This window comes from Leptolyngbya sp. CCY15150 (assembly GCF_016888135.1).
In the GTDB taxonomy this organism is placed as follows: domain Bacteria; phylum Cyanobacteriota; class Cyanobacteriia; order RECH01; family RECH01; genus RECH01.
This window is the reverse complement of sequence record NZ_JACSWB010000289.1, coordinates 57,672-115,342: the sequence shown is the minus strand read 5'-3', so window position 1 is coordinate 115,342 and position 57,671 is coordinate 57,672. Positions and strand designations below refer to the sequence as shown.

Sequence of the window (57,671 nt, the reverse complement as noted above, 5' to 3'; positions counted from 1 at the left end):
GTGAATGAAGCCGGGATCGATTTCTATCGCCGCCTTGTAGACTGTCTGCGGGATCATGGGATCACCCCCCATGCCACCCTGTTTCACTGGGATAGCCCTCAAGCGTTAGAGGATGCCTATGGTTCTTGGCGCGATCGCCAAATGGCCTACGATTTTGCCGACTATGTGACGGCCGTGGTGCAACGGTTGGGCGATCGCATCACCCACTGGATGACCCTGAATGAAATTGCCTGCTTTACCCATCTGGGCTATGGCGTCAACCAAGTGCCGCCCCACGCCCCAGGCACCGTGGTGTCCCAGCCCAAGGACGTTTGGCAAACCTCCCATCATGCGCTGCTGGCCCACGGTCTCGGCTGCCAGGCCATCCGTGCCGCTTCTCCCCAACCCTGTTCCATCGCCTTGGTCGATAACTTCTTCGTGCCCGTCCCGATCAGCGAAACCCCGGAGCATATCGCTGCCTGTCAAAAAGCGTTTTCCCGACTCCATAGCAACGGCGGCATTATCCAGCCAGCCCTGACCGGTCAGTATAGCCCGGCTCTGCTGGAGCAGCTTGGGGATCAGGCTCCCGATATCCAAGCTGGCGATTTAGCGATCATTCATCAACCCATTGATGCCCTGGGGATCAATATCTACTCCGGGATGTATGTGCGAGCAGCGGATACGGATCAAGGGTATGACGTGCTGGACTTTCCCTCTGGCTATCCCCGCATGCACATGCCTTGGCTGCAGGTGATCCCCGATGCGCTGTACTGGAGTATTCGCCACATTAGCGACACCCTCGATCGCCCCGATCTCCAGCTTTTCATCAGCGAAAACGGCTGTGCGGCTCAGGATCAGGTGACTGATCAAGGCGAGGTCATCGACAGCGATCGCATTCTCTACCTGCGAGAACATCTACGAGCCGCCCATCGCGCTGTGCAGGAGGGCTATCCCCTCACCGGCTATTTTGTTTGGAGTTTGCTGGATAATTTTGAATGGGCCTGGGGCTACGATCGCCGCTTTGGCATCATTTATGTAGACTATGCCAGCCAAACCCGCATTCCCAAGGCTAGCTATTACTGGTATGCCGACTGCATTAGCCAAAACCGGGTCGTTTAGCCGTTGATGGCCAACGTCGTCAAGCAGGTGGTTGGATGGTACGTATGTTTGAACCCACCGTTGAATCCAATCAACCGCCTGCGTTCATCTTTGTTGAATTAGCCAATCCCTTCAACGATCGGGTGGAAGAAAAAGGCTAGACTCAGCACTGCGTAGGTGGCCAGCAGTAAGCTACCTTCCAACCAGTTGGATCGCCCATCGGAGCTAATGGAATTGGCGATCAGCACGGCGACGGCCACGGCAACCAGTTCAAAGGGGTTGAAGTTGAGATCCATGGGCTGTCCCATCACCCAACCCGCCAACACCAGCACCGGCGCAACAAATAGGGCAATTTGCAAACTCGATCCCACCGCCACCGAGACCGATAAGTCCATTTTGTTTTTCATTGCCACGGTGACTGCTGTGGCATGTTCCGCCGCGTTGCCAATAATCGGCAGCAAAATGACGCCGGTAAAGAGCTGAGTCAACCCCAGTTGCTCGGTCGCTTCCTCTAAAGCACCCACCAGCAGTTCCGATTCGAGCGCCACCAGCAGCGTGGCTCCCAGCAACACCCCCGTCCATAGCCAGAGATTGGGACGATGCCCGGCGGCGTCTTCGCCCTCTTCATTCAGATCCAGATCCACTTCTCCGGCTTCACAAAGATAGCTGTGGGTTTTCATGGAGAACAGCAGGGTGAGCAGGTATACCCCAATCAAAACCACGGCCACAGCGGCGGATAGGCGCTGCATTTGAGATTCTTCAATGCCCGTGGAGGTGAAGTTGACGGCGGTGGGCAATAAAATGGCAATCACCGCTAAGTTCATCGATGAGGCATTCAGCCGTGCTAAGACCGGCTGAAATTCCTGCTCCTTGTAGCGCAAGCCTCCCAGAAACATCGATAGCCCCATGACCAGCAGCAGGTTGCCGAGAATCGACCCGGTAATACTGGCTTTGACCACTTCAATCAGACCAGCATTCAGAGCAATCAGGGCAATAATCAGCTCCGTTGCATTGCCAAAAGTGGCATTGAGCAGCCCACCTAAGGTTGGCCCCGATACCACCGCAATTTCCTCGGTTGCTGTGCCCATCCAAGCGGCTAAGGGCAAAATAGCTAGCGCAGCCGTGGCAAATACCACCAGTGCTCCCATATGCATCAGATGGGCAGCCACAGAAATCGGCACAAACACCAATAGCCCAATCAAGATAATCGTTTTGACTGACATTCCAGGTTCCTTTGGTTGTGCAACCAGGTGGAGGCCTTGGCGACGCGATCGCCCAACCACGCTGGCAAAACAAAGACCGTTGAGGCTAGCCCACGGTCTATCGGTGCCATCATCCCTGATCGCTAGCGATCGCCTCCTTATCCAAGACCCAACTTAAATCGGGAGGATTTCGGGAGAATGGAGCCTTGCTTCAGAATAATAGCCTAGCGGCCCCTTGAATTTGCTCAAGAGGGGCGATCGCCCTCGGCAGCATCGGTAGGCGAACCACGGTTTGATTGGGGAAGGTATCTGCCACAAGGGGCTGTTCGGGACGATAGCGATTATGCACGATAAAGCGATGGTAGAGCTCTAGAGATTCCATCGACGTCGTCAGCCGCTGGGTTTCCGCCACAATGGCCGACTGAGCCTGCACTACGCTGATAAATTCCGTATGGGCTGGATCCGTGAGCTTTTTCTGCGCCGTCATCACCCGTTTGCGCAGCGTCCGCAGGCGGCCCATAAATTCCGTCCGTCCCACCACGTTTTGATATTTAATCCACAGTTTGAAAATCCAGGAGAGCCAGTCGCCTAGGGCCGTTGGCATTTCCAAAAATCGCAGCAGGTGACCGGTGGGCGCCGTATCCAACACAATCAAATCCTGCTTGCCCTGCTCCAGCAGCTCCATTACCGTCATCAAGGACAGCATTTCATCAATTCCTGGCAGGGCCTGGGCTACAATTTGCCGCCAAGCTTGGGGCCCATAGGCAATTTGCAGGCTTTCATCCTCGCCTGTATCGCCGCTCATCATCTCCGCCAGTTCCCAGAGGTAGTCATCCCGGAATTCATCCAAAATCTGGCTGGCATCGACTTCCTGGGCGCTGAGGTTAGCCGCCACATCTGCCGGTGTGTGGGACAACTGCTGCCCAAAGGCATCGCCGAGGGAATGGGCCGGGTCAATGGAAATCACCCGCACATTGCGATCGGGATATTGGTTGGCCATCCCCCAAGCGATCGCTGCTGCCACGGTGGTTTTACCCACACCGCCCTTCCCGCCGAGCAAAATCAGCTTGCGCTGTTCACCGATGAAATCTGGAAAACTGGGGGGCACTGACTCGGGCCACTGCACCACCGGCGAGGTTCCCCTGGGAGCGATCGCCACCGTTTCCGCCGATACCACCTGCGCCATCACCCGATCCAGCGCTGCACCGCCCACGGGTTCCTTGTCTTGCTCCGGTACTGCAAACACCTGCCCTGGTTCGAGGAGTGCCAAAAACTTGTCTAGCATCTCCTGCTGTTCGGAGTAGCAGGGTTGCCAGTCGGTTCCTGAGGCTGGCTCAGCAGCACTGCGCTGGAGATGGTTCACAAAAATGCCGCCCACGGGAATCTGGAGCCGGCCGAGAGACTGGATGAGGCGATCGCTCTCTAGCCAGCTCATGGGTTCTGGAATGGCCACCACTAGACAAGCCGTCTGCCCTGGATCTTGGAGGAGCGATCGCCCATCTGCCAAATCCCGCTTCATGTCTTGAATAAACGTATCTGCGTCATCCTCGGTGTAGCGGCCGGTAAGGGTTTGGGTGACCACCTGATGCTTTTCCTGGAATAGCTCCAGCGCACCTAGGAAGCTATCCAAAAAGTCCATGAGTTCCAGCAAATTCAACGCATGACCGCTGGGAGCCATGTCCACCACAATGCGATCGAAGCCGTCCGACTGCAGCAATCGCTGAATTTCCAAAATCCCCATCAGCTCATCCAAGCCTGGCCAGCTTAGATCCCACACCGGCTGTAGATCGGTGCCCTCCACAAAGCTACCCCGTTCCACCAATAGCTCCAGCACCGTGCCATAGTCCGCCTTGAACGCCTGCAGCAGTTGGTCGGCATCCAGGGCCCGCACCTGCAGATTGGGCAGATCCGCCATGGGACGCGGTGTATCATCCACGGGGATTTGCAATACATCACCCAAGGAATGGGCTGGATCGGTGGAGATCAGCAGGATCGATTCCTGGGGGAACCGCTGGGCCCACTGTCGGGCAAAGCCGCAGGAGAGGGTGGTCTTACCAACCCCGCCCTTGCCGCTAAACATTGCCAGTTTTAGAAAATCGTAGTGATTCATAGCCCATCCAAGCGGTGTCAATCTAATAAGACGATAACAAGCTTCCCCAATCCGGATGCTCAAGTCAGGGAAGCGCTGTTAAAGACCTACATATATTGTTTAGGATGCCCGAAATCTCGACAAAATCTTGGATAATGGTTACTTTGTTCAGCCAAATTTGACTGTGGATTGACTATGGATCGGTTTACCGTTGCCCTAATTTCCCAAACCCCCAACCCCCAACAGGTGATCTACGGGGCAATGCACCAAGATTATGCAGAAGGCTTCGTGTGGGATGAACGCGATCGCTGGCCCGGCGAAGAAAAATGTGGCGACGTGATTGTCAAACAACTGCTCCAAGGCAATCGCGGCCATTATGGCCCCCTGGAACACCCCCAAATTGTCCTAAACTGCGGCTGGTTTCCCCACAGCACCATGCAGCAAGTTAGGACACATCGCGTGGGCGTCTCATTTGATGTTCAGTCCTTCCGATATACTGGACAGCGCATCCTCGATGTGATAGAGGGGAAGCGGGAGCTAGAAGATGTGTTCTACCTGCGTCCCTTGGGCAGCTATAGCGATCGCCAAGGCAAAAAGTACGACTACACCGAAGACCTGCGGCAGGAGGATCTAGATTGGTGTCTCCAAGCCTGCCATCGCTATGCCGAACGCATCCATCAAGGCTTTGCGGAAGAACATGCCCGTGGACTCATTCCCTTTGATATTCGCCAACATTGGGTGATGTCGGCTAATGTGCGATCGCTCATGCACTTGCTGGATCTGCGCTGGAAAGCCGATGCTCAGCTCGAAGCCCAGAAGCTCTGTGAACAAATCTGGCCCCATTTTCAAGCCTGGGTGCCTGCGATCGCCGCCTGGTATGAAGCCAATCGCCTGAAGAAAGCTCGGTTGTCGCCCTAGCTCTCCGCACCATAAATCATCCTCCGATGTATCGAAAACTGTATCGAAAACCGGAGGATGAACAGCAGCCTATAGTACTGAAGCCAGCGCAGACTCTGACCTAATCCCGAATTGGGAAGGTCACGAAAATGTCGCGCTGCACCTGCACCTCTGCCGGCATACTGGGGTCGTAGTAGGTTCCTGCCCCATAGCCATAGCCACCCCAGAGGGATGAACTTTGCCCTTGCTGCTCAGGATCGCAGGGTGGATAGAACAAGTTGAACGGGGATTCAGCTACCGAGGGAACCGCTTCAATCTCGACATCCAAGGCATCTGCCATCGTCGCAGCGCGGGATCGGGCATCTTGGATGGCGGAGATATAAACGTCCTCTAATAATGAGGCACAGTTATCAACACTGTAGTTAACAAACACACCTTGGTTGTAGATGTCTGTACCTGCAGTTGCCTCATTAACCGCTGCAACTAGGTCTCGGACTTGGGCTTGGCTTGGATTACGCAGGCTGATGGTCACAGAAGCCGTATTAGTTGTGCCGTAGGAGCCGGTTCCTCCGGATAGGTCAACCTCAATGGCTGTTGCTGGTACCCCTGTAGCAATGATCGCATTCGTGATAGGACGTAAGGCTGCTTCTGTTAAGGGTTCGGCAGTGGGAGGGGAAGCAGGTTCAGAACCGTCTTCTTCCCAGCCATAGTAGTCATAGTAAGGATCGGTGCGGTAAAAGCTCATGTTAATTTTGACCGAGTCCGCTGGTTGTCGAACCACACCCTGTCCCACGACCATCAAGCCTTGAGAGTTGCTAACAGGCGGATAAAGCAACTGAGCCACCTGCTCGGACTCTAGCAACGATTGAGGCATGGGCCCACTTGTCCCAGCCTCTTCCGTCGCTGGTAAGGCAGACTCAGCAGGAGTAGCAGCCTGCCCCACTTGTCCTAAACCTAACCCCAACACAGTAGCGATCGCTGCCGTCACACTCAAACTCAACCCATGGCTGTAAAAAGGTTTCATAGCGTTTCCAGTCTAGATTCCCAAGAAGTGATTAGCTGCTCGTTAGCATTCAGATTCGTAGCATAACCAGGACGTCATGAAGCGTCATGCAACAACGCTAAGGTGACGTCACCTGTAGACATGATCATGAAATGATTCTCCACCCAATTTCTCGGATTCGGTAGAGTTGATCACCTGCTGTAACACTTCATTCTCTAACCAGAGGATTCCAGGATTAACGCAGCCCACCGTCTCCCCCAGCCGCGAAGACCAAGTCGCTAACCTTGAACTAGAGGCCAGCCCGATCCTGGGGTTACATCCTTTCATCCTGGGGAACTTGCCCCATCTCCCACCAGTCTTACATCTTGTAAGCAGCATCCTAGTTTCAAATCTCAGGGGAGTCCCATTCCGGGCGTTGACGCCACTCCTGCCTTCCCTAGGCAGAACTACCATTTTTTTTCGTCAACTCTCAACATTTTTGAGCCACTAGTGCTATAACTACTTGTGTAGGTTCGAAATCTACTTGCAGGTGTGAGGAAAAACATATGTCTCCGAAAATTCTTTGGAAGTCCCTGCTGGTAACTCCAGCTATCTTGGGCACAGCTATCTTTGCATCGTCTTCTGCGATCGCATCAGAAGAAATCAATACCGACGTCACCAGCGTTTCTAGCCTTGAGCAAATTGCTGACTACGCCAACGAAGGTAGCGTTGACAGCATGGGTCAGGTGACCTCGATTACTCAGCTCTCTGATGTGCAACCCACCGACTGGGCATACCAAGCACTCAGCTCCTTGATCGACCGCTACGGTTGTATCGCCGGTTATCCCGACGGTACCTTCCGCGGCAACCAAGCCATGACTCGTTATGAGTTCGCGGCTGGTTTGAACGCTTGTTTGGAAGGATTTGCTCGCACCGTTACCGGTGGCGACCTAACCACCCTTGAGCAACTCTTGCAACAGTTTGAAGCTGAACTAGCTACTCTACGTGGCCGTGTTGATGCTCTAGAAGCTCGCACCGCTCAACTAGAAGCCAACCAGTTCTCCACCACCACCAAACTGAACGGCAACGCTATCTTCAGCACCGCCGCTGTTTTCGATAGTGACGAAGTCTTTGATGACCAAGTCACCTTCGGCTACCGGACGGAGATGAACTTCGACTCTAGCTTCACCGGTGATGACCGTCTGCGTGTTCGTCTGCGCGCTCGTGACGTCCAAGACTTTGATGCTGACCCCGTCGGTTTCTCCTATGGCGGCAGCAGCGATGGTGACGTCTTCCTAGACGACCTGTTCTACGACTTCCCTCTCACCAGCAGCATTGATGTTCGCATCGGTGCCAATAGCCTGGGTGTGGATGACTTCGTAGCCAGCACCATCAGCCCCTTGGATAGCTCCACCAGCGGTTCGCTGTCTAACTTTGGCTTCCCTTCTCAGTACAGCATCGCAACCGTGGGTAACGCTGGTGCTGGTCTCATCGTTCAGCTCACCGACAACATCAGCCTCGATCTAGGCTACACAGCAGATGATGCTGCTAGCCCTGAAGAAGGTTCTGGTCTGTTCAATGGTCCTTACAGCGCCATCGGTCAGTTGACCTTCCTGAGCGGCTCCTTTGACGCAGCTCTGACCTACATCCGCACCTACAACACCCTTGGTTTTGGCGTGCCTGCTTACAACGCTAACAACTTCGGTTTCCAAGGCAACTTCCGCCTGAACGACACCATTGAAATCGGTGGTGGCGTCGCCTACTCCGATGTAGATTCTATCGGTGTTGATGGTGATGCTGAAGTTTGGAGCTACCAAGGAACCTTGGCCTTCAACGACCTCGGTGGTAGCGGCAACATGCTGGGTGTTCTAGCTGGTGTTGTTCCTTACAGCCGCGACAACTTCACTGGAGTTATTGGTGCACCTGATCGGAGCATCAACACCTCCTTCTTGGCTGAAGTGTTCTACCGCCTGCAAGTGAACGACCGCATCTCGGTTACCCCATCTGTTATCTACATTGATGATCCAGATAACAACGGTGGCTTGGATTCTTCCTTGATTGGTGCTATCCGTACCACCTTCAGCTTCTAAGAGTTGACCTCGTTAACTCAGTTATAGGCTAATCTGATCCCCGATCCCTCCTTCTGCAGGGGTCGGGGATTCATGGTTCTTTGCCCTGTTCTTTACCGTCTTGTACCGTCTTGGCTATGGAACGTCAGCATGTTTCAACCGGCACTCCTTGGGAAGCCCTGGCAGGCTATTCCCGAGCAGTGCGCGTTGGTCCGTTTGTCTATGTGGCCGGCACAACGGCCACCAACGAAAAGGGTGAAATTTCTAGTACGGATCCCTATGAGCAAACCTGCCATATCTTGCAGCGGGTTGCTAGCGCCCTTGAAGCTGTCGGAGCTTCCCTCAGCCACGTAGTACGTACCCGTGTGTATATCACCAATATGGACGACTGGCAGTCCGTGGCTCGGGCCCATGGTGAGGTGTTTGCTGATATTCGCCCAGCCAATACGCTTGTTGAAGTGAGTCGGCTGGCAACACCAGATATGCAAGTTGAAATTGAGGTCGATGCGGTGATCCCCGATGCATCCCTCTAATCGCCCTTCTCGGTTCTGTTAGACGTACCCTCTTCATGACTACCTACGACTGGATCGTCATCGGCAACGGCATTACCGGTGCTGCGCTCAGCTATGAACTAGCTCACGTGGGCTTTTCTGTTCTGCTGCTTGACCCAAGCGATCGCCCTCACAGCGCTACCCGTTTTAGCTATGGCGGGGTTGCTTTTTGGGCTGGCACGACGGATATGACCCAGCAATTGTGTCAAGAAGGCATCGATCGCCATCGACACCTCAGCGACGAACTGGGGGCCTCAACCGAGTTTCATGAACGAGATCTGTTGATGCCTGTTTTCCCCGACGATGATCTGCCTGCCCTCACGCACCTCTACCAGCGCTTCCAGCCCCAGCCCACCTTGGTTGATCGGCAAACCGCTTGTGAGCTTGAACCCTTGCTCAATCCAGAGGCGATCGCTGCTGCCTTTGTCGTTAAGCATGGCCATGTCCATCCTGAAAAAGCGGTTCGGGCCTATAATCACGCCTTCCAGCGCTTGGGTGGGCAGGTGGCGATCGCTCCTGTGCAGCAGATGCAAACCCATCAGGGTAAGGTCACGGGTGTGCTTACCCCTACCGAGACCTATGCTGGACATCAAGTCGCGGTCTGTGCCGGGAGCATGAGCCGGTCTTTGCTGCAGCAGATGCAGATTTCCGTGCCCTGCTACTTTTCCCATGCCGAACTCATCGAAACGCCGCCCGTTGACCTCAACCTGCGCACAGTGATCATGCCCGCCAACACCCGCCGCTTTGCCCTAGAAGCCACCATGGAGCAACGCCAGCATGAAGATCTTTGGGATGAAGCTGGCCACGAAATCGCTCCTCCCATCTTAGATGCGGGCATCTTTCAGTTTGCTGACGGACATCTGCGGCTTGGCCAAATTAGCCGTCTCCTCACCGATCCCCAGGCACCTGTGGATGCTGCTGCGAGTGAACGCCAGATTCGAGAAGCGATCGCTCACCTGATTCCGGCCCTAGCTGATGTTCCTGGCCAATGGCACCGCTGCTTAGTTGCCTTCAGTGGCGATCGCATGCCCCTCGTGGGCGCTCTCCCGGACTACGCAGGTCTACATCTATTCTCCGGCTTCAGCAATCCTTTTGCTTTCGTGCCACCCATCGCCCAACGCTTTGCTAAAAGCCAGGTAGGCAACCCTGACCTCCTGATTGAGTCTCTAGCACCCTCACGATTTAAAGAACAAAATTAAAGCTTTGTAGTTTTTGCTACAGAATTTAGACTATATCTTTGGCTCTGGATTAAACTAAGAAATGGTTGGAGACCCCTGTCGTCACTCTGTTGTCTATCTGTGAGACCTATGACCCAGTCTAATTCCCGTATTCCTACCTCTAAAACTGCTCAGGAGCAAGATCGTGCTGTGCAGCGCTATCGCCGCACGAGCCCCAACAGCAAGGATCTCTATACCCAGTGGCAGGCTATTCGTGCGGCTGCACTCCAACAGCGCAGCCCTGACTCGCAATACGATGTGATCCCTGGAGAAGATAGCTATTAGTAGCCTATCCAGGCTCATTGGGTGGGCAATTTAGGTTGGGATTGCCCACCTACGAGCAATAGGTTCTAAACTAGCCCATCCTGCTCAATTTCTTCAATCACTTGGAGTCCACGAGGATCGCCCACTTTGAGCACAGCAAGACGGGCATCGTCGCGGACGCCCATGTCTTCATCTTCGGCAAAGGCTTCAATAATGGCGTCTATAGCCGTGGCATAAATCACGTTAGACGGCAGCTCTCGACACAGCAGGCCAATCGCCCAGGCACAGTTGCTGCGCACTGCTGCTACAGGATCACGCCGCAGAGCTTCAATGAGGGGAGGAATAGCGGCAATCACCGATTCGTAGTCTAGATTTGCCATCTGGGCTAGGGCACTGGCGGCCCATAGACGCACGGCGGAAATATCAGTGCGTAGGGCATGGGTGAGCGGCGTTAGGGAGCGGCGATCGCGGCAGTTGCCCAAGGCCCAGACAAGTCCTTTGCGCACATAGCCGTTCAGATCCTGCTCTAACTGCATAATGAGAGCATCAACGGCTAGGGGACTGGGGTTGCGTCCGAGGGCATAGGCGGCACTCACCCGGATGAGCGGACAGGTATCGGACAGAAGGTTAATTAATTGAGGAACGGCACGCGGTTCCTCTAGTTCACAAAATGCTCGGGTGGCCAACATGCGCTGCTGATTGTCGGACGCGTCTAGCAAAGGCAGCATTACGTCCGGATCTGGCTTGTCATCCTCAGATACGTCGATCGCCTCGAGATGATCCAGTGGGCTATCGGCGGCAATGGCAGGGTCTAACACGCTAGCATCGTCATCATACATATTGTCACTCTACAGCAAACCGTGCCCTGCGTAATGGGTCTCGACAGGAAAAATCTCCTAGCCCCATGGGGGCGATCGCCCCTAGCCCTAGCCTCTACCGCTGGATAGTTTATGGAATGCTCATCCTCGCCTAAGCTACCGATATCCTCTTTATGGTTGGCGAGACGGGTGTCCTTCTGAGACACTAGTAGTGGCACAATGGTGGAATACTCATTTTGAGGTGTTCTGGCTAGCTTACCCATGAACCGGTGTCACCGCCTCTTTGGGAATCTCAACCAGAAACTAGCCGTGATTCCCAGTTCAACGTAGCGGAACGTTGCCAGGGCGATCGCTAGATTCTACGGAGATCGATGCCCAGAGGTTGGCCAAACCTCCCTACTCCCGCCCTCAAATCACACACGCGGACGATCGATGACCATGACGACTTCCGTCTTGGAAGAGTTATTGCAATCCATGCCCCACCTGCGGTCACAGATGTACTTTAAAGCATCCTTGACAGCTCTTTCCCATGCCATGGAAGACCAGGTGCTGGCAGATACAGGGCAGCCTCTTGTCATTGCCAATTTTCAACGAGAACGATTTTACCGCCAAGAGGTCAACCGCTACCTACGCATTGCAGCATTAACCCCTCAGGTCTATGTCTTAGCCGCCGCCGAAACAGAATTTTCTAACCGCAGCGACCATTATGAAATGGTGGCCTTTGATGCCAATGATGAGCTGCGGCATGAATGGCATCTGGTGGTGATCGGGGCGCGGTATTCTGCCTGTTTAATCTGCCGTGAGCGCCAGGGCGTTTCTGACTTCGAGGGCGCTGAAGGGATGACGGTGGATCAAACCCGGCGGTTTGAAGGAGTTTGGACCTTTGATCGCCACGTGAGCTGTGAAGCCGCCAAGCTTTTATTAAACCGTGTCGCCTACTATCGCCCCGAGATTATCAAGAAGGTGGAGCAGGCCCGTGCTGACTTCCTCACGGATGGCCCCCTGCCGCCCCGAGATATTGACCCCGATCCCTTTGCTCAGCGCCTGGTTACCTATCTGCAAGCTGGGCAATACAAGCTTTTGAAAGCCTACCGCTCCATCGCGGCTCAGGAGCGCCGAGAACGATTGGCTAACCTGATTACCACCGCTATTCGGCGATCGCTCAATCCTCAAGAAATTTTCGCCGTGGCGGTCAAAGAACTGGGGCAGGCCATGGAGGTATGTCGCTGCTTGATCTATCGCTGCAAGGCTCGGGATCAAGCGGCCCAGATTCACCACGAGTATCGGTTTGAGGAAGGTCTGGCCTCGCTCCACGGAGAATCTTGGCCCTTGGCTGACAATCCTCTCTTTCAAGTGTTGACCGAAAGCCTAGAGCCGGTTGCCATTGTAGATACAGAGCAGACCCAAGCCTTTGACCTAGAAGCGGTGCGATCGCTGATTGATCGTTGGCAGATCCGGTCGTGGTTGATGGTGCCGATTGTCTACCAAGGTCGCCTGCTGGGGGTGATTGAGCTACAGTCTTGTATCGCTGACCCCCATGATTGGTCGGCGGATGAAATGAGTCTGGTAGAGGCGATTGCCACCCAATTGGGCACAACGCTGATTCAAGCCGAGTCCTACGCCCATCTTGAAGATCTCAATGAGCAGCTTGAAGCCCTAGAACGCACCCGCAGTAACCTGATTGCCATCACCGGCCACGAGCTGCGCACCCCGTTGTCTACTATTCAAATCTGCCTAGAGAGTCTATCCAGCGAACCTGATATGCCTCTAGAACTGCGGCAGGTGATGCTCAGTTCTGCCCTCTCCGATGCCGAACGCATGCGCACCCTGGTGCAGGATTTTCTCACCCTCTCGCAACTGGAAAGCGGTCGAGTGAAGTGGCATCTGGAGCCGCTGGATTTAGAGGAATGTGTGGACTTGGCCCTGAGCGGCATCCGTACCCGGCAGTCGGAGGGCAAGATGCCGACGATTACGGCCAATGTGTCCTTGCCGGAACTGCCGCTGGTGCGGGCTGATGGAGAATGGCTGGTGGAATTGCTCTCCAAGCTGTTGGACAATGCCTGTAAATTTACCGAGCCGGAAGGGCAGGTGGTGATTGAGGCCCGGCCCGCGAGCGATGCCAAAGCCATGCTGGAGGTGACCATTCGTGACACCGGGCGCGGCATTGAACCCAACCGCCTAGAGGCGGTTTTTGAACGGTTTTACCAAGAAGAAGGAGCCCTTCGGCGCACGGCCGGCGGGACGGGGCTGGGCTTGGCCATTTGCCGCCAGATTGTTGTGGGGTTGGGGGGCAAAATCTGGGCGGAGTCTGCTGGTCGTGACCAGGGCACCCAGTTCCACTTCACCATTCCCACCGCGGATACGGCCCGCTCGGCTCCACCCCCGGCGATCGCTCCCTCCCGTCCTCCCCGGCGATCGTCCAACCCCAAGCGCGCCAGCTTGCGGTAGCCCCGGATCCGGTTGGGTGATTCCCGAAGCGGACAGGGTCTATTACACTATGTAAAGAATCTAAAAAGAATCTCAGCAGGAGTTAATCCAGTCCTTTGGACTGCGTTCAGCTTCACGGGCAACAGGTTTGGCTAGGTTCACTACAGTCACTGGGTTGGAACAGGTTAAGGATGCGAGTTGCAATTATTGGGGCAGGGCTAGCCGGACTTTCGACCGCCGTGGAACTGGCGGATGCCGGGCATGAGGTAGAAATCTTTGAATCGCGTCCTTTTGTGGGCGGTAAGGTGGGTAGCTGGGTGGATGCTGAGGGCAATCACCTAGAAATGGGGCTGCATGTTTTCTTCGGCTGCTATTACAACCTCTTTGCCCTGATGGGAAAAGTGGGCGCGATTGATCACCTGCTGCTCAAGGAGCATGTCCATACCTTCGTGAACTCCGGCGGCACCCTAGGCGCGCTCGACTTCCGCTTCATCACCGGCGCACCGTTTAACGGTCTGAAAGCCTTTTTCACCACCTCTCAACTGTCGGTGCAAGACAAGCTACAAAATGCGATCGCCCTCGGCACCAGTCCAATTGTGCGGGGCTTGGTCGATTTTGAAGGAGCCATGCGCTCCATCCGTGACCTCGATGGCATCAGCTTTGCCGATTGGTTTCGTCAGCATGGCGGCTCCAACGGTAGCCTGAAGCGTATGTGGAATCCCATTGCCTATGCCTTGGGCTTTATTGACACCGAGCAGATTTCTGCCCGCTGTATGCTGACCATCTTCCAATTTTTTGCTGCCCGCACCGAGGCATCGGTGCTGCGGATGCTGGAAGGTTCGCCCTACGACTACCTGCACAAACCCATTTTGGATTACCTGGGAGCGCGCGGCTGTCAGGTGCATACCCGACGCGGCGTGCGCGAGATTTTGTTCAGTGAAGAGGGCGATCGCACTCAGATCACTGGCCTGGCGATCGCCAACGGTGACACCGTGGAAACCATTACCGCCGACGCCTACGTCTGCGCCTGCGATGTGCCTGGTGTCCAACGGCTGCTGCCCGAGACTTGGCGGAAATGGGATCAGTTCGAGAATGTGTATAAGCTAGAAACCGTTCCCGTCGCCACCGTGCAACTGCGTTTCGACGGCTGGGTCACCGAGTTGACCAATGCCGCCGAGCGCACCCAGGTTGACCATGCGGCGGGGCTGGATAACCTGCTCTATACGGCCGATGCTGATTTCTCCTGCTTTGCCGACCTAGCGCTGACCAGTCCCAGCAACTATTACCGCGAGGGTCAAGGTTCTCTGATCCAAGCCGTGCTCACCCCCGGCGATCCCTTCATTAAGCAACCCAACGACGCGATCGCCCAGCATGTGCTCGACCAAGTTCACAACCTGTTTCCCTCATCGCGATCGCTGACCATGACCTGGTCTAGTGTGGTAAAGCTAGCCCAGTCGCTGTACCGGGAAGCGCCGGGTATGGATCGATATCGCCCCGATCAAAAGACGCCGATCGCCAACTTCTTCCTGGCCGGTAGCTACACCCAGCAAGATTACATTGACAGCATGGAAGGGGCGACCATTTCTGGCAAACGGGCGGCCAAGGTCATCCTAGAATCCTTCGGCGATCGCACCGATATTCAAGAGCTGACCCTGGTTGCCTAGACCGTCTTGATCTCCCCCGCGATTCCTCCTACACTCGTCTTCCCACACCCTTCCCTGGTTGTTCATCACGGCACCTATCTATGTCTGATTGGCTCGAACATAGCGTTCAAGTTGAAGTCGAAACCCCCGTCGAGCACGTCTGGAGTCTATGGTCTGACCTAGAACAGATGCCGCGCTGGATGAAATGGATCGACTCGGTACAGATTTTGGAGGACGATCCCGAACTCTCTCGCTGGACCTTGGCCTCCGGAGGTCTAGAATTTCGCTGGCTCTCCCGCATTTTGAAGGTCACGCCCAATCAAATTATTCAATGGGAGTCGGTAGACGGGCTGCCCAATCGCGGTGCAATTCGGTTCTACGACCGAGGCGATCGCAGCATTGTAAAGCTCACCGTTGCCTATGCTATTCCCGGTATTTTGGGGCAGTTGATGGACAACCTCTTCCTGGGTCGTGTGGTCGAATCGACCATTCAGGCCGATCTCGAACGCTTCCGTAACTATGCCCTTGCCCACCGTTCATAGGTTTTAATGACCCATTCCCCGGCTTATACTCCCCCCTGGCTGCTGAAAAATGGCCTAGCCATGACCCTGCATACGGCCCGCTGGGTCAAGCGACATTGGCAGCAACTCACCCTCGAACCACAGCCGATCTACCGCAGTCATATCTTTTACGGCGCGAATGGGGTGCCGCTGCACGCCTGGATTGCTCAGCCCCCCGGAGCGATCGCCACCATGATTGGCACCTACGGCATCACGGGCTGCTTAGACAATCAATGGCTGCTGCAAATTCTAGGACGGAAAGCGATCGCCCGAGGTTTTGCCGTGATTTTGTTTGACTGGCGAGCCCATGGCAAAAGCGGTGAACTATCACCCACCCTCACCTCCGATGGTCTCTATGAGGGGCAAGACTTTGTCCACATTGCCGACCAGGCCAAAGCCATGGGCTTTCCCAGTCCCTTTTGGTTTACCGGCTTTTCCCTGGGCGGACAGTTGGCCCTGTGGGGTGGTCATGCCGCCCAAGATCTCAGCGCCTATGCTCACCTGCAGCCCGAGGATATGGGTGGCGTTGCGGTCATTTGCCCCAATCTCGACTCCAACCGCTCCCTCACCTACCTAATGCAGGCCCCGCTGGGTCGATATGTGGAGCGAGCTATTACCCAGGAGCTCACTCGCCTGGCCTGGAAGCTCCATCATTTCCACCCCCAAGCCATTGACCCAGAAGCGATTCGGCGAGCTCGCAGCATTCGTGGCTTCGACCAAGAGCTGGTGATTCCTGCCCTAGGCTTCGCTACCGTAGAAGACTACTACGAAGCCAGCAACCCTCTGCCGTTACTGCCCCACCTATCCCATCCCACCTTGATTCTCTACGCTGCCGACGATCCTCTCTTTGCCCCCAGCATCATTGCCGATCTTCAGCAGGCCTGCCGTGACAATCCTGCCATCACTCTCTGGCTCACCCGCTACGGTGGCCATATTGGCTACCTCAGCAGCCAGGCCTGTCAGTCTTTTTGGGGCGATCGCGATCCGTGGTGGGCATGGAACCGACTGCTTGATTGGTGTACTGCTCATCCAAAAACCGCCGCCCGATCTGCTGAGCTAGGCGGCGATCGCCTTGAGTCATCTGTTCACGAGCGATCCCCAAGCATGTGCGCCCAGCTTCCAAACATCCCCCATGTGTAACGGATCGTGACAATTCGCAACAAAGACCATCATGTTCTGGGGGCTGAACTTACCCTAGCGATCGCCTACCTGCTTAGAAACAAAAGCGACTTCGTATCCTAGGGCATCAAAAAAGCTGAGCAATCATGCTTATAATCTGTACAAGAATCTTATTTTTCTTATACAAACCTTTGCCAAGTCGCTAGAATAACCTGTAGTTAAATACCCATTAGTGATGCCTCGGATACTTGTCATTGACGACGATTCTGCAATTTCAGAACTGGTTGCTGTCAACCTAGAAATGGCCGGCTATGATGTGAGTCAGGCAGCGGATGGTATTAAAGGTCAGGCCATGGCTCTGCAACTGATACCTGACCTGATCATGTTGGACTTAATGCTGCCCAAGGTGGATGGCTTTACGGTGTGCCAACGGCTGCGGCGAGATGAGCGCACAGCAGATATCCCCGTGCTGATGCTCACGGCCCTTGGACAAACCCAAAACAAAGTGGAAGGCTTCAATGCGGGAGCTGATGATTACTTAACGAAGCCGTTTGAAGTTGAGGAAATGCTGGCACGGGTTCGAGCCCTGTTGCGCCGCACCGATCGCATTCCCCAGGCGGCAAAGCATACCGAAATCCTCAACTACGGGCCGCTGACCCTAGTTCCAGAGCGGCTAGAAGCCATTTGGTTTGACCGAACGGTTAAGCTCACCCACCTAGAATTTGAGTTGCTCCATTGCCTCTTGCAGCGCCATGGGCAAACCGTTTCCCCGAGTGAAATCTTGAAAGAGGTGTGGGGCTATGATCCAGATGACGATATTGAAACCATCCGGGTTCACGTTCGCCATCTACGCACCAAGCTAGAGCCAGATCCCCGTCATCCCAAATATATTAAAACGGTCTATGGGGCAGGCTACTGCTTGGAGCTTCCCAGAGTTGAGCAGACTGAATCAGAAGACTCTCCCCAAGCCGTCTAACGAGCCTTAGACATCCTTACGGCCGACCCACCCGATGCATCAGGGCACCCTATTACTCTATGCCTGATGCGGTCTAGGTTCGGCTAGTGAGGGCCGTGCTCTAATCGTCGTGATGTCAGCATCATGCTTATCGCCATGTCTTGTTGTCTACCCAAGTGAAATGGCTCGAAAACCTTGCGATTTCCGAGCCACTCAGCGAAGATTTGATACCCCCAGGGGAATTCGAATCCCCGTCGCCTCCGTGAAAGGGAGGTGTCCTAGGCCTCTAGACGATGGGGGCGCGTTAAAATCTCCTTTATTAAAGTAGCGAATCTAGGAAACCGTGTCAATACTTTTGCGCAGATCTTTTTCCAACCTCCGTAGACCTTGCTACTGAAGCGGTAGCCCATGACGTATCTTTGTGGGCAAATCTAGGCAGAAACCACCCTGCGATCCTAGGAGCAATGCTGCCGATATCAATCTAGATGATGCTCCTATTGCGAAGCACAGGTTTCTAGAGCGGTGGTTCTGGGTTGCCAGTACAAGCCTGCCTAGAACCACAATAGTCACGGACAGAGGCGATCGCTCTCCCGGCACTGGAGGGGCATAACCACCTCCCGCAAGCCCCTATCTAGGCTCCTTTCATTTAGTTTCCTTGCACCTAGGCAAGAGAATTGCGCAAACGCATGAGCTGACGGCGCATTCGAGGGGATGCATTGACCTCAGAGGTCTCTTGCACATCAACCACAGCATCCAGCGTTTCTAGACAATCATCTGCGCCGCAAGACAATGCTTCAAGCAGCAGTTCTAGGAGTTGCTCTGAATCAACAGCCATCACCTCTTTATCTTCAACCAACCGAAATTTGAGGTGAATCTCGCAATCATACACACCGACTTCAGAGGTTTCGGTTTGTTGCCGTAGGGAACCAGTCTTCATAGCGTTTGGGTGAGGGGAACAACAACAGACACAGATGATGAACTGCCACCATTCGACAATGCTCAACTCTCAACTCAAGAATCATCCAGGGAGCATCTCAGTTTCGCAAGTTGACCCTCATCCCCCAACCCCTTCTCCCCAACCAAGAGAAGGAAAGCCGGATTCAACGTCCCTTGCCCGACTTGGGAGAGGACTTTAGGGTGAGAGCTACAAACGTGGGATGCACCCATCATCCATCCACGGATCGGACACGTTACGTCTTAAATTGTGGGTCTGATTGCAAGTGCTGATCATTCATCAACTTTGGTCAATCTAACATAGTTATATTGAGGACTATATCCGCTATTTAGCTGAATTCAAACTGTCATTAATCATCACATTATATCCAGAGAAAATGACTGCAATTCACAGAAAATTCACATAATCTGGCAATGCGATCGCGATTGCTTTAACTTGTTTTATAAAATTCAATCGCTCCTTATTGAACCATGGATGAAGCTCAGTCATAAATGCTTCACAGGGAGCTTCATATCGTAGAGAAAGACACATCTTGTTCGGCAAGCTGTCAGGCTATCCGTATATATCCGTAGGTTTTATAGAGGCGATCGCTTAGAGAGAGCTTGATTTCTCGCGATAGATCTTCCACATCAGGCTATTGTGTAAATGTATTCGTTTTAACGTCATATAGCTTCTATTCATCAATGATTTACATATTTTTTTCTCTACTTTGAATCCACATTTTTTAGGTGGTATGAAATATATCCTGAAATCTTCACGATCTACGGAGTCTTGAACATATCAACTCATCTATTGAACCGATGTCAAACTGCATATCACAAGTTTTGAGTTTAAGGGTAATGTATGTTTGACAAACATCAAAACTTTAAACTTCCAGTCCTAGCTAACGGACAAATCTGGTTGCGTAGGCTGGGTTGAGCAACGGAAAACCCAGCACCAGCCTAGATTCTGTTGAGTTGTGCTGATGTTCACCCAGTCTACGAGAGAATCAGGATGGCAGGAATTGTGTCAGCTAATCAGGATGTGTCTGTCAGACTAGTGACGCTCAGCGGTCATCTCTTGACTATCGTCGTTGCGCAGGCGGCTCGTCTGCAGCAAGCCAGAGGCGCGACAGGAGACAAATACTACGCCATGAAGTACTAGGGATTTCTGGAGCCATGGCCGCATCGAACTGACGTTGAATCCTGCTAGTCCTTCTAGAGTTCACCCAGTAGCAGGATTATTTATCTGGGTATTTCTCCTATTAATAAGTACATCTAATGAGTACATCGATAGGGATCTGTTCCACAGCGTCAAACGAGTTTCATGGATCACAGGTGTGACGACCCATGTTTGCGAAACCGTATCGTTGGTTGGTTGTGACATGTCGAGTCTGAGTTGTGACATGTTGAGTCTGCATTGACGACCTGACGGATTTACAGCTTATGAACGACCAAGCTATCTGGTTGACCGTCTAGTATCCGCTATGCCCTCTTGCCAATATCGAACCCATGACCCATCCAACTCAAGAATCTGCCATTAGTCCATCCTCTGATCGTGAGGCTTCATCATCTACGCCATCCAGTTCCTCTAAGCGGCCATGGCTCATTGGGTTAGGCATTATTCTGCTGCTTGTGGGAGGCGGAGTGGGCTGGCGTTGGTGGATGAGCAGCCAAGCCGGTGGGGGAGCCCCTGAGGGCATGATGATGCCAGGCGGCGGCCTACCCGTGCAACTGGAGACCGTTGAGCGATCGCCCATTGAGGAGTCGTCCGAGTTCATCGGCAATTTAGAATCTCGCAACTCCGTGAGCCTGCGACCTGAGATTGAGGGTCGTGTGGTCGAGATCTATGCGGAGCCAGGACAGCAGGTTGAGGCTGGCACACCGATCGTGCAGCTCAGCCCCGATGAGCTCCAGTCTGATCTAGCTAGTTTGCTAGCCGATATCAATTCAGCACGGGCCATTCGAGCCAGTTCTGCCTCTGAAGTTGATGCCCTCATTGCCGATCGGGTAGCCGCCGTTGCCGAAGTAGACCTCCAGCAGGAAGAATTTAACCGCGCCTCAGCGCTGGTTGAAGAAGGAGCCTTTCCTCAGCAGCAGCTCGACTTGGCGGCGCGTAATCTGGATTCTGCGATCGCTCAATTGAATGCCCTAGACCGGCGGATTGACTCAGCCCGTGCCAATTTGGCCGAATCAGAAGCTGCTCTGGAACGCGCCCAAGCCGATGCGGCCAGCGCCAATGCCCGACTACAGGATACCGTCGTGGTGGCTCCTTTCAACGGCACCTTGGGCGATATTCCTGTCAAGGTGGGAGACTTTGTCAGCCAAGGTGATCTCCTCACGAGCGTGACCCAGGATCAAACCTTGGAACTACGGCTCTCCGTGCCCATTGAACGGCGTCCGTTGATGCGCAATGGCCTACCGGTGGAACTGGTGGATACCCAGGGAACTACTCTGCGCCAAGGGCAGGTTAGCTTTATCGCGCCCCAAGTGGAGCCCGGAGCCCAAACCGTTTTAGCCAAAGCGTCGTTTTCCAATGGCGATCGCCGCCTGCTGGATGGACAATCGGTGCGGGCTCGGATGATTTGGAACCAAGAGAATGGCATCTTAATTCCCACAGAAGCGATCGCCCGCATTGCCGGACAAACCTTCGTCTATATCGCCGTTGCCCCACCCCCCTCTGAGGATGGAAGCGAGGGCCCAGCTCTGATCGCCCAACAGCGCCAAGTCACTCTAGGCAGCATCCAAGGCAACCGCTATCAGGTTCTAGAAGGGCTAGAACCCGGTGAGCAGCTCATTGTTTCAGGCATCCTTAATTTGTCGGACGGTGTCCCCATCATGCCCGAAGAGCAAGAGGCAGCCGAAGAAGCGCCTCCAGCCCCAGAAGCCAATAAATAACCCACTATCCTCAGGTATCCCAGGAGCTGTTAGCGCAACCTTTCCACTCCTTGCTGTTTCCTTCTGCTGAGCTTGAGACCGATTCACCTCCGTTCTTCCCCCTCCATCAGCCCATGTTTGCCAACTTTTTCATCAAGCGCCCAGTCTTTGCCTCCGTCTGTGCGTTCATTGTGTTACTCGTCGGGTTGATCAGCATTCCCACCCTGCCCATTGCGCAATATCCGGATATTAGTCCCACCCAGGTGACGGTGCAGGCCAACTACACTGGCGCTAATGCGGAAGTGGTCGAAAGTAGCGTCACCAATGTATTGGAGCGTGAAATCAACGGGGTTGAGGGGCTGCGCTACATGACCTCCAGCAGCAGTAACAGCGGAACGTCCTCGATCACCGTCACCTTTGAGGCCGATCGCGACCCCGATATTGCTGCTGTGGATGTGCAAAATCGCGTATCTTCAGCCCAGCCGCGCCTACCGGAAAGCGTGCAGCGTACTGGGGTGACGGTTAATAAGGAAAACAGCAACTTTTTGATGGCGATCGGGCTGTTTGCTGAGAATGATGAATATGATGACGTGTTCCTCAGCAACTACACCGACCTGTACATGGTGGATGCCCTGCGGCGCATTCCTGGCATTGGTAATGTGATCATTTTTGGGGAACGCCAATATGCCATGCGCATCTGGCTGGATCCCAACCGCTTAGCATCTCGGGCGCTAACGCCTCAGGATGTAGTGAATGCCATTAATGAGCAAAATCTGCAAACCGGGATTGGGCGTATTGGGCAACCGCCCTTAGACGACGGACAGCAGTATCAAATTGACCTGCGTGCCGTTAGCCGGCTCACGGATGTATCGGAATTCGAGAACCTGGTGGTGAAACGGGGGGATGACGGTACATTAGTGCGCCTCGGTGATGTGGGCCGGGCAGAACTGGGAGCGGAAGACTACAGCACCTTCCTGCGATTTCGAGGCCAGGAGGCTGTGGGGCTGGGGATCGTGCAGCTTCCTGGCAGCAATGCCCTAGAGGTTTCCAGGGCGATCAAAGCGGAGCTAGAACGGTTGTCCCAAAGCTTTCCGCCAGGGATGCGCTACCAAATTGCCTTTGATACTACGCTGTATGTCGAAGAATCCCTTTCTGAGGTGATGTGGACGCTGCTGATTGCGATCGCCCTGGTGGTGTTCGTGATTTTCATCTTTCTGCAAAACTGGCGCACCACGCTGATTCCCGCCATTACTATTCCAACTGCCCTCGTCGGCACCTTCATCTTCGTCAACCTGTTTGGCTTTTCCATCAACAGCCTCACCCTGTTTGGGTTGACCTTGGCGACAGGCATGGTGGTGGATGACGCCATCATTGTGGTGGAAAATATCAGTCGTCTGATTCAAGACGAGGGACTACCGCCTGTGGAGGCGGCCATTGAATCCATGCGGGAGTTGACGGGAGCGGTGGTGGCCACCTCCCTGGTGTTGATGGCCGTGTTCATTCCCGTGGCCTTCTTCCCAGGCACCACCGGAGCCCTCTACCGCCAATTTGCCCTGACCATTGCCTTTTCGATTACCGTTTCCACCTTCCTAGCCCTAACCCTGACCCCAGCCCTCGGGGCTCTGTTGCTCAGACCCGATCGCCATGATGAGGGCTGGCTCGGCCATCTCTTCCAGCGCTTCAACCGTTTCCTGGATAGTACCCAGCGGAATTATCGCAGTTTCCTAGGGCGGCTGGTGCGGGTGCGCAGCTTAATGGTGGGTATCTTCATTGTGCTGCTAGGGCTCACGGCTCTCGTCTACACCAGTGTGCCCAGCGCCTTCTTGCCGGAGGAAGACCAGGGCTACTTCATCACCATTGTGCAGGCCCCGGAAGGTGTCTCGCTCAACTACACCAGCGATGTGCTGACCCAGATTGAAGACGAGATTTTGCAAATTCCTGAAGTAGTGGCCACCTTTGCCGTGGGAGGCTTTAGCTTCAGCGGCAGCACCGCCAACAGCGGGATTGTGTTTTCTACCCTGACGCCTTGGAAAGAGCGGACGGGCCCCGGTCAATCGGCGTCAGCCATCATTGGGCAACTATTTGGCACATTCTCCCAAATTACGGAAGCAAGGGTTTTTCCGGTGAATCCTCCCACCATTCAGGGGTTAGGACAATTTGGTGGATTTAACTTCCAGCTCCAGGATCGTCGGGGTAGCGGCCCTCTGGATGATCTGCTGGCCACCACCGGCCAGTTTCTAGGACAGGCTAACCAAACTCCTGGCCTGCAGGCGGTCTTCACCACATTTTCGGCGAATTCACCACAGTTTTTGGTCAACGTCGATCGCAATACGGCGAAAGCTCTCGGCGTCAACATTGACGATATTTTCAGCACCCTAGAAACAGCGATCGGCTCCCGCTATGTGAATGACTTCACCTTGGGGCAACGCAACTATCGGGTCTATGTGCAGGCTGATCAACAGTTTCGATCGAGCCCTGAGGATATTGAGCAAATCTACGTGCGATCGCAGGCCGGTGAGATGATTCCTATCAGTTCGCTGATTGATATTGAACCTACCACGGGTGCTCAAACCATTAACCACTTCAACCTGTTTCGATCGATCGAAATTTCTGGATCGCCTGCCCCTGGCTATAGTTCGGGAGATGCGATCAGCCGCGTGGAAGAGCTCGCAGCCCAGCTTCCTCCCGGCTTTGGCTATGAATGGGCCGGCACCTCCCGAGAAGAGATCGAATCTGGCGGACAAGCGCCCCTGATTTTTGGTCTAGGGCTCGTCTTTGTCTTTCTTGTCCTAGCTGCCCAGTATGAAAACTACCTGGATCCCCTGATCATTCTCCTGGCGGTGCCCCTAGCCGTCCTAGGCGCGCTCTCGGCCCAGGCCCTGCGCGGATTGGAAAATGATCTCTATTGCCAGATTGGTTTGGTGATGTTGATTGGTCTGTCGAGCAAAAACTCTATTTTGATTGTGGAGTTTGCCAACCAACTGCGCGAACGGGGCATGTCGATTACCAAGGCGGCCCTGGAAGCCTCCCGAGATCGCCTCCGACCCATTTTGATGACCGCCTTTTCCACCCTGCTGGGTATTTTCCCTCTGACCATCGCCACCGGAGCTGGGGCCGCTAGCCGTCAGTCTCTGGGTACCACGGTCTTTGGCGGCATGTTCATCGCCACGTTCCTGAGCCTCTTTGTGGTGCCGGTGCTGTACATTGTCATCTCCCTGGCCAGCGATCGCCTCATGAAGCGGTTTCGTTAATGGGCAGGGTGAGCCGACTGAGGGGAGCGATCGCTTCCTGCCGGTCGAGGTTGGGGCCGAGGGTCACCATGACTTGATCAAGCTGCTGGGTCAGCCATCGCTGAAACAGCCGATCCTGCAACTCTCGACGGACTTGATCGGTCAACTGAGCCGTCACGCGATTTTCCACCTGCAGCAGCGTCCACTGTTGACCCACCAGGATCGGGCCAATCAGGGTGCCGAGGGGAACGGTCATCACCGGCGATCGCACCGCCTCTGGCAGTTGGGCAATGGGGATCAGCCCACGCAGCACCGTCACCTGCTGGGGTTCTCTGCGCTCATAGGTTTGGATCACTTGATCCATTGTCAGGGTGCGATCGCGCAGGGATGGGGCAATCGTTTCCAACAGCGTTCCATCCACTGCCAGAATGCAGCAGAGGTCTGCCTCACTTAGCAATCCTTGCTGCTGCTGAAAATAGGCGAGGAGATCCGGCGCAGCAATCTTGGCTTTGAACTGTTCCAGCTTCAGGGTCAAGATCATCCGCTTGTGAAACACCTCACGGGTCAAATTCTGCGCCCCTAGCCAGCGGGCAAACGCCTCGTCAGGAATCAACCGTTGCTGCTGGCGAAACTGAGCGATCGCTCCCTCAACCTCCTCCACACTCACCGGCAGATCGGCATCCTGAGCTTGGATGGCTTGATGCACAATATGTTGACTGACAATATCCTGGATCAGCGGTGATAAGCGTCCAGACAATTGCAGGTAGCGCAACACCGTCCCTAAGGATAGAGACTGTTGATTGATCGCCAAAAACGGTACATCATCGAAGGACTGAACTGGCTCGCTTACTGAATGCATATCGTGGGGTTGGGCATCACTGCCCTAGATAAGTGGGGAGACGGGGATGACATCAGCCGTTCAGTGTGGGTGAATGAACAGCAAGAACTTTACCGACGCTGCTAAGATCCATCTAAATTAGAGCAAGATAGGTAGAGCTAGGTGATCCCCAGGGACTAGAAGAACATTGGGGTATTCATGCGGAGAGGTCGAACCCCTAGACGGTTAGACGTAAACCTCTCGGGTTCAGTGCCTACACCGGGCTGGTGCATTCTACCGCCATAGGCATTACCCTCTATAGTTTCTTTCACGCTAGTCCTCGATATGTCCGATAGATTTCTGGGCGGTTTATCTGAGATCCGTCGAGAAATCTATCAAGCCCCTCTGCCGCAAATCGTCCCACCTCGTTTATTACCTTCGATACCCATGAGTGACACGATTCTTGACGTTCGCAACCTCCAGGTTCAATTTCGTACCGATGAGCAAGTGGTGCGTGCGGTCGATGGCATTTCCTTCACTGTCCAACGCGGACAGACGTTAGGAATCGTGGGTGAATCTGGCTCTGGGAAATCGGTCACATCCCTAGCGGTGATTGGCTTGGTGCCTAGTCCTCCGGGAGAGGTGGTCTCCGGCGAGATCTGGTTTCAGGATGGCGATCGCCCTGAGCCGGTGGATCTGCGATCGCTGCCTCCTGAGCAGTTGCGCCTGTATCGCGGGGAGCGCATCGCCATGATTTTTCAAGAGCCGATGAGCAGCCTTAACCCGGTGTATACCTGCGGTTTTCAGCTGATCGAGATGATCCAGCAACATCAAGATATTCCCAAGGCAGAAGCTCGACGGCGCGCCATCAATCTCCTCCAGGAAGTGAAGCTGGTGGCCAGTGATGAAGACCTGGCCCAGGACTATCGGGATCAGCAGCAGGCGATCGGGGCAGCGCCGCCCTCGGATCGAGAGGTGATGCAGGCGATCGCTGAGCAAAAGCAGGCGATTTTGAAACGCTACCCCCATGAGCTATCCGGGGGACAGCTTCAGCGGGTGATGATTGCCATGGCTATTTCCTGCAATCCATCCCTGCTGATTGCCGATGAACCTACCACAGCCCTGGATGTGACGGTGCAGGCTTTGATTTTGGACCTGCTGCGGGAATTGCGCGATCGCCGAGGCATGTCTATCCTGTTCATTACCCATGATCTGGGGATCATCGCCGATATTGCCGATGACGTCGTCGTCATGTATCAAGGCAAAATTGTTGAGCAGGGCAGCGTCGTCGATATTTTTGATGCCCCCCAGCACCCCTACACCAAAGGTCTGCTCACCTGCCGCCCCCAACCCGATCGGCGGATGCGCTATTTGCCCACCGTCTCCGACTTTATGCAGGTGTCTCAATCTGCCGACGGTGCCGTCATCCTAGAGGAAAAACCCTTGGCTCAAGAGGATCTGAGTCGCATTGGGGAACAGATCAGTGATACCGAGGTAAGCGATCGCCTCACCAGTCTTACCCAATCCTCCCCCCTGCTCTCGGTGCAAAATTTGCAGGTGGGCTTTCCGGTGCGGGGGCTTTTGGGGCAAACCCAGCGCTATGTGATGGCGGTGAATGGGGTGAGCTTCGATGTTTATCCGGGGGAAACCTTGGGCCTGGTGGGAGAATCGGGCTGCGGCAAAACGACGCTGGCGCGGGCCTTGATGCGCTTAGTGCCTTCCATGGGTGGACGCATCACCTTCGATGCCCTGGATGTCACAGCCGTGCAGGGGCGCGAGCTGCGGATGCTGCGGCGCGAACTGCAAATTGTCTTCCAAAATCCCTACAGCTCCCTCGATCCGCGATTAACCGTGGGGGCAGCGATTATGGAACCGATGATCATCCACGGCACCCTGCGCCAGGCCCGTCAGCGCCGGGAACGGGTTCTCTATTTGCTGGAACGGGTGGGACTAGAGGCCAATGCCATCGATCGCTATCCCCATGAATTTTCGGGCGGGCAGCGGCAGCGGGTTTGCATTGCCCGATCGCTGGCCCTCAATCCTAAGTTCATCATTTGTGATGAGTCGGTCTCGGCTCTGGATGTTTCTGTGCAGGCGCAGGTGTTGAATCTGCTGAAAGAGCTGCAGGACGAATTTGGGCTCACCTACATCTTCATTTCCCACGATCTGGGGGTGGTGAAATTTATGAGCGATCGGATCATGGTGATGAATCAAGGCAAGGTCGAAGAACTGGGCCCCGCTGAGCAGATTTATCAATCACCCCAGAAGCCATACACCCAAAGCCTCATTGCCGCCATTCCCCTCGGCAACTTGGAGCAGATCCAGTATCGCCAAGAGCAGCGTCGCGCCGCCGTTAAGGGCTAGGGCTAGACCCCTAACTTTCAAGCTTCCACAGCAGGCTCGACACCATATTCGTGGTCATATGAGCGACGATGGGAATCAGCAGATTGCCGGTTTCGAGGGCGCTGAAGCCCAGCACGGCTCCCACCGTCGTTGCCCAGATCACGTAGGGCCATTGCTGCACACCACTGAAGTGCAGCACGCCAAAGCAAAGGCTGGATACCACCACCGCCACGCCATTGAAGCCTAGGGCCGGCAGCATCACGCCGCGAAACAGCAGCTCTTCGCTCAACCCTGGCAAAATACCTAGCCATACCAAATCAGGCCAGATCAGGGGTTTGAGCACCAGCTTCAGATAGAGATCAGCGCTGTATTGGTAGGCGGGCCAAAGTTGGTAGACCAGACTGCTGGCCACCGTGATGCCCAGCCCAATGCCTACACCAAGGGCGATCGCCGACACCGACAGTTGCACCTCCAAAATTGTCCCATCATCTAGCCAAAGCCAGATCCGGGCCACCAATAGCAATAGGATTGCCGTGACGCCCATGGCCGCCAAGATTTGGATGCGACTAAGGGGTTCAAACTCTGGCTCTTGAGGCAACGGTTTACTCACAGGACAGTTCAGATGTGGACAACGGGGGACTTATAACGGACGTAGGGGTAACAGGGTGGGCGTGAGCGCATCGAGATGGACACCGGCCCGCTCGGCAGCGATCGCCCCGATGGCTTCTAGGTATGACGCGACTCGCAGAGCTGGAAGCCCCAAGGTATCGGGAGAAGCTTGCATCATCGTCGAGTTGTCACCCACGGTAATCAGCCGGGCTGTTTGACTCAAGCCTAGCACTGCGGCCCCACCACAGGCACTGTCGGGAGCAATCAGAGTTTGAATTTGGTTGGCCCAAAGGCTATGGGCATCAACCCGATCGGTAAACTGCGGGGCGCGGCTTAAGCCAGCCAGCACGCAGGGTAAAAAGGTATAGCCAAGCTCCTCCGCCGCTGAGCGAGGGGAAATGCTGGGATCTAAGGGCAGGGGTTGCAGGGCCGGCGCATGGGCACAGGGCAGCCGAAAGGTTTTAACCACGAGGTGGCTAATCACCGCCTCTGCTCCCGCTAGGGGATCGACGCCCTGGCCCTGACGGTACTGGGTGAGGGCCTCGCTACCGACGTCATCGGGAAAACGGGCTACCACAGCGATCGCCTCCGCTCCCCCGCGATGAATAGCCGCTTCCACAGCCCGCAGGAGACTATCGGGACGTTGAATGGTGCCCCAGGTGGCTCCTGAGTCCGCCGTTTGCAGCGACACCCCTAGGGGCGCATCCGTGACCACATAGTCAGTTAAACTCAGACCCAGAGTGGCACGGGCCGCATCCGCCGCCTGCAACTGTCGCCAGCGCAGGTCAGATTCTATGCCCGCGTCCAACACCAGGCCAATGCGGTTTTGCTGCACCGGCCGCAGGCCCCAACGTCCGAGGGCCACCTGATCGAGCCCGTAGCCTTCCACATACAGGGCGTTGGCGATGGGCCAGTAGAGCTGGGCTCCGTTGAGCACATTGGGATGGGTAATTAGGCAATCCACCACTTGGGCGATCGCTCGTGCTACGGGCAGAGCATCACCGGCATAGCCACCGATAGCGGCACCGACGCCGGTGGGCACGATCAGCATGGCTGTGTAGGGCATCGAGATGGAGGTCATGCGTTCTGTTGTCTAGGGGCAGCCTGCACCACCACCGCTTCCACGATCGCCACCTGACGATCCGTATCCACTTGGGTAATTGCCCAGCGCAGCGGGTCGCCATAAACGGCGAGGGCCTGCTCAATGGCCGTCACCCGCTCGGCTTGTACTAGGGGGAGGGGGAGTTCTAGCGTCACAAACTGAGTCACCATAGCAGTCTAGCGATCGCCTTCTGTGGATTGGCAGCGCTGGTCTGTCTAGGGATAGGCCCTAGTCCAGTTACGCTTTATTTTGAAACTGACCAAACTGCAGGTGATAGACCGTATCTTCCTTCTCGGTCTCAATTTTTAGGTCAGAGCGAGGATAGGAGCAGCAGAGCAGCGCATAGCCCTGGGCCTGTAGATCGGGACTAACGCCCATGCCCTCGCTTTGGTCAACCTCGCCTTCAACTACCAATGCCGCACAGGTGGTACAAACTCCAGCATTACAGGACGAGGGCAGCTCCAAACCCTCATCCAAGGCTTTAGACAAAATGGTTTGATTGTCGGGCACTTGCAGCGTATAGGTTGTGCCTTGATGTTGAATCTGAACAGTATATTCGGCCATTGTTTGACTAACGTTTAACGAATTTTAAAGGGAATCTTAAACAGCAAAACCGTCTGCCACCGGGGGCAGAGCGATCGCACCCAACGTTTGGGGGTTGTTCAGCCGTTTTGATTAGACCGTAAAGGTTCGCTTGAGCTCATCAATCAGGTCATCGAGCTCCTCTAAGGCCTGGTTGACATCGATGCGCAGCGTACCCAAATCAGGTTGCTCTAGCAACTTGAGAAGCGATTCGCGCTTACGTTCTAACACGCTAATTTTGCCGATCATGAGTTGTGGGTCTAGCATTACAATTTCTTAGCGTAGGCTGCTTCAGGATTATACCGGGTGGAGACCGTTCCCTTGAAGGTGCCCCATATATACGGTAGGGCATTTCGGGACGAGGGATGCATCTTGGGCGATCGGAACTTGCGGGGGGACGAATCATCAAGTCCGACCCCGTTAGGATGTCAGATTTCCCGTTACCGACATACACTAGGGCAAAGGGAACGCGCCTCGCTGATGATCATCTGCCCCTAGGCTAGTCTAAACCTACGGGTCATGGCCAATCGCTTAGCCGCTATCTCGCAGCTACACCGTTTAATAGCATCACGGCATTCGCAAAACCTCTACATCTCGTCCTCCTGAGGCTTACGCACCGACTCTAAATCCGCCCTATTTAGATGTCCTGTTTATGCTTGAACGACTTCCAGACCGCTTTGTAGCGTAAGTCATGCCATCGGAAAGACCCTTATTGAGTTTATGATTCAGGCATCAACCATGTCTCAAGACGTTCTGGCCCAAGCACAAACCGGCGACCCTAAAGCAATCGAGCGCCTGATGAACCACACGACGCGATCGCGCGGTATTCGCACCCGTGTGGCATCCCAAGATGGTTATCTGCATATTTTGTTTGAGTCGGATCGAGTCATCGACCAAGACAAGATGACCACGTTCGTGCGCCATAGTCTTGTTCAGCTTCGGGTGGAGGCAGTTTCTGCGGTTATGGTGTATGGACGACAGCAGCACCAACCCCATGTCAACTGGACGAGCAAGGTACTGTTGGATAGTGAGCCTGCTGAGGACAGCGCAGAGGGTATTTCAGAGAATAGTTTAGAGGGTATCTCAGATCATGTGCCCGTCGCTCCACCCACGGCACCTGAGTCTGCAAACCATGACCTGACCTCATCGTTATCCGAGCCCAGCGAGCCCCCATCCGAACAATTTGAGGCAACCTCTGATCTGGAAACTCCCGTCGTCCCCGAAGCTGAAGACTATCTGGCGATCGCTGAGCCTACGCAAGCTACTGATACCGACGACTTTTCTCCAGCGCCCCCGCCTGAGGCAGTGCCGGACGATTATGCTGACCAAGGTCTAGCGGATCAACGTGTCACCCAAGATGATGCTACGTCCTCAGGTTTGATCACAGATGAACCGAAAGCTGAGAGTCAAGATAGCGATTGGGATAGCCTCAGCCGTTTTGACGTTGGTGAGACAGTAGACGAACCGAAAGCTGAGAGCCAAGACAGCGAGTGGGACAGTCTTAGCCGTTTTGACATCACTGACACAACAGATGCAGAATCCCTCCAGGTCGATGATGTTTCCTTCGCAGATGTAGAGTTTACCTCAGGCAACCCCGATGCCCTCACCGGTGCTTTGGGCGATCTCCAAGGCGGCAATCCTTTTCAACTACTATCCCCTGCATCGGAGAACCTTCAGTCAGATACGGCTGACGTGGCGACTGAACAAGGGATAGAGCCTACTGCCGATGAGCCGGAAACGGAAGATAGTCTAGATCTAGACATGGACGATGATGCGGCAGAGCGCAATGCTGCCATGGAAGAGTTGCTCGACAACTGGGATGACGATGCCGCCGACCAGCAGCAACCAGACTTTGAAATGCCGTCGGATGATGAACTGCGGGCTGTGCTCTTTCCCCATGGCGATCTACCGGAGCCAAATTTCCTAGAAGCAGAAGATCATGGCTGGGGTGATTTGGCGATCGCTCCCGATGTGGCCCAGGCTGATATCTCGGAAGGCAACGAAGACTTGGATGATGCCGATCTGGATGACCTGTTGTTTGCCAATGAGGCGGCTGCTAAATCTCCGTCGAGGGATGAGTTTGACTTAGATGCTTTTGACGGCATAGATGAAGACGAAATAGATGAAGACGAAGCTGAGGTTGATGGGGAAGCGATCGCCGAGTCGGTCTGGCCTGAGGAGGCTACAGATACAGCAACAGATACAGCCGATCTAGATGATCTAAATGATCTAGATGAGTCGCTGATGTTTGCCGATCAGGTCGATCAGTCAGCAGATAACCCATGGGCGGAGCTGGATGAGGTTCAATCTGAGGCGGCAGATCGTGACGATCTAGTGTTTGACGATGCCGCCATCGAGGATGGGGCTGAGAGTATGGATGGGGGCGATCGCGTCTTTGAGGATTCTCTAGAAGATTCTTTGGCAGAAGGTTTAGATCAAGACGATTGGGGCATTGAAAAAGCTCTAGCAGAAGGGCTTCAGCATGAAGATCTCATGGGTGACCTCATGGGTGAAGAGTCTGAATCTGAGGATCTCGATCTGGAAGATTTCATGGAAGATGCTTCAAACGATCGTGACGATTTGATCGTTGAAGACCCTCTGGTCGAGTCCGCCAATAGTGCAGATCTAGGTTTTGAAGATCCTGCCTCCGAGGGGTTTGATCTAGACGATTTTATGTCTGAAGAATCTGTGTCAGAGGCACTAGGGACTGAAGATTTTGTCTTTGAAGAACCTACGTTAGAAGGTTTGGACAACGATGAAGACTTAGTTTTTGAAGAGTCTTTGACAGAAGCCACGGATAGTGCAGATCTAATCTTTGAAGAACCTGCCTCTGAGGGGTTAGATCTAGAGGATTTTACGCCTGAAGAATCTGTATCCGAGGGTTTTGATTTAGAAGATTTTACGCCTGAAGAATCTGCGTCAGAGGGCTTAAGTGCTGAAGATTTCGTCTTCGAAGAATCTGTATCTGAGGGTTTTGATCTAGAAGACCTGATGGCTGAAGAATCCGCATCGGAGGGCTTAAGCGCTGAAGATTTTGTCTTTGAAGAACCTGCGTTAGAAGATTTGGACAACGATGAAGATTTAGTCTTTGAAGAGTCTCTGACAGAAGCCACGGATAGTGCAGATCTAATCTTTGAAGAATCTGTATCCGAGGAGTTTGATCTAGAAGATTTTACGCCTGAAGAATCTGTATCCGAGGGGTTTGATTTAGAAGATTTTACGCCTGAAGAATCTGCGTCAGAGGGCTTAAGTGCCGAAGATTTCGTCTTCGAAGAATCTGTATCTGAGGGGTTTGATCTAGAAGACCTGATGGCTGAAGAATCCGCATCGGAGGGCTTAAGCGCTGAAGATTTTGTCTTCGAAGAGTCTGAACTAGCAGGTTTAGAGCCTGACGATCTGGTCTTTGATGAATCTCTGACAGATTCCACGGATAGTGCAGATCTAGTGTTTGAAGAACCTATATCCGAGGGTTTTGATTTAGATGACTTGATGTCTGACGGATCTACATCGGAAAGCTCAGATAGCGAAGGCTTCGTTTTTGAAGACTCTTCGGCAATCCAGGAAGATCATGCAGACTTAGGGATGGAATTCTCCGCAACCGAGAGTCGCGATCGTGATGATCTAGGCTTGGAAGAAACAGAATTTCCGGGGTTGGAAGAGCTGGATATGGCTACAGAATCCAGTGATGAAACGACTGATCTTGAGGCTTTAATCTTTGAGGAACCGGGTTTAGATGCGCCGGATGGTTTAGACAGCGCCATGGATGAAGCATTCGGAATGTCGGCGAACGATGTCGCTACTAATTCCGTAACGGATTCTGTCGATGACTGGTCAGCAGACTTAGAATCTCCCACCATGATTAGCTTGATTTCGGGAGAAACGGAGGAGGCGATCGCCCTCCCAGAGTTGACTGAGATGACGGATCTGACTTCGCCCCTTGCCGAAGCTTGGGATGCTGATCACGATTTGGATGCTGATCACGAGGAATCTGGTTTAGACCAGACCACCGAGGCAGCGATCGCCTCGGATGTTGACGACGTGCTGGCGGCTTTGGATGAAATGGCCACCAGTCCGGTGACTGATAGTTCAGACCTAGATGAATGGTCGGAGCTTGAGGCCGAGTTTCATGAATCTGCCCCGTTTGCAGATGCCGATCTGGATAGATTGGATGAACCTGCCTTTGACGATGACGATACCGATCGCCTAGAGTCAATGCTCTTTGGCCATGAACCCGATCCGTCTCCAGAGGATGATCCGTGGGGAGGAGATGATCTGGGTGGTGATGAGGTGGAGGATGCTGCGTCGGCGCTTTGGGAAGAAGCGATCGCTCTCTCCGAGCCTCCTGTTGCGCCTTCTGATCACGATGATGACCTAGAGTCGATGCTCTTGGGAGAAGAACCGTCCCCTCACGATGATGACCTAGAGTCGATGCTCTTAGGGGAAGAACCGTCCTCAGATCTCACCGCTGCGCCCTGGGAACTGCCTGTCGATGGAGACACCGAGCCTGACTCGTCGCCAGACGATCTAGAGGCTCTGCTGCAGGCCGAGGCAGAAACGTCTGAGACTGAAGGCGCATGGGATGATGGGGCGACGGCCAGCCTGAGCGACGATGCTGCGTCTTTCTTAAGTCCTTCAGAACCCTTGGGTGATGCGGCGGATGTTTGGCCCCAGGCAGATACGGTGGATGAAGCGCTGGATGCCTGGTCTATCGATGCTGAGGATCCAAACGTCTTAGATAACCTGCCGTTGACCGATGCCGATCGTCCAATTCTAGACCAAGGTGCCAGTCAGCCCTTACCCTTTTCTGATTTTCCTGACTTCCCAGATTTTCCTGTCGATGCTATCAACGACACCTGGGTACCCCGAGATGAGGATCCGGGTGAAGAGGGTTGGCTAGAGCCCAGTGCAGCTAGCTCAGAGGAGCCTGCAGATCCTCCAGAAACTCCGCCAAGCCTTGCGGATCTGCCCTCGCCCCAAGCGGAGCTCTTGCAGCAGCGAGCCCAAATTATGGAAGCCCTTGGGGATGCGATCGCTGCCCTTGCATCTGAGGACACCACCTTAGAAGATGGCAGTGATGCCCTGAGCGGTGGGCATGAATCGTTCCATGGAACCGAAGCGGCTGATTTCGACGACGATCTTGACGATGATGATCTTGACAATGACGATCTTGACGACGACTTTGGCCTGCCTACCTCCAATGAGTATGACGATCTCATAGCCCTTGGAGATGCGATCGCTGCTATGCCCATTTACCCGCCTGCTGAGCAAGGCTGGGGCATGACGGTAGACCATGAACCGGTCGGTCACTTGGAGCATGATGATGTCTTCGATCGTCACGACTCTGAATCAGCAAACAGGATAAGTGTGGACGAGAGCGTAGAGGAGGATGATCGGGAAGCGATCGCCCCTGTTGAGCAAGCGCAACCGATAGCAGTTGATCAACCTAGTGCTCAGCCTGCTCGGGTAGCGCCGCCAGAGCAACCTGACCGTCCGCTCTGGATTGAGGTGTCTGTCCCCAGTCGTTCTGTCCAACCGACGTCTCAGCAGGATGCTGACGCGTTTGAACCAAGGCTCCCCAAAGAACTGGAACCGGTTGATGAGTCGCCGATCAGCGTTTTCAATCGTCCTGAAGCCGTGGTGCTGCTGCTGTTTGTGACCGTGCTGCTGCTGTGGCAGGCGTACCAATCCCTGATTTCTGACGCAGCTCCCGACGGATCGCTGACGGTACGAGAACTAGCCCGTCGCCTAGATGTCAACCCCAGCACCATCAACCGCCGGAAAGCCCAGAATGACTTCCCGGCTTGGTCGCAGTTTCTAGACCCGGTTGGCATCGCTTGGGTCTATGTGGATGGGGTTTTCTTGCCCCAGCTTGGCGGCTTGCATGAACCCGAGAGCAGCGCATCTCTCTAATCGGGAACTCGCTGCTCTCGCACCAGCCGCAATCCCTCCCACACTGGCATGGTCTGGGCACGACGTTCATCCAACACCACCCAGAAGGCGTAGAGGTTAAACGTCGATTCAACCCCATCGCGATAGGTTTGGGCCAAGCTCTGGCACTGCTGCCGCGATCGCTGATTGAGGCGCAGCAGGCGGGGCGATCGGCTGAGGCGTTCATAAATATCGGCTAGGTCATACCACCATAGGGCGACAAGGGGCGTATAGGCGCGCAACCAGGTTAGATCGGGCGATGGGATGGGGGAGCGATCGCGAATGATCTTCCTAGCCAGGGTTTGGGCTTGGGGTAAGGGCACGAGGAGGGCCTGTTGGCGATCGCGAATATGATTGATATCCTGCATCCAGCCTGCCAGATGTCCATGGTGGAGAGAGGGACTAGCCTTGAGAGCGAACGCTTGCGCCATATCCTGTTCAAGGGGCAAGGCTTGGGTCAAGAGGCGTTGGAAGGCGCGATCGCGGGCTCGACTCAGAGCAACTTCGCGATCGCGGGTTTGGGGATGGGGAGCATGGCGAGAGGCCGGCCGGGGGGGCAGGGTCGGAATGGTCAAGGTTTGGGCTAGGGTTCGGATACCATCAGCGTCGCGATCGCCGGCCCGATGGAGCTGCATCAGCCATGCCGTGCGCTGATCGTCGGACATGCCATGGAGCACCAAGCCGCGATCGCCCTGACACCAATAGATTCCCCTGGAGGACGAGACTGGATAAGCTTGGGCTTCCTCAACTGTGGGTATACGAATACGGCTATCGCCCACAAAGACCGATGAATCACCTTCTAAATACAAATCGCCTAAATTACCACATCGATAGGTGAGCCATGCACAAAAGGCTTCGGCATCCTGGGCCCGAATGCCTTGAATGGGATCCTGGGCTGTGCCAGGTAAGAAGCGATCGCCCTGCCAATGATCGGGATGATGATTGTTACCTGCTTGGCGCATTTCATCCACGAATAACTGATAGTCTGCCTGGGTGATCAGGGTTCCATCAAGGTCTGTGCGATCATCAACCCGCAGCAATGCCTTCAGCCGTCGGGATAATTGGACTTCCACAGCTAAGCGAAATAGGTCGCCATCCGTGGACTCCAAACCTTGTTCTAGGGTTGTCGCCAACTCCTGTCGCACAGAGCGATCGCTCATGCTCAGCGATTCCCGCATACAGTCATAGGCTAAGGATAAAGACTCCACGGTCTGTCGCTGCAAGGCAGACCAGACGATATCACTCGCATCTTGCTGGGCTGCATAGAGACGAATGGTTTCTTCCCACCAAGGATCATCAATATTGCGAGTGAGCAGCATGTCCTGCTTCAGCTCCTTAATCTGCACTGCCGCCAGGTATTCTAGAAAACTACGATGGGCAAACTTATAGATACCCGCCCGTTCCTCCACCAGCAACCCACTGCCCGTTTCGATATACTGCAAAAACTCCTCGGGATACAGCGCATTGCCCGCCACGGCATCCAGTTGCTGTTGGATCACCAAGCCGCCGGTGACAATAGAACATTCCTCACTGCGATGGCGCATCCGATTGAGCGCCAGCACCTGTAGCACCGACTTTTTCTGCCCCGCCGTCAGCGATCCGTCCATACCCTTGGCATCCTGCCGCCGTCCTAGCAAGACATCGCAAATTTCAGCATACAGCTCTACCCGCCGCCCCGGCAGTGCTCCACGAAAACAATGCACCGTCGCAATCATCGTCAACAGTAGGGGATTGGTCGCCATCGCTGCCAGGGGTGGGTTCCGCCGAATGCGATCGATCAAATCGGCTGCCTTCCGATCTGCCATCAATCGCACGCCTGGATCATCCTTACCTAGACGACTCATGAGTTCATTTTGCAGATACCAATTTTGGATAAATTGCTGCACCTGGATGATCGTAAATGGCTTAACTTCCAAAAGTGCTCCAGCTTTACTCAGCGGTGCTGTACGATAACCATGGGGACGTGAGGTGACAATAAATCTCACCGTAGGATAAGCCTGAATCTGATGATCAACCCAGCGACTGACGACCTGCCGCTGTTCAGGATCGGCCACCTCATCCAGCCCATCTAGCATCACCAAACATCGCCCTCGCTGCAGTTGAGTTTGGAGCCAGCGGGGCGGTGGCTTTAGATCCTGCACCGTGGGCTGCTGTTCCCATAGGGTCGCTAAGTTGAGAGTAGGCTGCTGAGCGATCGCTTCCCGTAATTCCCGCAGGGTAAGCAATACAGGCAAGAGCTTTGGGGCTTTTGGGTGATAGCGACGCTGACGGCGTTGGGCATAGGTCAGGGTCAGATGTTCCAATAGCGTTGACTTCCCAGAACCGGGTGCGCCAATAATCACCAATCGCCGAAACGTAGGCTGCTGCACCGCTAGCACATCCCAGATCTGTAAGTTACTGCGTGCATCCGCATCGCGAATCAGGGCAGACGGTATACGATCCAAACTGTCGGGCGCAACCCGCAGGGGCACAAAAACCTTTTCTAGATCTAAAACAAAGGGGCCGCGGGTGCGTAGTCCTTGGGTTTTAAAATCCCGGTATTCATACGTGAGACTTTGGGTGTAGCGTTGCTCAAACGGCGATAGCAACCGCCACCAGAGCCCAATCGCTGCCTGCTCCAACCCATCCACTACCCAGGTTGCCAGCGGTTCAATCCGTTCCTCCAAACGCTCTTCCACCTTGTCTAGGATGCGATCGGTCAACTTGCGGGCAAACTGCCCCATGATCACCAATCCCGTCAGCGCCATGGTCACTAGAATGACACCGATCGCCTCTAGCCACTGCCCTTGCTGCAGCAGGGCGATCGCTGCCACAATACCAACGCCCGACCCAGAAAGCCCCAGGTAGCTAGCCCATTGGCGAATGCGGTTGCGACGCTGACTACGGCGCTCCTCAGGACTGAGGGGAAGCAGAGTAGAGTCACTGGATGTGGAAGTGCTGGGAGTAGGGTCGCTGGGGGGTGGGGTGTCTGACATGGGACGATGATGGAAGGTCTTTCCAGTCTAGTCATTCAGGAACGCCGCCGCCTGTCTAGACAGGATAGATATTGGAGGGGCGATCGCTCTATAGGGCTTCGAGCCTGACTATGCCGCCCTCAACTATGTCCATCTGTAATCTATATCCATACAGTAACGCCATGCCAATCAGCGGTTCAGTATCAGATTCAGCAACGTCAATTTCATAATACTGTCCATCCCAAATGACCGTCACTGCATATAAATCAAATAGTGTCTCGCGACCATCTCCCAAGGTCACCCTATCTGATGCATTCCAAGGTAAATCGAGAGCAGAAATAATGCTAGAAGGCAAGGTTAGAAATCCGTTAAATCCTGTATCAATCACAGTATTAACCAACTGCCTCTGCCCACTTGTATTTCCGATGACCAGAGGAAGAGTAGCCTCACAGCGTTGATTGACAATCCCCTGAATCATGGATGCTTAGGCAGGCTCCGCGCTCCAAAGTGATACACAGCACGATGTCCAATACGGATGACCCAAGGTTGTGCATCAGGATTACGATCGAATAACTGACGGGTGGCAGGTAAGATAGTGTCAGCAACCTCAAAGTTTCCTGTTTCAATATCAATGGCTACGATTTTGCCATCATTCCCAGCTTCAACCTGCTGCCGAATGTGAGATTCGTAGAGTTGCTGCCCACGTTGAGCTAATTCTTCTTTGCTGTAGCGCCTCTGTCGAATAGCCATGGCTACACCGTGCTCAATGGATCTTAAGTATAGCGAAATCTATCAACGACCTAGAGAGCGATCGCTCCCTAAGTTCGAGTCAACAACCCATGCTAGAAGGCGTCTTGACCTCAGGGGCGATCGCTATACCGCTGCATGGCCCAAGGATCACCACGATGGTGGTAGCCATTGCGTTCCCAGAAGCCCAGGGCTGGCTGATCTAAAAACTCCAAACCGTTGATCCACTTGGCGCTCTTCCAAGCATAGAGATGGGGCACAACCAGGCGCAGCGGGCCGCCGTGATCCGCAGGGAGGGGCTCGCCCACCAGGGTATGGGCAAAGAAATTTTCATCGCGCATCAAATCATCGAGGGCGATATTGGTGGTGTAGCCGCCGTAGCAATGCTGCATCACGTGGACAGCAGCAGGATCAAGGTCAACCTCGCGCAGAAAGTCAGTGACCCGAACGCCCGTCCAGGTGACATCCAGTTTCGACCAGGTCGTTACACAATGGAAGTCGGCAGTGAACTCGGTTTGGGGCATTGCCATCACGTCATCCCAGCTCAACGTTGTGGCGGTTGCTAGACCCCAAATCTTGAACTCCCAATCGTCGATGGCAATCTGCGGCGTCGATCCATAGGTGAGCACCGGAAAGCCCTTGGCTAAATGTTGCCCCGGCGGCACACGATCTTGTTGATCAGCGGTGGGTTTTGAAAAGAATTTTCCAGCCATGGCGATCGCTTGTTGAGGAGGACAACGGGTATCTACCCTGATCTAGTTGTAGCGCGATCGGGTGACGGAGGGATCATTGCCGGCCCATGAAAAAACGAGGCAGTGACGCCTCGCTAAAACCATAGACACTAAAGCCACAACAGCTTGAATGGGGTGACGAGCAGCCCGTTGCTGTGGCAAGACGAGGTTATTCGTCTTCATCTTCATCGTCGGAGTTCTCTGGGTAGTAGAACCCTTTAGCTCGTCCGGTCAAAATGGACTTACCTAGCGAGAGAGCACGCTGCGCTTGCTTCTCAGCTTTGCGCTTCCAGGTTGCTCTCCGCATACTGCGTTTGGACTTGGACGTTTTCTTCTTGGGAACCGCCATGACTGCGTATGCCGAAATTTTTCACAACCTTTCAAGTATACAGCATATCTATAGACCTGACTATGCCCTAAGACGCAAGGCATTTGAACGGAAGTTCGTTACTATCAAACCAGTTGGGTCTGCGCCGAGGGGAGCGATCGCGTTTCGCATCGGTCGGAGTGTCTCAAGAAACGTTTAGGAGAGCTTGTGCTGGAATTCACTCGCAATACGTCTCGGGAAGGCGAAATTCTAGAAGTTGTTCTGCGGCGCGGTTGGGACTATATGCGGCGGTTGCTGAGTGGCAGCAAAACCGATGAACCAGAACCGCCCCCGCCGGAGGTGCTGCGCAGTATCTTGGTTGATCTAGGGCCTGTCTATGTGAAGCTAGGGCAGTTGTTGAGCACCCGCCCAGATTTGCTATCGCCGGAGTACATCGCGGCCTTAAGTGAGCTGCAGTCGGGGGTGCCGCCGGTGCCGCCAGCCGAGATCGAACGATTTATCCGTCAACAGATGCCCCAACCAGTGACGGAGGTCTTTTCTGAGTTTAACTATCAAGCGATCGCTGCCGGATCGATTGGGCAAACTCATCGCGCTAAGCTCAAGAATGGTCGTGATGTGGCGGTGAAGGTGCAGCGTCCGGGCATTGAAAACCTGGTGGCTCGGGATGTTGCCATTATTCAGTACATTGCCAAGCTAGTATCGGCGACTAACTTTGGGCAGCGCTATAACATCGTGGCGCTAGCAGAAGAATTCAGCCGTGCCATTCAGGCAGAGTTGGATTTTAGCCAGGAAGCTAGCTATACTGACCAACTGCGACAAAATTTATCCAAAAGCCAATGGTTTGATCCAAGTTTAATTGTGGTGCCAGAGATTATCTGGGAGCTGACCACATCCAACATCATGGTGATGGAATGGCTGCAGGGCAAGCCCTTGCTGACGGCAGAGGTGCAAGCGTCGGCTGCTGGGCAAGAACTCAATGAGCGTCGCAGCGAGATTAGCCAGTTGCTGTTTCGTGCCTTTTTCCAGCAATATCTAATTGACGGCTTTTTCCACGCTGATCCCCATCCGGGTAACTTGTTTTATCTGGATGATGGCCGCGTCGCTATTTTAGACTGCGGCATGATGGGCACCCTCGACCCCCGCACCCGCACTACCCTGACGGAGATGATTCTGGCGATCGTGAGCACCGACGCCCAGCGTTGCACCCAGCTCACCCTGCGCCTAGCAGAACCCATGCAGCCCATTGATCTAATTCAGCTAGAGTCAGACTATCGACGACTGTTGCGGCGCTACTATGGTCTGAGTTTGGCGAACCTCAACTCGGCGGAGGCGTTCAGTGAAATTTTGCAGGCCGCTAGCCGCAACAATTTGCGCTGGCCGTCCAATATTGGGTTATTCACCAAGTCGCTGCTGAACCTAGAGGGAGCTGGGCGACAGTTTGATCCATCGGTGAACCTGTTGGATGAGGCTAAGCCGCTGATGGTAGACTTGTTCCGTCAGCAATTGGTGGGCAATGATCCGGTGCAGGCGCTGCTGCGCACGGCGCTGGAGTTTAAGGAACTGTCCCTAGAGTCACCGCGCCAGTTTGGCTTTTTGCTGAACCGTCTGAGCACCGAAACCCTCAAATGGAAGATCGATATCCAGGGATTGGAAGACCTGCGCCGCAGTATTGATGACGCCGCCAACCGACGATCCTTTAGTACGCTAGTCGCGTCCTTGGTGATTGGGGCCGCCATCGTCACCACTGGCCAGCAAACAACGCAGATTCAACTGCTGAGCAATGTCCTATTTGCGGTCGCCAGCTTGGTAGGACTGTGGTTGATGATCAGCATTATCCGCTCGGGACGTTTACGATAGCCCCCTCAAGCATCCTAGACAGGACAGGATGAGCTGAGGGCTGATTCTTCCAGCTTTTTGAGATCATGGGTGCTATGCACAAGCAAATCCCGTAGCTTTGTCGCCCCAATGCGGCTATCAAACTGGGAGAGCACCGCTTGCCGACCGGCTTTGCCTAAGCGATCGCGCAATGCTGGGTTTTGGATGAGACGGGCGATCGCCCCTGCTAAGGCCTCCACATCGCCCGGCGGTACCAAGACGCCAGTTTCTCCATCCACAATCATATCCACCACGCCCCCGGCCCGCGTGCCTACCGTGGCAACTTCCACGGCCATAGCCTCTAGATAAACGACGCCTAGGGGCTCTTGATGGCTGGCCAAGACGAACATATCAGCAGCCTGCATTTCAGCTAGGCATCGATCTTCACTCACCGAGCCCAGGAACGTCACCTCCTCCTCTAGGCGTAGGTCACGCACCAGTTGCTCTAAAACCGGGCGTTCATTGCCTTCCCCAGCAATATGCAGGTCTAGCGCCAGCCCCTGCTGCTTCACCAACGCGATCGCCTTGAGCAACACATCAAATCCTTTGCAGGGAGCCAGACGCCCAATGCTGACCAATCGCGTTGGCGCATCCGCCTGCTTCGATACCTGGGGTACGGGCACCCACTTATGGGGATCCACGCCATGGCGGGTCATACTGAGGCGATCGGCGGGCAAGGTTGGACAGGTTTGCTGCACCTGCTCCAGCATCCAACTGGCCACCACCGTCACAAATTCTGCCCCCAGAATTTTTTCCCGCATGGCCCCACCCCAGTGATTCACAGGGGCACAGAGCGTGAGGGAATAGGGCACTTGGGTCAACTGCTTAGCCATCATGCACAAAATCGCGCTGTTGGCAGGCATGGGCGTATGCAGGTGCTCAATTTGATGGCGACGGAGGGTATGAGCCAATTGCAAGGCCGGTATCAGCAGAGGTAAGACCGATCGCAGATTCGGTTTTTGATACACCGGTAACGTTAACCCCAATCGGATGCAGGCGAGAAGTTGGCCAGGGCAGTGAGCGATCGCCCATGCCAACTCTTGGATAACATCCTGCCAGCGTAGAGGAACCAGGTAGACGGTTTCAGCCTCAGCAGCAGCCGTAAACTCATGTTTGCCACGGGTGGCATGGGAAGGGCGGCGGGTTGAGATAATAGTGACATCAAGCCCTAGTTCACGGAGATGACAGATTTCGCGCCAAGCCCATACATGGGTTTGCCCCGGCCATTCTGGGATTAAGTAACCGATTTTCATAAACTTTGAATACCTTGACGACGAAGGTCAACAATGGGGGGATGATTGGAGGATCCAGTCATGATCGATCGAGCATCGAGGGTGGCGATCGCCCGATGGGAATCTATGGGGATGACATCGCATAGGATCTGTTGACCAGACTTCTTCAACACAGCCTTGCTTGTATGGACTCTGAAGGAATGGCAGTTGTTGCCTTGCCATAGAAGATCGGTTGCCCTCATCGGATGCGATCGCAGCAGGTCGTGTATCCCAGTTCCATCCAAGATCACAGAGTTGTTGCATTTTGGGACAGCTATTCTATGAATGATGCAGCACAATATCTAGCCCTTCCACTAAGCAAGAGTCATGAGAGCATGGCTTCAGCAAAGACAACAACAGGACTTATGTCCTAGTACGGTGGTAATACTGACAAAACTGGAAAAAATGCTGATGTTTTGGGGCGTAGTGAGTCTATGTTTAAAATGCCCTGATGCAAACCCTGGGAGGGAATCGTGATACATTTTGTATCAAATTACACTAAAGCGTAGATGGCGATCGCCTGATTAGTCCGATCGTAACCGATCTCAGGCTAACGTCCATGGTGATGGGAGATATCAGAGATAGTCTATTGGATGGTCTGCCTCTCTACGGAGCACTCCCGCCGTGAGGATCAAAGCATCACGATGAATCTGCGGATAGGTTGCTGCTAAGCGTGGGATTACGGTTGCGTAGGTATACCCAGACAACATGGAAGCACCTGAGAGGGAGGCGCTTGTCGCTGCTGTCGCTACGATGTTTAGGGTACTAACGGGCAATGGGCAGCGATCGCTTGGCGGTCTATGTCTATAAAGAAGAGATAGGCTGATTGCCCGTTGCCCCGTTGAGTTACCCTAGCCGTTGAGTTCCCACCAGCCAAGACTCGGGCCAAGCAAGCGCACCGTGACCCAGTAAAGTACAAGTACACCAATGCCAATCCATGCGCCCTGGGTGCTCAGTTGCACAAATTTCTGAGCTTGGCTCTTCTTGATTGGCAACCATGGGTAGATGTTGCCCTCTTTGCCATACTCTTCGCCCAAAATTTCTTTACGACGTTTTGCTTCGCCCATAGCCACTCCTCATCCGATGGGGGATCAATACACTTCTATGATACGGGGCAACTGATTCAGGATGTCACCATACACCAGTCAACCTTGTTTATGATCATACAGGTCTTGCTTGCCATCGCAGAGGAGCCAAAAGATTGCAAATCTGATGCGATCGCCCACGAATGGGTCTGAGGTTGCCAAAATAGAAGGAAGCGATACACGTGCCCCCTCAGCGTCAACCTGTTCTTCATGGTGTTGAAACTCGATGGATACGTTTAGTCTACAACCCTCTCAGTTGGTCTGCCTAGAGCTTAGCCATGGCAATCACCAAACCATGCTCTACGCTGAGGTGATTCAGTTGGTCGTAGAGCGGGCCATCTGTTGGGCCCGTCCGTTGGTGATGCTGCATGTTCCAGGAACAGCGATCGCCCCTGGTGTTGACTGGATGGACGTCCTCAAGGATGCCGACTGGATTGACCTACGAGATAGCCCCGATCTATTGCTACCCATCTCCCTCTTCCGCGCCGCCTTCGATACGGAAGTACTGCCTATCATCACCCAACTCCATGCCACCAAGCCGCCGGAGGAACGCGATCGCCATGTGCATCAACAGGTGCGATCGTTTGTGCAGGAGCTATGTATCGCCCATCCAGATGCCTTTGGGGAGTAAGCGCTGCATTGTTAATGGGGCGACAGATCCCCGACTTTTGATAAAGTCGGGGATCTCACACCGCACTAATTAGGACAGAGGAATAGGCGCTGCATCGTTGATGGGATGACAGCTCCCCGACTTTTATCAAAAGTCGGGGAGCTTACACAACTAGATAGTGGGTGGTAGACCTTTATTGATGATGGGCAATCTAGGACTGCACTCTACCTTTGCCACCACCTTATGCCGCGTCGTGCCTGTTTTAAGATAGGTTGCTACTATCACCTCTACAACCGAGGAAATAACTATCAAGATATCTTTTTCTGCCGAGATAATTATCTTCATTTTCTGCGTTTACTACGTCAGCATTTAGTAGAGCAGGGTGTTGATATTTTAGCCTACTGTCTGATGCCCAATCATTATCATCTATTGATTCAGAGCCAGACCTCTGATGTTTCAAGTAGGATGCGATCGCTCTCCTTGGCTTATACCAAAGCTATGAATCGCCGCTATGGGCGGGTTGGATCGTTATTCCAAGGGCGATTTCAGTCTATCTGTGTCGAGAGCGATGACTACTTATGCCAGTTGACGCAGTATATTCATAGCAATCCTGTTAAGGCTGGGCTAGTTGCAGCGCCCGAAAACTGGGAATTTTCTAGTTATCCAGACTATGCTAATCTCCGTCAAGGTACGTTGCCTAACCTTAGCACGATGCAATTGTTCTTGGGTTCAGAAACAAAGTACCAGCAGTGGCTGCTAGAATCCTCCAGTACCTTAAAACCTCACACCAAGGTTCTGCTGCTAGACGAGTAAGCCAACGATGATGTGTAGGGTTGCGACACCTCAGTCTGTTATGGATAGGCGATCGCTCTCCCCTCGTCACTGCATCCGATCGATGGTGCGATATTGAATAGCCTCAGCGATGTGGTGAGCTTGGAGTGTATCATCTCCTGCTAGATCAGCGATTGTGCGAGCGACTTTGAGGATGCGATCGGTGGCGCGGGCGGAAAGACCTAGCTTGCGAATCGCACCTTCTAGCAGTCCCCGTGAAGCATCATCAAGCGGACACCACTGGCGAAGATGTCGACTTTGCATTTCTGCATTGGAGCAGAGGGGCTCTCCGGCAAAGCGTTGGCTAGCGCGATCGCGAGCTGCTTGGACGCGATCGCGAATCGATTGGGATGATTCTCCTGTTGGTTGCTGCGTAATCTCCTCGGGCTTCAGGCGGTTGACGGCAACTTGGAGGTCAATTCGATCCATCAAGGGGCCCGATAAGCGTGCCCAATATTGTTCGCGGTGGCGCGGGCTGCAGGTGCAGGGCTGGATGGTGTCACCAAAGTAGCCACAGGGACAGGGATTGGTGCTAGCAATTAAGGTAAATTGGGCAGGAAAGACAACGGTTTGACGGGTGCGGGAAATGGTCACGTAGCCATCTTCTAAGGGCTGGCGCAGAAATTCTAGGACGTCTCGCTTAAATTCGGTTAACTCATCTAAAAATAAGATGCCTCGGTGGGACAAGGAAATTTCGCCGGGTCTTGGAAAGCTACCGCCACCCACCAGGGAAGGGCCGGATGCGGAATGGTGGGGGCTGCGGAAGGGGCGATCGCTCACCAAGGAGCCGCGATCGCGCAGGAGTCCGGCTACAGAGTGGATTTTGGTGACCTCTAGGGCTTCATCAAAACTCAGGGGCGGCAAAATGCCAGGTAAGCGTCGGGCTAGCATGGTTTTACCGCTGCCGGGTGGCCCGACGAACACGAGGTTGTGGCCGCCAGCGGCGGCAATTTCTAGGGCACGACGGGCCTGGGCTTGACCCTTCACGTCTTTGAGATCTAGAGCGTTGAGGGGCGATTGCGCCAAGGCTGCCCGACCATCAACGTGCAGCGGTTGATAGTGAGCTGGATTATTCAAAAAGTCGGCAACGGCACCGAGGTTCGCAAAGCCATAGACCGCTAACCCGTCTACAACAGCCGCTTCTTGGGCATTGGCTTCGGGAACCACCATGCCCTGAATACCCATGCGCTTGGCGGCTGCCGCGATCGCCAACACCCCTGCCACGGGGCGCAGACTGCCATCTAGGGACAATTCTCCTAGAAATAGATACTCATCGAGGCGATCGCTGGCCACTTGTTCAGACGCCGCTAAAATACCCACGCTGATCGGCAGATCAAAGCTGGGCCCTTCTTTCCGCAGGTCAGCCGGAGCCAGGTTCACTACAATTTTCTTCATGGGAAAGGCGTAGCCAGCATTTTTTAGCGCTGCTTTTACCCGTTCCCGCGATTCTTGCACGGCGGTATCTGGTAAACCCACAACGACTGTACCCGGTAAGCCACCGGATAAATCGACCTCAACGCCAACCTTGATGGCATCAATGCCAACTAAAGCAGCACTCCAAATTCTCGCTAGCATACGGTCTGTCCAAATGCACCCCTTCTAGCTTGCCCGACCTAGAGATAAACGTCCTAGGGAGAATTGCGGAACTGTAGGTAAGTTATGAGCGGCGACGCTGGGCAAACCAGTCTTGCAGTTGTTGCCGACAGGTGCTACCCAAAATGCCCGTCCAGATTTGGGGACGATGGTTGGAGGCGGCGCTGTCGGGAATATTCAGCACGGTTCGTAGGGCACCGGCCTTCGGATCATCGGTGCCGTAAATCACCTGAGCTAGACGAGACTGGACGATCGCCCCGGCACACATGGGGCAGGGTTCGAGGGTGACGTAGAGAATGCAGTCGTCTAGATGCCAGGTTCCCAAGACGGCACCCGCTTGGCGAAGGGCCACCACTTCTGCGTGAGCGGTGGGATCATGGTCGCGTTCTCGACGATTTTCGCCTTCAGCAATCAGTTGCTGGTCGGCATTAATAATCACAGCACCCACCGGCACCTCCCCGGCTGCACCCGCCGCCGCCGCTAGGGCGATCGCTCGACTCATCCAATGATAATGGGCGAGGTAGGTGGGGTCGGTGAGGGCGGGCGGCGGAATCTGCACGGCTAGGCGTCGGCCATGTCTTGGGTCAGCAAAGGATCGAGTTGCCCTTGGCGATCGAGGCTATAGAGATCGTCACAGCCGCCAATGTGCTGGTTATTCACAAAAATTTGGGGTACCGAACGACGACCATTGGCCCGTTCTGCCATGTACATTCGGGCAGCACCATCGCCGTCAATTTTATATTCGGTGTAGGACACGCCCTTCCAGCTCAGCAGAATCTTAGCGCGAATGCAGAAGGGGCAGGTTTGCCAGGTGTAGATTTCCACCTGAGCTTTCATGCGTTCTGGATGCCGACCCAGGAAAGAGTTGAGAGCATCAAACATAGCGATCGCTCCAGTTGGTGATCAGTGCTGATCCCTAGCTTATCTCGATTTCGGTGCTATGAACGGATCGTACGGATCGTATAGACAAGCTCAGCCGCCTAGGGGCGATCGCCTGGTAGACCCGATCACCCCTGGAGCGACGTGAACTAGTAGCGAATTTGCAAGGTCACGGAGGCCGATACCGTTTGGTCGCCGCCGATCACCGGCGAGCTAGCGGCGCGATCGCTCAACATTGCTGCTTCATACATCGGCACCATGGGGGGAGGCGTTGCCCCATTGATTTGAATGCTGACAATTTCCTGGCGGCTCAACCCTAAGCTGGCTAAAACCACATCTGCCTGCTGTTGGGCCTCTTGGGTAGCGGCCTGTAGAGCATCGGCTTGAGCGGCGGCGATCGCTTCATCGGTGGCCACAAAGCTGACGCCGTTGATTTGGGTGGCTCCAGCAGAGACGGCCTGGTCGAGGATCTCACCAGCGCGATCGGTGGGCACTTGGAAGCTCACGGTGTTGCTACCGGTGTAGCCGATCAGGGTATTGCTGCCATCGTTGTAGTCATAGCGGGCGTAGAGGTTGATGCCCGTGGTCTGCAGCTCACTGACATTTTGCGATCGCAGAAATTCTACTAGGGAGCTGGAGCGCTCAGCGATCGCTTCTTGGGTGGCCTCGGCGGTGCGTTCCTGCACTTCAACACCAAGCTGCACAAGGGTGAGGCTTGTGGGAATTTCAATATCACCAGTACCAGTGACTGTGAGGGTGCGCATCATCTGTTCTTGGGCGGCGGCCGGTTGGGGGAAGAGGTACTCGACGCTGCCGATCACGAGGGGAAGACCCAGCAGTAAGGGCAAACCGTAGCGAAGTAGGGTAGAGCGAGAACCGCGACAAAGCTGAGTAGTCATCGAATCATGTCCTTGAAATCCAGGAGGTCATCCAGGGGGAACATATTTACTCTGACATATCCCGCTCAGTGTCGCGGCAAGGTTGCAGTTTTGGTAACAACATTGCCCCTGGTTCAATCTCTAGCCTACGTCTGGGGCAGCTTAGGATCGACCGATACCCCCCTACTGCGCCGCTTTATAGCCGTAGAAATCAATGGAATATTGGGTGATGCGCACACCGGTTTGTTCTTCCACTTGGCGCAACAGATCAGCCGGCAACTCGATATGCACATCCATAATCTGCTGTGTATCGAGGCAGTTGACATGGCTGTGGGGATCGCTGATGTTGCCATAGAGCCGACCGTCGGATCGCTCGATGCATTCAATAATCCCTCGATCGGATAGGGCCTCTAGATTTTGGTAGACCGAGGTGTGACCAATAATCTTGCCTTGCTGGTTGAGGCGATCGTAAATTTCCCGTGCAGACAGATGCTCTTGGGCTTGCCACAGTAATTCTAAAATGAAGCGTCGTTGCTTACTCAGGCGCATTCCAAGGGTCTGACATCGTTCCACAGCATCATCCAAGGAACGAAGAGGGGTTTGAGCGATCGCATCCTGTTGCATAGCCAGTAAGTACCCTTGTAATATCTCAGCGAAATGGTTGGAATGAAGAGGTTGAATGATCACCATGAGTCCGAGCGTTAACCTGACCCTGACTAGGCTACGCTTTAAGTCGTACTCAATCCTACTTTAACTTAAATTCCCCTAGGCTGACAGCGATCGCTAAGGTTCATCCAATGCGCGGGCTGGGGGCTAGGGGCGGGTGGGACTGTAATAGTCTCGATAGGTCTCGTCATCCGAGGCACGGCTGGCTTGCGAACGGCTGGGAGTTGGCTCTGAAGAGCTTGGGGCTGACTGCGCGCCCCACTGCTGCAGTAAGGCATCCCGTTCGATGCGCCATTGTCCGATGGCCGCCTGAGCATCGCCGTACAAAGGGCGATCGGGGCCAATGCGAGATGCCGCATCGATTGCTGCAGAATACCACTGGCGGGCAGCCAGGGAATAGGCTTCATCCAGTAGTGGCTGGTCGGTGGCGATCGCTTGGTTGCGTAAACTAGACTGCCAGGCTTGGATTTGCCCTTGGGCATCGGCATAGAGGGCGCGATCGCTGTCAATCCGCTGGGCGGCCCGAATGGCATCGGATAAACGACCCTCTTGAGCTAGGGCGATCGCTTCGTCGAGCAAGGGTTGATCTTCAATCAACTCAATGCGCTTACGCCAGGTGGCGATCGCCGTTTGAGCCTCAATCCGTAAAGCCCGTTCTTGGGAAATGGCTTGGGCTTGGGTAATCGCCGCCTGCAAACTAGGAATGGTGTTTTCCCCGGCCAGTTGCTGGGCCTGCAGCAAGATCGGTCGGTCTTCTAAGCGTTGAATTTCCTGCTGCCAATGGGCCACCAAGGTCTGGGCCTGGAGACGGCGCGGGCGATCGGCTTCGATCTGCCCTGCATAGGCGATCGCTAGGTTGAGGGCCGTTTGGCCACCCACCCGAGCAATAGCATCAGACAGGTTGAGGTGTAGGCCGTCTTCCACCTGGGCCTGCCATTTCACCAAACTGGTCTGGGCTTGGTCATAAAACGGACTTTCGGGGCGAATCTGCTGCGCCGTGGCGATCGCCTCCAGCAATCCTGCCAGATGGGCTAGGGTAGGTTTCCAAAAACCAATATCCACCTCAGCCCGCCGCTGGGCATAGCTAAACTGCAGGAAATCATAGGCTTCTGGCGCAAGGTTCGGATCCGGCGGCACCGGTTCCACGAGGGCGATCGCTGCCTCTAGGTTACCCTGCTCCCACTGCTGCATCCCGTAGCTGATCAGGAGCTGGCTCCAGCGATTCAGTTCCGCCTCACCGGCCCGCCAAGCATAGCTCTGGGGTGACATCGTCTGCACCAAACGCAGTGCATCACCCAGTTGCTCAGGATTGGGCTGGGCAGCTAGCTGACGGGCCTGCTGCAGCACCCGCCAAGCCTCTTGTTCGAGCAAGATTTGTTGGGCGAGGGCATCCACCTGCTGCTGTCGCCAATAGTCATTTTGCAGTTGCCCTAGGGCCCGCAATTGCGCCGTCGCCTCATCCCAGTCTTGCTGCTGTAATGCAACCTGAGCTTCATCATAGATCGCCTCGCCTTCCTGCCACTGATATTGCCAAGCCGCGATCGCTTCCTGGGCCTCCTCATAGACAGGACTGTTGGCAGGAATCCGACTGGCAATATCCACTGCGCCAAACAAATTGCTCTGCTCAATTTCAGCCTTAGCCAGCTTCAACAAAGCCCGCGACCAATCTTGGAGCAACACCTGCGTCTCCCGCTGCAAGGGATGATTTTCGGGCCAATCTCGCACTAAATCGACCGCACTGGTTAAATCGCCCAAATAGCCTGATTGGGCGGCTTCGCGGGCGCAAAACAACCGTTCTGCATCGGCAGATAAGGGCGATAATGCACGACAGTCGGGCACCGGCGGCAGATCGGTTAACCGCTGATAGGCCACCATACTTAAGCCACCCGACAGGGCTAGCGCCCCCAACCATAGGGCTGTCCAGGCCAGGGATCGTCCGACGGCGATTAACCGCTTGGGTGGGCGACGCTCCACGGGCGGCTTGGGCGATCGCGGCGGCGGCGATGGCGGCACGGTGGCCACCGGCGGATCTGGAGGAATCGGTGATAGCTCTGGTGCTGCTGGCGGTGCTGCTGGCGGGGGCGCTGGCACAGGACGAACCGGCGGCGCAGGACGAGACCACGCTCGAATGGGCGATCGCAACATTGAACGTAAGGGCGATCGCGACTTGGGCGATCGCGCTGGCTGCCGTGGTTTAGGCGGCAGACTCGACTGCGGTGGCAGATTCGATGGGGTTGGCGGCGGCGCGGGGCGCGGCAAACTGGGCATATCCAACATGCGAGGAGCCTCTGGAGACGGCGTCATGTCTCGGCTCATCTCGAAGCTGATGGAAGAATCCGGTGAAGGCGATCGCTCCTGTACCATAACTGTGATGCGCGTCCAATGGCGGCCAGATAACCTCAAGACCTAGAGCTTGGCTCCCTAGCTATCTAATAGCTATCTAACAAGAGAGACATAGTCCTAGGAAAGTCTTTGTAGGCTATCAAATTATTGCCGATTATTCACAAACTGGGGCGATCATTCACAAATTGATCGGTTCTTGGGGACAAGCCTTGGATAAAACCAGGGTGCCTCTAGGCTTAATCGCGCACAACCACTGCAGTTTCCATAGACGACCAGTTATACAGCCACTCTGCATGGTTGACCGCCACATTGATACAGCCGTTGCTCACGGGTGTGCCAAAGCTGTTGTGCCAGTAGGTGCCATGAATCGCGTAGTTGCCGTCGTAGTACATGGCATAGGGCACATCAGGAATGTCATAGCCCTCCCCCTGCATCCGCGATGAAACATACCGAGCCTGCACCCAAAACACGCCCGTCGGGGTACGTTCACCCTCCCGTCCACTGGAAATAATCACGCTATAGACTGGGTTGTCACCCTCCCAAGCCGTCAACCGCTGACTTGATAAATCAACTAAGATCCAGCGTTGATTAGAGTTTTTCAGATCATCGACCCAGCCAGAAATCCAGTCACTCTGGGCTGGTGTTGCGGCCATGGGCAGGTGGAGTAAAGCTGGAGTACTCCAAAGTCCTACCGACAAGGTAGCGATCGCGGCCAATGAAACGAATTTGATCAGGCGCATGATACGGTCTCCACAGGTTGAATTGATAATGCAAAAGGTCTTGAAGCAGCTTGTTCATCGAGTATTTGTCGAAGATTTAGCAAATATTCATTGAACAAAGGTGCTAGAACAGCTTGGATACAATCTCATCTCTTGGAAAAAAACACGTCCCACTGCAGGCAGATCCAAGCATCGTATAGAGATTCAATAGAGATTCAAGAAAAAACACATTGAATATGCCGGCAGTTAGTAGTTTTTGATACAGAATAAAGGCACTATAAGGACATAGAGCATCGCTGTACCTAGTTTTCTGTTGCCTCGGGGCGGTGAACCTAGACTAGGCGCTGCTCCGTTCTGTCTCCCCACGCCTCATCAAGGACGGTTTTCTCCATGCTGCACTCCACCCTCTCCGATGCCAATCTGCGCTTAGAAAAAGCACTGCGCTACGTCACCATCTCTAATGACGCCATTGAGCGCTTAAAGTATCCCAAGGCCAGTCTATGTGTTTCCATTCCCGTGCGTATGGACGACGGTAGTCTACGGGTCTTCCAGGGCTATCGCGTACGCTACGACGACACCCGCGGCCCCACCAAAGGCGGTGTGCGCTTCCATCCTAATGTGTCGCTGGATGAAGTGCAGTCCCTCGCCTTTTGGATGACCTTCAAATGCGCAGCGCTGAACCTGCCCTTTGGCGGCGCAAAGGGAGGGATCACGATCAATCCCAAAGATTTCTCTAAGTTTGAGCTGGAACGTCTCAGTCGTGGCTATGTGGATGCGATCGCCAATTTTATTGGCCCAGATGTGGATATTCCTGCCCCGGATGTTTACACCAATCCCATGATCATGGGCTGGATGATGGATCAATACAGCATCATTCGCCGAAAAATTACCCCGGCGGTGGTCACGGGCAAGCCGATTTCCATGGGCGGCAGTCTGGGGCGGGAAACAGCGACAGCCATGGGTGCCTTTTTCGTCATCCATACCCTGATGGAAAAGTTAGGGCGGACATCAACTGACCTGACCGTTGCCATCCAGGGCTTTGGCAATGCCGGTGGTGTATTAGCAGAACTCCTGGCCAAGGCCAACTATCGAGTAGTCGCGGTGAGCGATTCCCAAGGCGGCATCTATGCCAAAACTGGGTTGGATATTCCCAGCATCCGCCAATATAAAGAATCGAGTCGGGGGATCAAGGCGGTCTACTGTGAAGGTACGGTGTGCAACATTGTGGAACACCGAGTGATCACCAATGCAGAACTGCTGGAACTGGATGTGGATATCCTGATCCCGGCGGCGCTGGAAAATCAGATTACGGAAGAGAATGCACCGCGCATCAAGGCTCCCTATATTTTTGAGGTCGCCAATGGCCCTGTCACCTCCGCTGCCGACGAGATTCTAGAGCAACGAGGTATCCAGGTCTTCCCCGATATTTTGGTGAATGCGGGCGGTGTGACGGTGAGCTATTTTGAATGGGTGCAAAACCGCAGTGGCTATTATTGGTCGCTAAATGAGGTGAACAGTCGCCTGCAGGAACGCATAGTGGAGGAAACCAACCGCATTTGGGATCTATCCCAGGATCTGGGCATCTCCATGCGCACGGCGGCCTACGTCCATGCCCTCAATCGCTTGGAGGATGCCGTGCAGGCCAAGGGCACCCGCGATTACTACATGAGCTAGTTGAGGGCCGTGCCCCACCCCAACAACTCTTCGAGGTCATCGGGGTGGCTACGGCAGCTCTGGGGGCGATCGCCTTGGCCTACCATGCTGGATATGGCTGTGGCTTAGATGTTTGCTGACGGTCAGCACATGATCTAAAAGCTGGTCTGGGCGATCGGCGTTGGGGGAACGTCGCCGAGCTTGCACTGCTCTGGATAGATTCAGGGCGCGTTCGTAGGAGATCATGAAGTCGTGGTAGATCTTATCGTGATTTGCCTGGGGGGCGGTTCTAATTAATACCGACACGCCTTGGTGGATGGTGTGGCTGATATCTTGAATGGAAATCTGCGCCTCGGGGTTTTGGGTATCTGTGCGGCGGATGGCTTGGGCGAACGCATACCAGTTGAGCCCATAGCTAAACGAGAGCTTGACGGTGGCTAAGGTGCGCTGCATCAGGCTCTCAAAAGCCAGACCCGACAACTGCCCGCGTTGGGGGAAGCGATCGCCTTCTTGTAAAAAAATATAGTCGCAGACGCCTTGGTCAAAGCGGGTGTCGCTATTAATCCGCCAATGTTCGATACAGGCAGCGGTGAATTTTGCTCGCTGGAAGTTGGTGCCGAGGGCTTGGATGCCCTGTAGATTGCTGTGGGTGAGGTTGGCTTCGGCAAAATTACCTTCGCTGACGTCCGCATGGGCCAAGATCGATTGGTAAAAATTGGTGCCATAGCAATTGCCCCAGCGTAGGTAGGCGTCGGTTAAGTTAGCCTGCTTAAGATTGGCTTCTCGAAGATTGGCCCAGCGCAGGTTCGTACCGCGAAATAGGGTACCGATGGCGTAGGCTCCCTCTAGGTTGACGCCGCTGAGGTAGGCATGACTAGCATCGGTGTTGATCAAGTCGGCTTCACCAAAGTTGGTGTCGCGAAAGTCGGCATTCACTAAGGAACTGCTCCGCAGGCTAGCGCCGCGAAAATCACTTTCCCAAGCGATCGCTCCTTCCAGGCTAGTCTGTTGCACCTGAGCATCACGACCGTTGACGTAGCAAAGGTTTGCATGGCGTAGGTTGGCCTGCCGCAAGGTGGCTCCCCGTAGATCGGCATGGGCCAAGTTTGCTTCGGAAAGATCAATGCCGCTTAAGTCTTGCCGGCGTAGGGATGCATGGGATAAGTCAATAGGAATACGAGGATGATCCTGTCGCCATTGATTCCAGACGGATGGGCCGGCTTGAAGCTGGGCAAGGTGCTGTGGATCTGCCATGTCACGTAGGGAAGATGAGAGGGAGCTACGAGGGTGAATAGGTATCCGAGCCTTGAAGGAAATCTGAAGCCCATCGGCGGTATCCTTCAAAAACCATCCTTCTTCCCGAGGCTAATGTTGCCTTGGGGTGCTACACCTTTCTTCACGCGTTGAGCGCCATCATCCGGCATCCGACAATAGGCTGAAGTTATTTCAGCATATTCACGTGTTTTCTCAGCCTTTTCATACCTCGTTGTGACTAGGGCGATCGCCCCTATTCTCCCTATAGCTACTGTTCTCCCAGGGTGACCTAATCCAGCAGCCCCTCCGGCGGTGTAATTTCGATCCGCTGCTGCTCTAAATCCACCACCGGCACGATCGCTTCCACGAAGGGAATCAGTAAGGGCGGCGTTTGGCGTTTTTTGGCGCGAGGAGTCTTGGCAGACTTACGGCGATCGGGATGGTGGGGCGTCGGTTCCACCGGTTCCACCGGCTCCTCGGGCTCTGGCGTTCCGGAGGACGGACGCTCCACTACCAACATGTCATGCCCGGTAGACATCACATCCACGACGGTGCCGACTAGATCTTGGCTATGCTGGTCAATCACGGTCAGACCAATCAAATCTGCCACATGAAATTCATGGGGGTCGAGAGGGAGGCGATCGCTCTCGGGCACCAGCAGCTCATAGTCGCGCAGGGTTTCTGCCTGGGCGCGGCTGGTAATACCTTCTAGGCGAATGACATAGAGATTCTTGCCCTCCACATAGCGCCCAGACTGCAGATACACCAGGGTCGGGTCTCCTCCCTTGGGCGATCGCATCCAGCGTTGCCCCGGTTCAAGAAACCGTTCGGGGAAGTCGGAGCTTGGGTAAACGCGCAGTTCGCCGACCAGCCCTTGGGGCGCGACGATTTTGCCAATTTCAATCCAGTCAGAGGGGTTGGGCATAAAAGACGAGGAGAAGAGGAATGGGACAACAACGGGGA

General features: G+C 54.4%; 46 protein-coding genes and 1 tRNA gene (1 of these 47 only partly in view). 19 read left to right on the top strand and 28 right to left on the bottom strand.

Features of this window, described 5'->3' with window-relative positions; genetic code table 11:
• On the top strand, positions 1-1,098 hold the 3' portion of the coding sequence (locus JUJ53_RS22800; protein WP_204154389.1) for a GH1 family beta-glucosidase. Its footprint begins 276 nt before the window's first position; only the last 1,098 of its 1,374 coding nucleotides appear in the window; its start codon lies beyond the left edge, outside the window; the stop codon is at positions 1,096-1,098.
• Between the two features lie 98 nt (positions 1,099-1,196).
• Here the strand turns inward: JUJ53_RS22800 and cax are convergent, their stop codons facing one another.
• Both cax and JUJ53_RS22790 read right to left on the bottom strand, forming a co-directional pair.
• Positions 1,197-2,300: a calcium/proton exchanger gene (cax, locus tag JUJ53_RS22795; RefSeq protein ID WP_204154346.1), complete on the bottom strand. Its 1,104-nt coding sequence runs from the start codon at positions 2,298-2,300 to the stop codon at positions 1,197-1,199.
• Between the two features lie 190 nt (positions 2,301-2,490).
• Positions 2,491-4,389 (bottom strand): ArsA family ATPase, encoded by a 1,899-nt coding sequence (locus JUJ53_RS22790; RefSeq protein ID WP_204154345.1) that lies wholly within the window; start codon positions 4,387-4,389, stop codon positions 2,491-2,493.
• A 174-nt stretch (positions 4,390-4,563) separates the two neighbouring features.
• Here JUJ53_RS22790 and thyX point away from each other — a divergent pair, with 174 nt between their 5' ends.
• Positions 4,564-5,286, top strand: coding sequence for an FAD-dependent thymidylate synthase (thyX, locus tag JUJ53_RS22785; protein ID WP_204154344.1), 723 nt, complete (start codon positions 4,564-4,566; stop codon positions 5,284-5,286).
• Between the two features lie 100 nt (positions 5,287-5,386).
• Here thyX and JUJ53_RS22780 read toward each other — a convergent pair whose 3' ends face one another.
• Positions 5,387-6,289: an SIMPL domain-containing protein gene (locus tag JUJ53_RS22780; RefSeq protein WP_204154343.1), complete on the bottom strand. Its 903-nt coding sequence runs from the start codon at positions 6,287-6,289 to the stop codon at positions 5,387-5,389.
• A 524-nt stretch (positions 6,290-6,813) separates the two neighbouring features.
• On the opposite strand from JUJ53_RS22780, the gene JUJ53_RS22775 reads away from it, so the two are divergent.
• The 4 genes from JUJ53_RS22775 (at position 6,814) to JUJ53_RS22760 (ending at position 10,369) form a co-directional block, all read left to right on the top strand.
• Positions 6,814-8,337, top strand: coding sequence for an iron uptake porin (locus tag JUJ53_RS22775; RefSeq protein WP_204154342.1), 1,524 nt, complete (start codon positions 6,814-6,816; stop codon positions 8,335-8,337).
• A 116-nt stretch (positions 8,338-8,453) separates the two neighbouring features.
• A complete protein-coding gene (locus tag JUJ53_RS22770; protein ID WP_204154341.1) occupies positions 8,454-8,849 on the top strand; it encodes a RidA family protein in 396 nt (131 codons plus the stop codon).
• Between the two features lie 35 nt (positions 8,850-8,884).
• Entirely contained in the window at positions 8,885-10,066 is a 1,182-nt protein-coding gene (locus tag JUJ53_RS22765) for an FAD-dependent oxidoreductase (protein ID WP_204154340.1), read from the top strand.
• Between the two features lie 108 nt (positions 10,067-10,174).
• Complete coding sequence (locus JUJ53_RS22760) at positions 10,175-10,369, top strand: hypothetical protein (protein ID WP_204154339.1); 195 nt, start codon at positions 10,175-10,177, stop codon at positions 10,367-10,369.
• Positions 10,370-10,434: 65 nt separating this feature from the next.
• Here JUJ53_RS22760 and JUJ53_RS22755 read toward each other — a convergent pair whose 3' ends face one another.
• Positions 10,435-11,187: a HEAT repeat domain-containing protein gene (locus JUJ53_RS22755; protein ID WP_204154338.1), complete on the bottom strand. Its 753-nt coding sequence runs from the start codon at positions 11,185-11,187 to the stop codon at positions 10,435-10,437.
• A gap of 411 nt (positions 11,188-11,598) precedes the next feature.
• On the opposite strand from JUJ53_RS22755, the gene JUJ53_RS22750 reads away from it, so the two are divergent.
• From JUJ53_RS22750 to JUJ53_RS22730, 5 genes are all read left to right on the top strand, one after another.
• On the top strand, positions 11,599-13,614 hold the full coding sequence (locus JUJ53_RS22750) for a DICT sensory domain-containing protein (protein ID WP_204154337.1): 2,016 nt from the start codon (positions 11,599-11,601) through the stop codon (positions 13,612-13,614).
• Positions 13,615-13,784: 170 nt separating this feature from the next.
• A complete protein-coding gene (gene zds / locus JUJ53_RS22745) occupies positions 13,785-15,257 on the top strand; it encodes a 9,9'-di-cis-zeta-carotene desaturase (protein WP_204154336.1) in 1,473 nt (490 codons plus the stop codon).
• An 80-nt stretch (positions 15,258-15,337) separates the two neighbouring features.
• Entirely contained in the window at positions 15,338-15,778 is a 441-nt protein-coding gene (locus tag JUJ53_RS22740; protein WP_204154335.1) for an SRPBCC family protein, read from the top strand.
• A 6-nt stretch (positions 15,779-15,784) separates the two neighbouring features.
• Positions 15,785-16,936 (top strand): alpha/beta fold hydrolase, encoded by a 1,152-nt coding sequence (locus JUJ53_RS22735; RefSeq protein WP_204154334.1) that lies wholly within the window; start codon positions 15,785-15,787, stop codon positions 16,934-16,936.
• Between the two features lie 214 nt (positions 16,937-17,150).
• Positions 17,151-17,891 (top strand): response regulator transcription factor, encoded by a 741-nt coding sequence (locus JUJ53_RS22730; protein WP_204154333.1) that lies wholly within the window; start codon positions 17,151-17,153, stop codon positions 17,889-17,891.
• Positions 17,892-18,098: 207 nt separating this feature from the next.
• Here JUJ53_RS22730 and JUJ53_RS22725 read toward each other — a convergent pair.
• Both JUJ53_RS22725 and JUJ53_RS22720 read right to left on the bottom strand, forming a co-directional pair.
• Positions 18,099-18,171 (bottom strand) — tRNA-Glu (locus JUJ53_RS22725).
• Positions 18,172-18,531: 360 nt separating this feature from the next.
• A complete protein-coding gene (locus tag JUJ53_RS22720; protein WP_204154332.1) occupies positions 18,532-18,807 on the bottom strand; it encodes an Npun_R1517 family heterocyst differentiation transcriptional regulator in 276 nt (91 codons plus the stop codon).
• Between the two features lie 1,508 nt (positions 18,808-20,315).
• Between JUJ53_RS22720 and JUJ53_RS22715 the strand changes: the two genes are divergently transcribed.
• Positions 20,316-21,701, top strand: a complete 1,386-nt coding sequence (locus JUJ53_RS22715; protein WP_204154331.1) for an efflux RND transporter periplasmic adaptor subunit — start codon at positions 20,316-20,318, stop codon at positions 21,699-21,701.
• A 113-nt stretch (positions 21,702-21,814) separates the two neighbouring features.
• A complete protein-coding gene (locus JUJ53_RS22710; RefSeq protein WP_204154330.1) occupies positions 21,815-24,931 on the top strand; it encodes an efflux RND transporter permease subunit in 3,117 nt (1,038 codons plus the stop codon).
• Here JUJ53_RS22710 and JUJ53_RS22705 read toward each other — a convergent pair.
• Complete coding sequence (locus tag JUJ53_RS22705; RefSeq protein WP_204154329.1) at positions 24,912-25,769, bottom strand: hypothetical protein; 858 nt, start codon at positions 25,767-25,769, stop codon at positions 24,912-24,914. The two genes, JUJ53_RS22710 and JUJ53_RS22705, sit on opposite strands and share 20 nt — an antisense overlap.
• Positions 25,770-26,174: 405 nt before the next feature.
• Between JUJ53_RS22705 and JUJ53_RS22700 the strand changes: the two genes are divergently transcribed.
• Positions 26,175-28,091, top strand: coding sequence for an ABC transporter ATP-binding protein (locus JUJ53_RS22700; RefSeq protein ID WP_204154328.1), 1,917 nt, complete (start codon positions 26,175-26,177; stop codon positions 28,089-28,091).
• A 10-nt stretch (positions 28,092-28,101) separates the two neighbouring features.
• Here the strand turns inward: JUJ53_RS22700 and JUJ53_RS22695 are convergent, their stop codons facing one another.
• The 5 genes from JUJ53_RS22695 to JUJ53_RS22675 all read right to left on the bottom strand — a co-directional run bounded on the left by JUJ53_RS22695 (position 28,102) and on the right by JUJ53_RS22675 (position 30,630).
• Positions 28,102-28,680, bottom strand: a complete 579-nt coding sequence (locus JUJ53_RS22695) for a CPBP family intramembrane glutamic endopeptidase (protein ID WP_343328018.1) — start codon at positions 28,678-28,680, stop codon at positions 28,102-28,104.
• 30 nt (positions 28,681-28,710) lie between these two features.
• The gene (locus JUJ53_RS22690; protein WP_239125299.1) at positions 28,711-29,760 is read right to left on the bottom strand and encodes a DUF3326 domain-containing protein; all 1,050 of its coding nucleotides are present in this window, start codon (positions 29,758-29,760) and stop codon (positions 28,711-28,713) included.
• Positions 29,757-29,951 (bottom strand): hypothetical protein, encoded by a 195-nt coding sequence (locus JUJ53_RS22685; RefSeq protein ID WP_204154327.1) that lies wholly within the window; start codon positions 29,949-29,951, stop codon positions 29,757-29,759. The genes JUJ53_RS22690 and JUJ53_RS22685 overlap by 4 nt, the downstream gene beginning before the upstream one ends.
• Positions 29,952-30,018: 67 nt before the next feature.
• The gene (locus JUJ53_RS22680; RefSeq protein WP_204154326.1) at positions 30,019-30,345 is read right to left on the bottom strand and encodes a 2Fe-2S iron-sulfur cluster-binding protein; all 327 of its coding nucleotides are present in this window, start codon (positions 30,343-30,345) and stop codon (positions 30,019-30,021) included.
• A 111-nt stretch (positions 30,346-30,456) separates the two neighbouring features.
• Positions 30,457-30,630, bottom strand: coding sequence for a hypothetical protein (locus JUJ53_RS22675; protein WP_204154393.1), 174 nt, complete (start codon positions 30,628-30,630; stop codon positions 30,457-30,459).
• Between the two features lie 471 nt (positions 30,631-31,101).
• Here JUJ53_RS22675 and JUJ53_RS22670 point away from each other — a divergent pair, with 471 nt between their 5' ends.
• Positions 31,102-36,273, top strand: a complete 5,172-nt coding sequence (locus JUJ53_RS22670) for a hypothetical protein (RefSeq protein ID WP_204154325.1) — start codon at positions 31,102-31,104, stop codon at positions 36,271-36,273.
• On the opposite strand, the gene JUJ53_RS22665 is transcribed toward JUJ53_RS22670, so the two are convergent.
• The 5 genes from JUJ53_RS22665 to rpmF all read right to left on the bottom strand — a co-directional run bounded on the left by JUJ53_RS22665 (position 36,270) and on the right by rpmF (position 41,072).
• Complete coding sequence (locus JUJ53_RS22665) at positions 36,270-39,266, bottom strand: NACHT domain-containing protein (RefSeq protein ID WP_204154324.1); 2,997 nt, start codon at positions 39,264-39,266, stop codon at positions 36,270-36,272. The two genes, JUJ53_RS22670 and JUJ53_RS22665, sit on opposite strands and share 4 nt — an antisense overlap.
• Before the next feature lie 88 nt (positions 39,267-39,354).
• Positions 39,355-39,723 (bottom strand): clan AA aspartic protease, encoded by a 369-nt coding sequence (locus JUJ53_RS22660; protein WP_204154323.1) that lies wholly within the window; start codon positions 39,721-39,723, stop codon positions 39,355-39,357.
• Positions 39,720-39,995, bottom strand: a complete 276-nt coding sequence (locus JUJ53_RS22655; RefSeq protein ID WP_204154322.1) for a hypothetical protein — start codon at positions 39,993-39,995, stop codon at positions 39,720-39,722. The genes JUJ53_RS22660 and JUJ53_RS22655 overlap by 4 nt, the downstream gene beginning before the upstream one ends.
• 110 nt (positions 39,996-40,105) lie before the next feature.
• On the bottom strand, positions 40,106-40,705 hold the full coding sequence (locus tag JUJ53_RS22650; protein WP_204154321.1) for a sulfite oxidase-like oxidoreductase: 600 nt from the start codon (positions 40,703-40,705) through the stop codon (positions 40,106-40,108).
• Positions 40,706-40,892: 187 nt separating this feature from the next.
• Positions 40,893-41,072, bottom strand: a complete 180-nt coding sequence (gene rpmF, locus JUJ53_RS22645) for a 50S ribosomal protein L32 (RefSeq protein ID WP_204154320.1) — start codon at positions 41,070-41,072, stop codon at positions 40,893-40,895.
• 186 nt (positions 41,073-41,258) lie between these two features.
• On the opposite strand from rpmF, the gene JUJ53_RS22640 reads away from it, so the two are divergent.
• On the top strand, positions 41,259-42,908 hold the full coding sequence (locus JUJ53_RS22640) for an AarF/ABC1/UbiB kinase family protein (protein WP_343328017.1): 1,650 nt from the start codon (positions 41,259-41,261) through the stop codon (positions 42,906-42,908).
• Positions 42,909-42,922: 14 nt separating this feature from the next.
• Here JUJ53_RS22640 and JUJ53_RS22635 read toward each other — a convergent pair whose 3' ends face one another.
• Together JUJ53_RS22635 and JUJ53_RS22630 are read right to left on the bottom strand one after the other, a co-directional pair.
• Entirely contained in the window at positions 42,923-44,179 is a 1,257-nt protein-coding gene (locus JUJ53_RS22635; RefSeq protein ID WP_204154319.1) for a glycosyltransferase, read from the bottom strand.
• Between the two features lie 869 nt (positions 44,180-45,048).
• Entirely contained in the window at positions 45,049-45,264 is a 216-nt protein-coding gene (locus tag JUJ53_RS22630; protein ID WP_204154318.1) for a DUF2839 domain-containing protein, read from the bottom strand.
• 244 nt (positions 45,265-45,508) lie between these two features.
• Between JUJ53_RS22630 and JUJ53_RS22625 the strand changes: the two genes are divergently transcribed.
• Both JUJ53_RS22625 and JUJ53_RS22620 read left to right on the top strand, forming a co-directional pair.
• A complete protein-coding gene (locus JUJ53_RS22625; RefSeq protein ID WP_204154317.1) occupies positions 45,509-45,913 on the top strand; it encodes a hypothetical protein in 405 nt (134 codons plus the stop codon).
• A 222-nt stretch (positions 45,914-46,135) separates the two neighbouring features.
• Positions 46,136-46,705, top strand: a complete 570-nt coding sequence (locus JUJ53_RS22620; RefSeq protein ID WP_204154316.1) for a transposase — start codon at positions 46,136-46,138, stop codon at positions 46,703-46,705.
• 66 nt (positions 46,706-46,771) lie between these two features.
• Here the strand turns inward: JUJ53_RS22620 and JUJ53_RS22615 are convergent, their stop codons facing one another.
• From JUJ53_RS22615 to JUJ53_RS22585, 7 genes are all read right to left on the bottom strand, one after another.
• Positions 46,772-48,298 (bottom strand): YifB family Mg chelatase-like AAA ATPase, encoded by a 1,527-nt coding sequence (locus tag JUJ53_RS22615; protein WP_204154315.1) that lies wholly within the window; start codon positions 48,296-48,298, stop codon positions 46,772-46,774.
• Between the two features lie 82 nt (positions 48,299-48,380).
• On the bottom strand, positions 48,381-48,875 hold the full coding sequence (gene tadA / locus JUJ53_RS22610) for a tRNA adenosine(34) deaminase TadA (RefSeq protein ID WP_343328016.1): 495 nt from the start codon (positions 48,873-48,875) through the stop codon (positions 48,381-48,383).
• A 2-nt stretch (positions 48,876-48,877) separates the two neighbouring features.
• A complete protein-coding gene (gene grxC, locus JUJ53_RS22605; RefSeq protein ID WP_204154314.1) occupies positions 48,878-49,198 on the bottom strand; it encodes a glutaredoxin 3 in 321 nt (106 codons plus the stop codon).
• A gap of 146 nt (positions 49,199-49,344) precedes the next feature.
• Positions 49,345-50,094: an SIMPL domain-containing protein gene (locus JUJ53_RS22600; RefSeq protein ID WP_204154313.1), complete on the bottom strand. Its 750-nt coding sequence runs from the start codon at positions 50,092-50,094 to the stop codon at positions 49,345-49,347.
• A 162-nt stretch (positions 50,095-50,256) separates the two neighbouring features.
• Positions 50,257-50,697 (bottom strand): Fur family transcriptional regulator, encoded by a 441-nt coding sequence (locus JUJ53_RS22595; protein ID WP_204154312.1) that lies wholly within the window; start codon positions 50,695-50,697, stop codon positions 50,257-50,259.
• Between the two features lie 189 nt (positions 50,698-50,886).
• Positions 50,887-53,043, bottom strand: coding sequence for a hypothetical protein (locus JUJ53_RS22590; protein WP_204154311.1), 2,157 nt, complete (start codon positions 53,041-53,043; stop codon positions 50,887-50,889).
• 275 nt (positions 53,044-53,318) lie between these two features.
• Entirely contained in the window at positions 53,319-53,822 is a 504-nt protein-coding gene (locus tag JUJ53_RS22585) for a L,D-transpeptidase (RefSeq protein WP_204154310.1), read from the bottom strand.
• A gap of 369 nt (positions 53,823-54,191) precedes the next feature.
• On the opposite strand from JUJ53_RS22585, the gene JUJ53_RS22580 reads away from it, so the two are divergent.
• Positions 54,192-55,475, top strand: coding sequence for a Glu/Leu/Phe/Val dehydrogenase (locus JUJ53_RS22580; protein WP_204154309.1), 1,284 nt, complete (start codon positions 54,192-54,194; stop codon positions 55,473-55,475).
• 48 nt (positions 55,476-55,523) lie between these two features.
• On the opposite strand, the gene JUJ53_RS22575 is transcribed toward JUJ53_RS22580, so the two are convergent.
• A complete protein-coding gene (locus JUJ53_RS22575; RefSeq protein WP_204154308.1) occupies positions 55,524-56,708 on the bottom strand; it encodes a pentapeptide repeat-containing protein in 1,185 nt (394 codons plus the stop codon).
• Positions 56,709-56,997: 289 nt separating this feature from the next.
• On the bottom strand, positions 56,998-57,633 hold the full coding sequence (rimM, locus tag JUJ53_RS22570; protein WP_204154384.1) for a ribosome maturation factor RimM: 636 nt from the start codon (positions 57,631-57,633) through the stop codon (positions 56,998-57,000).
• Positions 57,634-57,671: the final 38 nt, after the last annotated feature.

What these genes read in the sequence shown, in the direction of transcription:
- JUJ53_RS22760 (WP_204154339.1), top strand. Translation starts at nt 10,175, where the DNA reads ATGACCCAGTCTAATTCCCGTATTCCTACCTCTAAAACTGCTCAGGAG.
- JUJ53_RS22660 (WP_204154323.1), bottom strand. Translation starts at nt 39,723, where the DNA reads ATGATTCAGGGGATTGTCAATCAACGCTGTGAGGCTACTCTTCCTCTG.
- JUJ53_RS22585 (WP_204154310.1), bottom strand. Translation starts at nt 53,822, where the DNA reads ATGCGCCTGATCAAATTCGTTTCATTGGCCGCGATCGCTACCTTGTCG.
- JUJ53_RS22775 (WP_204154342.1), top strand. Translation starts at nt 6,814, where the DNA reads ATGTCTCCGAAAATTCTTTGGAAGTCCCTGCTGGTAACTCCAGCTATC.
- JUJ53_RS22735 (WP_204154334.1), top strand. Translation starts at nt 15,785, where the DNA reads ATGACCCATTCCCCGGCTTATACTCCCCCCTGGCTGCTGAAAAATGGC.
- JUJ53_RS22790 (WP_204154345.1), bottom strand. Translation starts at nt 4,389, where the DNA reads ATGAATCACTACGATTTTCTAAAACTGGCAATGTTTAGCGGCAAGGGC.
- JUJ53_RS22575 (WP_204154308.1), bottom strand. Translation starts at nt 56,708, where the DNA reads ATGGCAGATCCACAGCACCTTGCCCAGCTTCAAGCCGGCCCATCCGTC.
- rimM (WP_204154384.1), bottom strand. Translation starts at nt 57,633, where the DNA reads ATGCCCAACCCCTCTGACTGGATTGAAATTGGCAAAATCGTCGCGCCC.
- JUJ53_RS22685 (WP_204154327.1), bottom strand. Translation starts at nt 29,951, where the DNA reads ATGGTGACTCAGTTTGTGACGCTAGAACTCCCCCTCCCCCTAGTACAA.
- rpmF (WP_204154320.1), bottom strand. Translation starts at nt 41,072, where the DNA reads ATGGCGGTTCCCAAGAAGAAAACGTCCAAGTCCAAACGCAGTATGCGG.
- JUJ53_RS22580 (WP_204154309.1), top strand. Translation starts at nt 54,192, where the DNA reads ATGCTGCACTCCACCCTCTCCGATGCCAATCTGCGCTTAGAAAAAGCA.
- zds (WP_204154336.1), top strand. Translation starts at nt 13,785, where the DNA reads ATGCGAGTTGCAATTATTGGGGCAGGGCTAGCCGGACTTTCGACCGCC.
- JUJ53_RS22595 (WP_204154312.1), bottom strand. Translation starts at nt 50,697, where the DNA reads ATGCAACAGGATGCGATCGCTCAAACCCCTCTTCGTTCCTTGGATGAT.
- JUJ53_RS22740 (WP_204154335.1), top strand. Translation starts at nt 15,338, where the DNA reads ATGTCTGATTGGCTCGAACATAGCGTTCAAGTTGAAGTCGAAACCCCC.
- JUJ53_RS22700 (WP_204154328.1), top strand. Translation starts at nt 26,175, where the DNA reads ATGAGTGACACGATTCTTGACGTTCGCAACCTCCAGGTTCAATTTCGT.
- JUJ53_RS22705 (WP_204154329.1), bottom strand. Translation starts at nt 25,769, where the DNA reads ATGCATTCAGTAAGCGAGCCAGTTCAGTCCTTCGATGATGTACCGTTT.
- JUJ53_RS22710 (WP_204154330.1), top strand. Translation starts at nt 21,815, where the DNA reads ATGTTTGCCAACTTTTTCATCAAGCGCCCAGTCTTTGCCTCCGTCTGT.
- JUJ53_RS22630 (WP_204154318.1), bottom strand. Translation starts at nt 45,264, where the DNA reads ATGGGCGAAGCAAAACGTCGTAAAGAAATTTTGGGCGAAGAGTATGGC.
- JUJ53_RS22670 (WP_204154325.1), top strand. Translation starts at nt 31,102, where the DNA reads ATGTCTCAAGACGTTCTGGCCCAAGCACAAACCGGCGACCCTAAAGCA.
- cax (WP_204154346.1), bottom strand. Translation starts at nt 2,300, where the DNA reads ATGTCAGTCAAAACGATTATCTTGATTGGGCTATTGGTGTTTGTGCCG.
- JUJ53_RS22720 (WP_204154332.1), bottom strand. Translation starts at nt 18,807, where the DNA reads ATGAAGACTGGTTCCCTACGGCAACAAACCGAAACCTCTGAAGTCGGT.
- JUJ53_RS22625 (WP_204154317.1), top strand. Translation starts at nt 45,509, where the DNA reads ATGGATACGTTTAGTCTACAACCCTCTCAGTTGGTCTGCCTAGAGCTT.
- JUJ53_RS22680 (WP_204154326.1), bottom strand. Translation starts at nt 30,345, where the DNA reads ATGGCCGAATATACTGTTCAGATTCAACATCAAGGCACAACCTATACG.
- JUJ53_RS22635 (WP_204154319.1), bottom strand. Translation starts at nt 44,179, where the DNA reads ATGAAAATCGGTTACTTAATCCCAGAATGGCCGGGGCAAACCCATGTA.
- JUJ53_RS22770 (WP_204154341.1), top strand. Translation starts at nt 8,454, where the DNA reads ATGGAACGTCAGCATGTTTCAACCGGCACTCCTTGGGAAGCCCTGGCA.
- JUJ53_RS22715 (WP_204154331.1), top strand. Translation starts at nt 20,316, where the DNA reads ATGACCCATCCAACTCAAGAATCTGCCATTAGTCCATCCTCTGATCGT.
- JUJ53_RS22730 (WP_204154333.1), top strand. Translation starts at nt 17,151, where the DNA reads ATGCCTCGGATACTTGTCATTGACGACGATTCTGCAATTTCAGAACTG.
- grxC (WP_204154314.1), bottom strand. Translation starts at nt 49,198, where the DNA reads ATGTTTGATGCTCTCAACTCTTTCCTGGGTCGGCATCCAGAACGCATG.
- JUJ53_RS22750 (WP_204154337.1), top strand. Translation starts at nt 11,599, where the DNA reads ATGACCATGACGACTTCCGTCTTGGAAGAGTTATTGCAATCCATGCCC.
- JUJ53_RS22615 (WP_204154315.1), bottom strand. Translation starts at nt 48,298, where the DNA reads ATGCTAGCGAGAATTTGGAGTGCTGCTTTAGTTGGCATTGATGCCATC.
- JUJ53_RS22665 (WP_204154324.1), bottom strand. Translation starts at nt 39,266, where the DNA reads ATGTCAGACACCCCACCCCCCAGCGACCCTACTCCCAGCACTTCCACA.
- JUJ53_RS22620 (WP_204154316.1), top strand. Translation starts at nt 46,136, where the DNA reads ATGCCGCGTCGTGCCTGTTTTAAGATAGGTTGCTACTATCACCTCTAC.
- JUJ53_RS22590 (WP_204154311.1), bottom strand. Translation starts at nt 53,043, where the DNA reads ATGACGCCGTCTCCAGAGGCTCCTCGCATGTTGGATATGCCCAGTTTG.
- JUJ53_RS22650 (WP_204154321.1), bottom strand. Translation starts at nt 40,705, where the DNA reads ATGGCTGGAAAATTCTTTTCAAAACCCACCGCTGATCAACAAGATCGT.
- JUJ53_RS22690 (WP_239125299.1), bottom strand. Translation starts at nt 29,760, where the DNA reads ATGACCTCCATCTCGATGCCCTACACAGCCATGCTGATCGTGCCCACC.
- JUJ53_RS22655 (WP_204154322.1), bottom strand. Translation starts at nt 39,995, where the DNA reads ATGGCTATTCGACAGAGGCGCTACAGCAAAGAAGAATTAGCTCAACGT.
- JUJ53_RS22675 (WP_204154393.1), bottom strand. Translation starts at nt 30,630, where the DNA reads ATGCTAGACCCACAACTCATGATCGGCAAAATTAGCGTGTTAGAACGT.
- JUJ53_RS22780 (WP_204154343.1), bottom strand. Translation starts at nt 6,289, where the DNA reads ATGAAACCTTTTTACAGCCATGGGTTGAGTTTGAGTGTGACGGCAGCG.
- JUJ53_RS22600 (WP_204154313.1), bottom strand. Translation starts at nt 50,094, where the DNA reads ATGACTACTCAGCTTTGTCGCGGTTCTCGCTCTACCCTACTTCGCTAC.
- thyX (WP_204154344.1), top strand. Translation starts at nt 4,564, where the DNA reads ATGGATCGGTTTACCGTTGCCCTAATTTCCCAAACCCCCAACCCCCAA.
- JUJ53_RS22765 (WP_204154340.1), top strand. Translation starts at nt 8,885, where the DNA reads ATGACTACCTACGACTGGATCGTCATCGGCAACGGCATTACCGGTGCT.
- JUJ53_RS22755 (WP_204154338.1), bottom strand. Translation starts at nt 11,187, where the DNA reads ATGTATGATGACGATGCTAGCGTGTTAGACCCTGCCATTGCCGCCGAT.